Source organism: Embleya sp. NPDC001921, from assembly GCF_053594475.1.
Genome location: NZ_JBSFEO010000021.1, coordinates 1 through 57,049 on the forward strand (window position 1 = coordinate 1; position 57,049 = coordinate 57,049).

The following is a 57,049-nucleotide window of genomic DNA, read 5'->3' on the forward strand; positions in this document are numbered from 1 at the left end:
TCGCGCACATGTTCTCCACGCGGGTGACCGGCTTGCCCTGCAGTTGCAGCGGCTTGGCCAGGGTCAGTCCGGACATGCCCGACTGCGCGGTGCCCAGCCAGTACGCGTCGACTTGCTCCCGCGCCACGCCGGCGTTCGCGAACGCCTCGGTGGTCGCCTCGATCAGCAGGTCGTCGGTGCCCTTGTCCCAGTGTTCGACGAAGGGGGTGCAACCCATCCCGATGATGGCGACGCGGTCCTTGATGCCGTGCGATCCCATGCCTATGCCTCCTCGGCGGCTCGGGCGGTCCGCACGGGGCGGGCCTTCCAGAAGTAGTTGTGGATGCCGTCGGCGGTGCCCAGCCGGCGGAAGGTCGGCTCGACCCGGTCGCCGATGGCCACCTCGGTCGCGTCCATGTCGGTCAGCTCGATCGGCAACCGGCCTCCCACCCGTCGCCCGCCACCGCCCTCGACGGAAGCCGCTTCGCCCCCCGCGGGGTCGTCGAAGTCCACGACCGCGAACACCACCGGCGGGCTGGGCGAGTAGGCCATCCGGTCCACGGTGAACGTCTTGACCGTGCCGAGCACGTCGGCGGTGGGCACCGGCTCCATGTCGTCCACGTTGCCACCGGTCATCGAGACCCGCTGCGGCGGCAGGTGCACGGCGCCGCTCTCGCGATCGCGCGAGCCGACGAAGCCGTACTTCCACTCCACCGAGCGCACGGCGGCCGAGGACGAGGTGCGGGCGGGCTCGGGCCGGCGCGGCGGTTCCACCGGGAGCAGCCCGCGCCACGCGAGGTACTTGCCGTACGGCAGCGGCGCGCCGCCGGCGACCTGCTCGGCGACCGTGCGGGTGGGCCGGTAGGTCGCGAGCGCGTCGGTGGTGCGGAACAGGAACACGTCGGCGCCGTCGGAGAGCACGACCAGCGCGACGACCGCGCCCGGCTCGGCGCGCTCCAGCGTCGCGCTCAGCAGCAGTCCCGGGTGCGCCGCGCCGGTGTTGCCCACGGTGCTCGCGAGGTCGTCGCCCAGGACGCCCTCGCGGACCCCGAGCCTGCGGCCCAGCCCGGCGACCGCGCGGCCGTGCAGCCCGGCGATCACCGCGTGGTCGACGTGGTCGGCGGTCAGACCGGTCGCCTTGAGCGCGTCGGTCCAGGCCTGGCGACCTGCGGCGAGGTAGTTGTTCTCGCCGAACTTCTCCTCCCACAACTTCGAGCGCACATCGCCCGGAGTGCGCCAGCGGTCGACGAACTCGGCGGTGGCGGACGCGCCGCCGAGGTACTCGGCCAGCACCGGGCCGTCGGCGGGCGAGCCGACCAGCAGCGCGGCCGCGCCGTCGCCGCCGGCCGCCTCGTCGCCGCTGCCGGGCAGGCCGACCCGGATGTCGGCGCCGACCACGAGCGAGCTGCCGGCGCCGTCCAGCGCGAGCCGGAGCAGACCGGCCGCCGAGCGCACCGAGCCGGTGGCGTCCATCGCGGGCACCGAGCCGTCCAGGCGCAGCGCGGCGTGCATCACGGTCGCGTTGGTGCGGTCCGCGTACGCGGGTGCCACCGTGGCGAACAGCAGCGCGCGCGGGCGGATCCCGGGCGTCGCGCGCAGCGTGTTGCGGGCGGCCTCGACGCCCAGCGTGGTGGTGTCCTCGTCGAAGGAGGCGACCGTGCGGGTGCCCTTGCCGCCGCCGGTGCCGGCCACGGCGGCGATGCTCTTGCGGTCGAGGCGCCGGTAGGGGAGATACGCCCCGTACCCGAGGATGCCGCGTCCCGTCGAAACTGCGGTTCCGTCAGTCGTCATTTCTCCGCTTCCGCCTCGTTCCACTTGGGGTTCGTCGCGTTGTCGCGTGGCCGCCCGCCGCTGCGGGCCGCCGTGCGGGATGGGTTGGGGGAGTGCGTGCTCGGCTACGGGGTCTCCAAGCCGATCGCGCCGTCGGCCGCGAGGCGGTCTATCTCCGCGCGGGACAGGCCCAGTTCGGCCCCGAGCACCTCGGCGGTGTGCTCGCCGACCCAGGGCACCCGGGTCTCGGGGCCCTCGGCGACCCGGGAGAGCTTGACCGGGTTGCCCGGCGACAGCACCGGCGCCGGGTCGCCGTCGGTGCGCTCCATCTCGACGATCATGTTGCGATTGCGCACGTGCTCGTCCTCGATCACGTCGCCGGGGTTGTAGACCGGACCGGACGCGACGCCCACCCCGCTCAGCGCCGCACACGCCTGCAGGCGGGACTTGTCCGCCGCCCATTCCTCGATGCCCGGGCGCAGGATGTCCTCGATGTGGTCGAACCACTCCTGCGGGCCGCTCAGCCGCGGATCGCTCTTCCACTCCGGCCTGCCGACCAGGTCGGCGAGCGCCTCGAACATGTGCGGGCGCGCGCACTGGATCAGGAAGTAGCCGTCGAAGGCCCGGAACGAGTGGTTGATCAGCGGCGCGAGGCCGGGGTCCTTCAACCCCATCGACCAGTAACTGATCCCCGCGTCGTTGAGCGCGACCATCGCGTCGAACATGGAGATGTCCACATACTGACCGACGCCGGTGGCGTCCCGATGGCGCAGCGCGGCCAGCACGCCGATCACCGCGAACAGCGCCGAGCCCGAATCGCCGAGCGCGCCGAGCGGGGAGACCACCGGCGCGGTGTTCGGGTCGCGCTTGAAGTCGTACAGCCCCGCCATGCCCTCGGCGACCGGGGCGTACGCGGGCCAGGACGCGTACGGCGACGCGGTGGTGTTGCCGAAGCCGGACACGGAGAGGTAGATCGCGCGCGGGTTGACGGCGGCGATGTCCTCGAAGCCCAGGCCCAGTCGGCCGGCCGTACCGGGCTTGAAGTTCTCGCAGACGATGTCCGCCTTCTCGGCCAGGCGCAGCACTATCTCGCGCCCCTCGGGGTGCTTGAGGTCGACCGTGACGCTGCGCTTGCCGAGGTTGTTGCGCAGGAAGGTGACGCCGACGCGGCGGCCGAGCGGGTCGGTCATCATCGGCAGCGCGGCGCGCCCGGACTCGCCGATGCCCGGCGACTCGATCTTGATGACCTCCGCGCCCAGGCGGGCGAGCATCTGCGTGGCGTAGGGGAGCGCCTGCATCTGTTCGATGGCAAGGACCCGGATCCCGTCGAGCGGCTTCCCGAAGCGTTGCAGGTCCGCGCCTGCCACCTCTCCCACGCGCATGGTCACTCACTCCCTGTTGTGCGGTCGTACGTGTGCCGCGCGGTCGACCGGCCGGCCGAGCCTGCTGCAGCCGTGATGCCCGGGACCCGGCAGGACACCCGTCGGGTACCTCGCACGAGCGCCCAATAGTCGCGAGACAGGCACCTCGTCACCATAGCTGACGGACAGTCAGATGAGCATGGGTCGAGTTCCGTGCCGCTCGTCACGCGGGCCGAGGGGTGGGGGTGGGGTGGATCGGGAGGACTTTCGCGGGCGGGGTCGGGGGCGTTCGGAGGGGTGATGGGCCGGTGGGTCATCGGCTTGTCGATTTTCCGGTGCGCCGACATGTCCATTACGGTGCGTGCATGACCGATGACGCAATGATTCGTGACGCGGAGGTGGCCGCTCGCGCCCTCCTTGACCGGCGCATCGAACTGATCCGCGAACTGGCCACGTCGGCGGCCGAGTTGGAACCGCTGCTCAAGGCCGCCGCCGAGGGCGAGCAGCGCGCGCTCAAGGCCTGGGCGGACGCGTTGGCGGGTGGCTGGACGCCGGAGGAGCTGCGCAAGTTGGGCTACCGCGAGCCGGACAAGCGCCCGGGGGCCAAGAAGGCCGGGCCCAAGCGGGCCGGCGGGGCCACCCCGGTGGCGGGGCGGGCGGACGGCGGCACGGGTGCGGGCGGGGCGGGCGCAAGCGCCGGCCCGGGTCGGCCGGGTGTGGACGAGGCGGCCGTGGACGGGGCGGCCGTGGACGAGGCGGATGCGGCGGGTGTGAGTCGTGGTGCGGCCGAGGCCGCCGATGCGGTCGACGGTGGCAACGCGGTCGATGGCGCTGGCCTCGCGGAGGCGGCCGCGGAGGGCGCGCCCGAGGGGTCGGTCGGCGCGGACGGTGGGCCGACGCCGGGCGTGAGCTCGGGCTCGGGTGTGGACCCGGGGGCCGCTCCGGGCGGGGCGGGCGCGCTCGACCCCTGCGTCGCGGTACGCCCCGCCGCGCCGCCAGCGCCGCAGTCCGGGCCGCGCCCGGCGCCGAAGGCGGGCGCGACACCGGCGGGCGGTCCCGGCGCTCAGCCGTCCGCGCCGGCCGCCGAAAGCATCGAGCGGTCGGCCGACCGGTCCGACGCGGCCCCCGCCGAGGCGGCCGGCGCCCGGTAGCACGTCCGCCGGGTGGGCCCCGTCCGGTCACCGCCGTCCCGATTGGGCGGCCCGTCGGCCGCCCGGCTTCGGAGGCGACGGGGCCGCGGCCGTCGAGCGGGGATGGTCGGTCCGACGGGACGTGCTTGCGAGATTCCCCGGGACGCGGCCCCGCCCGCGGAATCGGCAGGGCCTCGGCCGAGGAGGCGCGAATCGGGCGCGTTGGTGGAGAGCGCTATTGTTGGTTGAGCCATGCAGTTAACGCGTGGCGAGCGACAAGGGGGGCGGTCATCGATACCGCGACGACACCGTGTGACGAGCCGACAGCCGGCCGCGCACCCGACGAACTGGGACGCGAACTCGCGCGTCTCATGCGGCTCTCGGCCGCCGCCAAGGCGCGCAACCGCGCCGAAGGCGGCCCCGTGCCCGACGGGGGAGACCGGCTGCTGCTGGCCTACCTCGCCCTGGAGGGCCCCCGCCGGGTGACCGACCTGGCCGCGATGACCTACCTGGACGTGTCCACGGTCAGCCGGCAGATCGCGTCCCTGGTCCAACGCGGGCTGGTCGAACGCCGCCCGGACCCCAGCGACGGTCGCGGCACCCTGCTCGCGGTGACCGACGCCGGCAACCAGGCGTTCGAGATCTACCGCAGCCGCCGGCAGGCCGAACTGGACCGGGTCACCCGCGACTGGTCCGCCGAGGAGCGCCGAACGCTCGTGCGCCTCCTCGGCCGCTTCAACGACGATCTCGAACGCGACCAGGCACCCACGCGCGAGGCCGCGCCCGGTGCACCGGAAGGCACTACCGCATGACCGAGCCGCAACCGCAGTCCGGCCCGCAACAGGCCGTGAGCGAAGGCGCCCTGAGCCACCGTCAGATCATGACGATCCTGTACGGCCTGATGGCCGGCATGTTCCTGGCCGCGCTGGACCAGACGATCGTCTCGACCGCGATCCGGACCATCTCCGACGACCTGCACGGCCTCAGCCAACAGGCGTGGGCGACCACCGCGTACCTCATCACGTCGACGATCGCCACGCCGCTGTACGGCAAGCTGTCCGACCTGTACGGCCGCCGCCCGTTCTACCTCGCCGCCATCACGATCTTCGTGGTCGGCTCCGCGGCCTGCACGTTCTCCACGTCGATGTACGAACTCGCCGGCTTCCGCGCGTTGCAGGGCCTGGGCGCGGGCGGCCTGATGTCGCTCGCCTTCGCGATCATCGGCGACGTCGTGCCACCGCGCGAACGCGCCCGCTACCAGGGCTACTTCCTCGCCGTCTTCGGCACCTCCAGCGTGCTGGGCCCACTGGTCGGCGGGTTCTTCGCCGGACAGGGCGAGATCCTCGGCATCGCGGGCTGGCGCTGGGTGTTCCTGGTCAACGTGCCGGTCGGCGTGCTCGCCCTGCTGGTCGTCGCCAAGGTGCTGCACATCCCGCACACCCGCCGTCCGCACCGGATCGACTGGTTCGGCGCGATCACGCTGACCCTCGGCGTCGTGCCGCTGCTGATCGTCGCCGAACAGGGCCGCGAATGGGGCTGGGGCTCGGGCACCTCGATCGCCTGCTACCTGATCGGCGGCATCGGCGTGGTCACCTGGATCCTGGTCGAGCGCCGGATGGGCGAGGACGCGCTGATCCCGATGCGCCTGTTCGCCGACCGGATCTTCAGCCTCGCGTCGCTGATCGGCGTGATCTTCGGGATGGCCATGTTCGGCGGGTTCATGCTGATCCCGCAGTACTTCCAGATCGTCAAGGGCGCCGGCCCCACCGAAGCCGGCCTGCTGATGATCCCGGTGATGGCCGGGATGATGGGCTCGTCCATCCTGTCCGGCCAGATCACCTCCAAGACCGGCCGGTACAAGATCTTCCCGATCCTGGGCACCGGCATCGCGGCGATCGCGATGGCGCTGTTCGCGCTGTACGTCGACACCGAGACGTCGCTGGTGACCACGAGCCTGTTCATGGTCCTGCTCGGCATCGGCCTCGGCCAGTGCATGCAGACGCTGATCCTGGTGGTGCAGAACGCGGTCCCGGCCCGGGACATGGGCGTGGCCACCTCGGCCGCGACCTTCTTCCGGCAGATGGGCGCCACCGCCGGTACCGCGGTGTTCCTGTCGGTGCTGTTCAGCAACGTCTCCGGCGAGATCGCCAAGGCGTTCACCAAAGACGCCCGTACGCCCGCGTTCCAGGCCGCGCTGGCCGATCCCTCGGTGCTCGCCGACCCGGCCAACGGGCCGGTGATCGAGATGGTCCGCAATCCGAACCCCGGCGGCGCGCAGGGTTCCGGCGTGCTCAGCGACTCGTCCTTCATCCAGCACCTGGACCCGCGCCTGGCCGCGCCGTTCAAGGAGGGCTTCTCCGAGGCGATGCAGTTGGTGTTCCTGATCGCCGCGTGCGTCATGGCGGTCGCGTTCGTCCTGGTCTTCTTCATCAAGGAGGTGCCGCTGCGCACGATGTCCGGCCTTCAGGCGAAGGCCGCGGCGGAGGCGGAGGAACTCGCCGACGCGCGGGCGTCGGCGGCGGCATCCGTCGGGCCCGACCGGGACGGCGAGTTCCTGCAGCGGGCCGGCGCCGGGTCGGGAGCGGGTGCGCGCGCGGGATCCGAGGTGGGTTCGAGTGTGGCCGCGGGAGCGGATCCGGGCTCGTCCGGCTCGGGAACCGGCACCGGCACCGGAGGCGGAGCCGGATCGGGTGCGCGGTCGAGCCGTTCGCCGGAGCAGGACGCACGGCGCGCGGCCGGCCGCCGTTGGCCCGAACGGGACTGACCTCGCGGAGCCGAACCACCCGCTCGAACCGACGCGAGGGGCTCCATCCGATGCGAGGGCCCCACCCGACGCGCGGTCTTCGGAGCGACCCGCGAAAGCGTGCGCCCGCGCCGGCCGAACGGGCCCGACCGCCCGGCCGGGGGCCCGACCGCCCGGCCGGCGCGGGCGCACCCGTGTGTGCGCGTGTCCGGGATCGGCCGGGCGGGCGCCCCGGCGCCGAGGACGCGTCACACCGCGCCGTCGGCCCGGCCGTCCGCCCGGCCTCCCACCGATCAGGCGACCCGCGCCGCCCGACTCCGCGCGACCACGCGCCACGCCCACACCGCCGCGCACAGGTTCACCGCGGCCAGCGCCACGAACGTCACCACCGCCGCGTGCGCCGAGGCATGGGCACCCACGCCCGTCGCGGACAGGAACGTGGTGCCGTACGTGGCCACCCCCAACACCGCGCCGACCTGCATGAGCGTGACCAGTACGCCGCTCGCGTCGCCCGCGTGTTCGGCCCGGACCCGGCCGAGCGCGCTCGCCATCAGTGGCCCGATCACCGCGCCCTGCCCCAGGCCCATCCCGGCCAGCCCGACCGCCAGCGCGAAGCCGCCCTCGCGGCCCCCGTGCACGGCGGCCGCCATGCCGACGTACGAGACCGACACCAGCGCGAAGCCCAGATAGCCGACATGCGCCCGAATCCGCTCGGGCAGCCGCCCCCACCACAAGCCCGAGACCGCGAACCCGATCGCGCACGGCACATAGGTCAAGCCCGCCCGCAGCGGACTGTCACCGAGACCGGATTGCAGGTGCAGCGCGAGCGTGAACAGGAACCCGTTATAGCTGCCGACCGCGATCAACAGCGCGATCCCGCCGGACAGCAGCCCGGGGGAGCGCAGCACCGCACCGGGCACCAACGGCGACCCGCCGCGCGCCGCCACCGCCCGTTCGACCAGCGCGAACAGGCCCAACCCGGCGACCCCGGCCGCGAGCAACACCCACCCCCACACCGGCCAACCCTGCTCGTGCCCCATCACCAGCGGCACCACCACCGCGAGCATCGCCGGCGCGAGCACCAGCACGCCCGGCACGTCCAACCGACTCCAGCCCGTCCGCTCGGCGGGATCGGGACGGTCCCCGCCCAGCGCCCGCCATCCGACCACCAGCAACAGCACGCCGATCGGCACGTTGACCAGGAACACCGGCCGCCAGCCGGTGCCCAGCAGATCCGCGCTGACCAGCACTCCGCCGAGGATCTGCCCGACGACCGCGCCGCCGGCGATCGCGGTCTGGTACAGCCCCATCGCCGCGGTCCGCCGCCGTCCCTCGAACCGCCGCTGGATCAGCGTCAACACCTGCGGCACCAGCAACGCGGCGCCCGCGCCCTGAAGACAGCGGAACGCCACCAACTCGCCCGTCGAAGTGGCCAGTCCACACGCCAACGACGCGAGCGTGAACAGCCCGAGCCCACCCAGGTAGGCCCGGCCGTACCCGAAGATCGCTCCCAGCCGCGATCCGGTGATCAGCAACATCGCGTACGCGATCGTGTAGCCGGCAATCATCCACTGCAATCCGGCCCCCGAGGCGTGCAGGTCCGAACGCGTCACCGGGGCCGCGACGTTGACGATCGACGCGTCCAGGACCGCCATGAACTGCCCGGCCACCAGCACCACCAGCAACACCGTGCTCGCGGCCCGGTGCCGGACCCCGCCTCCCTCTCCCTCCGCCTTCTCGCTCGTGCCCCCGAGAGCGGTGGTCGCCCGCTCCACGTCCCCCTCGTGTCGGGCGTCGCTGCCCGACCGCAGATTCGTATCGGTCATGGCGACGACTGTGGTCGGTCGCGAATACCCGCACCAGTAGCCTGGTTATCCAGGTATAACCAGGCACCTGGCAATCGACTCCGACCCGAGCGGAGGATGGGCGAATGACCGCCGGCCCACATCTCGACGCCTTCCCCGAACACCACCTCCGGGAACGGGACGACTCCGACCGGGACGCCTCGGCACAGAGCCGGGGCGCCCCGGAGGAGAGCCCGGGCGCTCCGGCAGCGAACCCGGACGCCCCGGTAGAGAGCCACAACGTCCCGCGAGGTCCCGCCACCGATCGGGTCTTTCCGCCCCGCCCGGCCGAGCCCGACCGGACCACACCGCAGTACGTCCGACCCGCCCGCGCCGCGTCGCGCGCCGAGCTCGGCGCGTTCCTGCGCAGCCGGCGGGAGCGGATCACCCCGGACCAGGTCGGCCTGCCCGTCGGCCGCCGGCGCCGCACACCCGGCCTGCGCCGCGAGGAGGTCGCGCAGCTCTCCGGCGTGGGCGTCACCTGGTACACCTGGCTCGAACAAGGCCGTCCGATCAACGTCAGCGCGCAGGTGATCTCCGGCATCGCCCGCACGCTGCGCCTGGACGGCGTCGAGGTGGAGCACGTCAAGCGGTTGGCCTGCGTACCGAGCACGGCGACGCTGCGCGCCGAGGACGAGGTGGACGCGGACACCCAGGCCCTGCTCGACGACTTCGCGACGCTGCCCGCGGTCGTGCTGAACGGACGCTACGACGTGCTCGCCTTCAACGAGCTGTTCGCGAAGGTCTTCCCGGCCCTGGTGGCTACTCCGCGAGTTCGGCGCAACATGATCTGGGAACTGTTCACCCGGCCCGAGTGCTGCAACCCGTTCCACGAGTGGAACCGGGAGTGCCAGGGCGTGGTCGGCGTCCTGCGCGGCACCTACGCCCGCAACGTCGGCGATCCGGTCTGGACCGCGTTCATCGACGAACTGATCGAGGCCAGCCCCGAGTTCGCCAAGGCCTGGGCCGCCCACCCGATCTCGCTTACCCGCACCCGGGTCAAGCTCTTCCGAAACCTGGACGTCGGTGTGCTGCATGTACGCGCGATCTCGTCGGAGCTGACCGCGTTCCCGGGGCAGCGGCTGAACGTCTACGTGCCGCAGGACGAGGAGTCGCGCGCCACGCTGGCCCGCCTCGCCGCGCCCGACTTCGTACCCAGCCCGCCGCATGCGCACCCGGAGTCGTGATCGCACACCAACGCCGAAGGGCCGGAAGATCGAGATCTTCCGGCCCTTCGATACTGCTGGTGCGCGATACTGGGATTGAACCAGTGACCTCTTCCGTGTCAGGGAAGCGCTCTCCCGCTGAGCTAATCGCGCGGGGGTACTGCGTACCGCGTACTGCGGGTGAACCGTCGTGCGTGGTACGTGTTCGGTTGTGCGGCGTGCGCGATACTGGGATTGAACCAGTGACCTCTTCCGTGTCAGGGAAGCGCTCTCCCGCTGAGCTAATCGCGCGGGAAGTTCACCCTCGGCACGAAGCCTCGGGGTCTCTTGGAGGTGGAGACGGGATTTGAACCCGTGTAGACGGCTTTGCAGGCCGTTGCCTCGCCTCTCGGCCACTCCACCAAGTGAAGGAACCATAGTGGTTGCCCACCACATTCCTCTACTTCTTCCGAGCGGACGACGAGATTCGAACTCGCGACCCTCACCTTGGCAAGGTGATGCTCTACCAACTGAGCCACGTCCGCCTGTCGGCCCGAGCCGCGTTTCCGCGTCCCGGCGACGTTGAGAACTTTAGCGGATCCGAGGGCCATCACAAAAACCGATTCCCCGCCGACCCCGCCGCGCGACCCGCGCAACCTGCGAAAACGACCGGGGCCGGCCCGAACCACCAGGGTTCGAACCGGCCTTCGGCGCGTGTTCGGGCAGGCCGTCGAGGGCTGCCGGGGTGCTCCCGGACATCTCCTCGACGGTCTCCCGATGTTCTTCCGATGATCTCCGACGGGTTCTTGACGGGCACTCGACGGGTTGTCGACCCTTCGCGACGGCTTCGCGACGGCTTCGCGACGGCTTCGCGACGGGCGGGCCCGCGACAGGTGTGCTCGGGTCAGCCGCGGCGCTCGCCGGAGGGGGCCGGTTCGGCTGCGGCGTCCACGGTCTCCCGGGAGTTCTCGGAGTTCACGGTGTTCTCGGTGTCGTCGGTCGGTGCCGCCGGGGGCACGTCCTGGGCGCGGTCGGCCTGGGCCGGTGTCCGGGCGGGCACCTGGGGGAGTTCGGCGGTCGGAGCGGCGGGCGGGACCCGGTCGGCTTCGACCCGGTCGTCGGCGGCGTCCGGTGTGGAGTCGGCGACGGACGGTGCGGCCGACGCGGCCTCGGCGACGGGTTCGGCTCGGGCTTCGCCCGGGGGTTCGTCGCCGTCGGCAGCGGCTGCGGCTTCCGCGGACGCGGCCGGCTCGGCCTCGGGCCGCGCCGGGGCTTGCGCTCCGGTCTCCGCCTCGCTCTCGGCCTCGTCCGCGGTGTTCTCGGTCCCACCCGCGGCCTCGGCCCCGGCTTCGCCCTCGCCCGCGGCAGCGGGGACGCCCGCACCCTCGGCGGCGGCTACGGAGACGGCCTCCTCGGCGGCCTCGGCCGACTTGGTCAGGGACACCGGTTCCTCCGGCGCGGCGACGGGCGGTGCCTCGACCGGCACCCCCATCCCAGCCGTCGGCGCCGCGGCGGGCCGGGGCGGCGGCATGCGCTTGACGGCCGCGGCCGGTGGTACGCCGTCGACCGGCAGGATCGTCGTCGCGTCGGCCGAAGCCGGAGCATCGGCCGAAACCGGGGCATCGGCCGAAACCGGAGCGTCGAACGAGACCGCAGCCTCGGGAGTGACCGGCACGACCGGAGCAACCAGGGTTTCCGAGGCGGCGGGTGCGGCGGCGCCCGGAGTAACCGGCACGACCGGAGCAACCAGGGTTTCCGAGGCGGCGGGTGCGGCGGCGCCCGGAGCGACCGGTACGACCGGAGCAACCAGGGTTTCCGAGGCGGCGGGTGCGGCGGCGCCCGGAGTCGTCGCCGGAGCCTCCGGACCCGGGGCCGGCACCTGCGGCGCCTGCGGTACGGGCGGAGCGCCCGTCATCCCGGGAGCCGGCGGCACCGGCGGCGCGAAGTACCGGCCGGCCGGCGCCTGCGCCGGATAGGCCGCCCACGGCGTGGGCGCACCGGTCGGGAACCCGGCCGTCATCCCGGGCATCCCCGGCATGCCGCTCGGAACGCCACCGGGGGTCAGACCCGACGCGAAGGCCAGCGCCTCACGCTCGTGCTGGAAGGTGGTGATCCTCCGAACCACGAAGATCGCCGCGACCGCGGCCAGGACCAGCAGGAGGTCCGCGACGCCGGACAGGATGTCGATGGTGCGCAGCCGGTCGGCGTCGGACAGCTCGATGTCCTCGTCGAGCGGGTACGACAGCCGGCTCGCGAAGAACAGCACACCGGACGACACCAACAACACCCACCACGCCCACAGCAGCGGCAGGCGGCCGGGGGTCCGGCCGCCGCGCTCGGCCGTCCGCGGGTCGCTCGCGCGCCACACGTCGTGCAGGATCAGCTTGGGAAACCACAGGCTGACCACCGGCACCAGCCAGCCGCCGATCGCCCAGCCGGTGGACAGGTGCTGCTTCGAGGGGCCGAACAGGTCCACGTTGGCGCGGGCCCGGTACATCCAGATGATGAAGAGCACCGCGGTCGCGATCATCGACAACACGAGGAACGTGGTCGCCGCGGCCACGAGCGAGTCCGAGTCCTCGGCCTTCGTCCGTAGCGCGTCCGTCATACCGAGCTCACCGGCGTCGGCGATCTGCCGCAGGACGTCCGCGCGATGAAGGAACGCCGCCGCGCACAGCCCGGCGAACACCGCCGACAGCGGCAGCAGGATGTACAACGTCAAGGCGAGGCCGCGCAACGCGCGAAACGGCTGCGGCAGCCAGCCGGAGTACGGCGAGACGGGATACGCCCCCGGCATGCCGTAGGGGGCCTGCGGCGCGAACTGTCCGGGCGCGTGCGGATAGACACCGGGGTACACGCCGGTCGGAGCGGGAGCGGGCGCGGCGTACGGATCCAGTGGGGTGGGCGCCGCGGGAGCCGCGGCGGGCCCGGTGCCCACGAGGGCCGGCCCGGCGCCGGGCTGTTGCGACGCGGCAGCGGCCGGGACGGCGCCGCAGTACGAACAGCGGTCGGCCCGCGTAGACCAGGTGTCGCAGGCGGAACAGTGCACGGATGAACGTCCTTCGATCGCGTGGTGCTGTGGAGACTTCGACGGGTCGGGGCGAACCGACCGGGGAGGTGCGGTCGCCGGACTCGGGGCTGCCGGGTTCCTACCCACCGTGCCGCATCATGCCGTGCCCGACCGGCACGCGGGAACGCGGAATCGTTTCGGGGCAGTTCCGGCCGCGTCCGGCGCGGGCGCGCGAACCCGCTCGGTCCGCCGCGCTCGGGCGGCTCGGGGCGTCGGGACGGCCCGCCGCGGGCGTCGGGAAGGCCTTCTACAATGGACGATCTGATCCGCGCGCCGATCCGCCACAGGTGCCGCGGTCGCGACCCCCGGAACGAACCAGTGAGTCAGCCACCCCCTCTCGCCCACCTCGGCGGGCGCTTGGCCACCGGCCTGCGTGATGTCACGCGGGACCCGGCCGCGCTGGATTCGCACGGGTTCTGGGCCGTCGTCGCCGACTTCGAGGGCGACCTGCTGTGCGCACGCTTCGACGACGTACGTACGGCCCCGCTGCCGCCCGCGCCGTGGATCGGCCCGCCCGCCCACGCGTGGACCGACTCGCTCGGCGCCGAGGCGTACCGCGCCGGGGTGCGCCGGATTCGCGAGTACATCGCCGCGGGCGACGTCTACCAGGTCAACCTGTGTCGCCTGCTCGGCGCGCCGCTGCCCGAGGGCGCCGACATCGTCGGCCTCGCCGGCCTGCTCGCGCGCGGCAACCCCGCCCCGTACGCGGGAGTGATCCGGCTGCCCGAGCACGACGTGCACGTCGCGTGCGCGTCTCCCGAGCTCTACCTGCACCGGGCCGGCGACCGGGTCTGGTCCGGCCCGATCAAGGGCACCGGCCGGACCGAGGCAGACCTGCTGCCCAAGGACTACGCCGAGAACGTGATGATCGTGGACCTGGTCCGCAACGACCTCGGTCGGGCGAGCGCGATCGGCTCGGTCACCGTGCCCGACCTGTGCGTGGTCGAGAAGCACCCGGGCCTGGTCCACCTCGTCTCCACCGTCGCGGGCACGTTGGCCCCGGGGGTGGGCTGGCCGGAGCTGTTCGCCGCGACCTTCCCGCCCGGTTCGGTCAGCGGCGCGCCCAAGAGCAGCGCGCTGCGGATCATCGAGGAACTCGAACCGGTTCCACGCGGCCCGTACTGCGGCGCGATCGGCTGGGTCGACGCGGATCGCCGCGAGGGCTCGCTCGCGGTGGGCATACGCAGCTTCTTCGTCCGGGACGGCCGACTGCACTTCGGCACGGGCGCGGGCATCACGTACGACTCGGACCCGCAGCGCGAGTGGGACGAGACCGAGCTCAAGGCCCGCAACCTGCTCGCGGTGGCGGCGCGGCATCACTCTCCCGGGGCGCGGGACCACGTTCCCGGGTGCGAGGACCCGCCGGGGCCGGAGTAGCACCCGTACGACCCGTACCCGTACGACATGAACGATGTGCACGATGTGCACGGCCCGCGCGACGCCTCGGAGGGCGCATGAGCAGGATTTGGCTGAACGATCGCCTCGTCGACGACGAGCACGCGGTGGTTCGGGTGGACGACCACGGCCTGACCGTGGGCGACGGCGTCTTCGAGACGATGAAGGCGAGCGGAGGGCAGGCCTTCGCGATCACCCGGCACCTGGACCGGCTGGCCCGCTCCGCGCGCGGCCTCGGGCTGCCCGCGCCGGACCCGGACCTGATCCGCCGTGCGTGTGCCGAGGTGCTGGCGGCCAACCCGCTGCCGGGGATCAGCCGACTGCGCATCACCTACACGGGCGGCCGGTCGCCGCTGGGCTCCGAGCGCGGCGACGCCGGGCCGACCCTGGTGGTGGCCCTGGCCGCGGCCAAGACCCGCGGCAAGACCACGGCCGTGGTCACCGTCCCGTGGACGCGCAACGAGCACGCGCCGACCACCGGGCTCAAGACCACGAGCTACGCCGACAACGTGGTGATGCTCGCGTACGCCGCCGAACGCGGCGCGAGCGAGGCGCTGTTCGCGAACACGGCGGGCAACCTGTGCGAGGGCACCGGTTCGAACGTGTTCGCCGTACTCGACGGCCGCGTGGTCACCCCGCCGCTGTCGGCCGGCTGCCTGGCCGGCGTGTCGCGCGCGTTGGTGCTGGAGTGGGTCGGGGCCGAGGAGATCGACGTACCGCTGGCCGTCCTCGCCGATGCCGAGGAGGTGTTCCTGACCTCGTCGCTGCGCGACATCCAGGCCGTGCACCGGATCGACGAGCACACCCCGGCCGCCCCCGGACCGCTCACCCGCAAGGCCATGGACATCTTCGCGGCCCGCGCCGCCGCCGACATCGACCCGTGATCACCCCGCGCGGCCCGGCCAGGTTGGCCGGGCCCGCGTGCGGGCAGCACTGCCGGTAACGGGGCGCTGCGCCCGGGAAGGCGGGGGCACCCGATGACGACCACTTTGCGACCGGCCGGACCCGGCCGTGACGGCGTGTACTCGATCTGTGCCAACGGCCGATCCGTCGGCGGCGTGCACCTGACCCCACTGGGCCCGTGGGGCGTCGGCACCGGATGGATCCTGCACATCCAGGTGCTGCCGTCCCGCCGTCGCCGCGGCCACGCGTGCGTCGCGATGCTCGCGGCCGAGGAGATCATGCGCGGCCGGCGGTGCACCCGGATGGCGGCGGCCGTCCCCGAGGGCAACCGGGCGGCGACCGGCCTCGTGCAGGCGTTGGGTTACGCCCCCGACAGCCGCCGACTCGCGGCCGGCGTACGCGCCACCGGCCTCCCAGCCGGTGTGCGGATGATGGACACCGACGAACGCGAGGCGTGGTGCGCCGCGGAACTGCACCGGTACGCGGCGAGCCTGCGCGCGGCGGGCTGGGCCGGCCCCGCCGCGCAGGCCCGGGCGCAGGCTCGGCTGGACCACCCCACCGCGCCCGCGCCGTACACACTGGGCGACGGCGCGGCCGTGTGGGTAGCGCACGGCGTCATCCTGGCGCTGACGGCGCCGAACCCGGAGGCCACCGCGACGCTGCTCCGCGCGGCCGGCCACGTGACGGCGAGCCAGGGCCTGCACGAGATGGCCATCGACCTCTCCGACGACACCCACACGAAGGCCTGCACGGCGGCGGGATTCGCACCGCGCACGCGTTATTGGGGGAAACCCATCCTGTGAGGGTGGGGTACATCCCTGATCCTGGGTCTACTCCACGGGGAGGAGATGGATCGGTTGGTGTCCTCCCCGAGTACTGAACCGACCGCCGATCGTGGCGTCCGGGGGCGGAGGCGGCGACGATGGTGGGAGGACCGATGCTTCGAGGCTTCGAACGCCCGGAAAGTCCACAGTCGTGAACGAAGCTGCGAACAAGCTGCGAACGAGGAGGCCGAGCGCATGTCCGGCGCAGATGTGGTGACCGGCGCCTTGTGCATGGCGCTGACGGGTCTCGGCCTGGTCATCGCGGTACAGAAGGCTCGTCAACGACGTTTCCTGACAGCGACGCGGTGGACCGCCGCGGCGCTGTTCCCGATCGGCCTGTACCTGACCGGCCTGGCCACGTTGAGCCGCCGGGTGGGCAGCGCGGCCGCCGACTGGGCGACCGACCTCGCCTTCGGGATCAAGGCGTGGGGCGGCGTCGCGATCCTCGCGTTCGCCGTGATGCTGCTGCTGATCGCCCGGATGATCGGTGGTCGAAAGAACCCGGATTCGACCGGTGCGGGCGCTTCTTCGGATCTGTCCGCGCTCACCGGTGGGACCGGCGCGGGCGGCGCCCTGCCCCGTAGCCAACAGCCCAAGCCCGCCGCCGCCCCACGCTCGCGGCGCGCGGCGCGTGGCGCGGTCGACGACGAGTTCGCGGAGATCGAGGAACTGTTGCGCAAGCGCGGGATCTGAAGTCGGGGAATCCCGATTTGCGGATTACCGCCGGTTGGCGCGGGTTACCGGAAGGGCCGGGAAACACGCGCTGTGCACAACAGGCCACGCCCTGGGGTGGTGAATGTGAACGCATTCCCGCGCGTTGTCGTCGACCGATGCCGATGCCGGAAAATGTGTTCGACTGCGCGCTTTCTTTGCGCCATGTGCGGATCGTGTACGTATTCGGACCGACCGATCGCTCGGTGTGTTCGATCCACTCGTCCGGCGGTCACGGCGACCGGGGGAGGGGTGGGCGGATGTCCCGTGGCAGGACGTGAAAACGCTCCGCCGCCCCCACCTTGTGGACGGTGGGTGCGGCGGAGCGGTGACGTACGTACCCGGCGCTGCGGACAGGGGCGTGCCCGCCGTTCCGGGGGTTCAGTTCTCGGCGAGGATCTGCGAAAGCTCCCGGTCGAGATCGAAGAAGCGATGCTCGTTGCCGGGGGTGACGGCAGCGTTCGTACGCTTCAGGAACGACTCCAGCGCCCGTGCGGGCGCTTCGAGCAGGGCCTCACCCTCCGGCGAACTGAGGGCGATGCAGACGATGCTCTGTCCGTGGCTCCGGGAGGGCCACACACGAACGTCGCCGGTGCCGGAGGGCTGACGCAGCCCGTCCGCGAGAAGGTCGCGGGCGAAGACCCAATCGACCGTCTCATCGGCACCCGTGTGGAAGGTCGCATGCACGGCGTACGGGTCCGACGAGTCGTAGCGCAGCCCCGCGGGGACTGGCAATGAAGACTCGCTCGAGACGACGAGGCGCAGGTGCAGCTCACAGCTGACCGTGGTGTTCATAAGCGCCATGGCCTTTCGCTCAGTGTGCGCTCGGGGATTCGCACGTCGGCGTTCGCAACATCCCACCTGCGGACCTCTTGTAAACGTCTCTGCCCGATATACGGGCGTCTGGGTACTCCTTAAGAGCGATGCGGAGGTGTAACGTTCGCCCGCATGATTTCCGGAAGGGAACAGGCGTTCAGTTCATGCCACGAGCGGACCCGCTCCGCACCGTCGGGCCTGCACCGAACCTCTGCCCCCTTGTAGCGTTGTCAAGCCAGGCCCGAGCCATGATTGACTCCGGCCGCAGGCCAGACGGAGGTGCCCGGTGAACGACGGCCGGTACGACGAGAGAGGAAGGCCAACGATGGACACGGGGGTCGCGGAGAACAGCGCGCACGCCACACGGGAACCCGCCGCCGACCAGGACGCCCCGAGCGACCCGGCCGGCAAGCAGGCGAAACCATTCGGCTCCCGCGCACCCGCATTCATCAAGCGCTCGAAGCCACTGCACATGACCTGGCAGATCGGCGTCGCCGTCATCGGCTTCGCGATCATCGTCGCCGGCATCATCATGCTCCCGCTCCCGGGGCCCGGCTGGGCGGTCATCTTCCTCGGCCTGGCCGTCCTGGGCACCGAGTTCGTCTGGGCCCAGCGCACCCTCCTGTGGACCAAGGACAAGGTCACCAAGGCCGCCAACCGAGCCCTGGACCCCAAGACCCGCCGCCGCAACATGATCATGCTCGCGATCGGCCTCATCCTGATCGCCGCAGCCGTGGGCCTGTACCTGTGGAAGTACGGAATGGCCCTCCCCTTCTGACCCCGCCCCGGCCGCCGGGCCACCACCACGAGGTGCCCGGCGCCCGGCCCACGCGACCGGTGGAGGGTGGGCGCAACCTCCCCCACCCATGCGGTAATGTTCTCCCTGCGCCCGGGCGATTAGCTCAGCGGGAGAGCGCTTCGTTCACACCGAAGAGGTCACTGGTTCGATCCCAGTATCGCCCACCCAGGTCAGAGCCCCGGATCACGAAAATGATCCGGGGCTTTGTCGTGCTGCCAGCAGCAAAGTACCGCAACGGGTGGCCCGGAAAGCCCTCGCTAAAGGTCAGTCGAGCCACTCGCCCAGGCTTCGCAGAGCCTCGCGCGTCTGCTTGTCCGGGGCCTGGGCGTAGATCTCCATCGTGACCGCGATCTTCGTGTGGCGAAGGATCCGCATCACCACGCGCGGGTGGACGTCGAGCGCCACCAGCAGGGTGCCGCACGTGTCCCGTGTGTTGTGCACCGTGATGCGTCGAACCTTCGCCTTCTCGCACCGTGCGTCGAAGCTCCGGTTGAAGTTCCTCGGTTCGTACGGCGTGCCGTGGCGTGTGGAGAAGACGAAGTTCCTGTCCTCCCACACCTCGCCCGCGGTGGCCTGGTCTTCGTCTTGCTGCTTGCGCCGCATGCGCAGAGCCGCCGTGCAGATGTCCGGGAGTGGGAGCGGCACCTCGGACGCCTCTGTTTTGGCCGTGTCGGTGTGGAGAAGTTGTCGCCCGACACGCTGAAGCTGACGTTGAACGTCCAGCTCTCGGGCGTCCAGGTCGACCACGTCCCACGTCAGGCCCAGCACCTCGCCCTTGCGCATGCCCAACACGAGGATGAGGACGTAGGCGGCGAACAGCGGGTCGTTGTCGTCACGGGCCGACACCAGAAACCGCTTCGCCTCTTCGGCCGTCCACGGCTTGGCCTTGCGCTTGCTCCGCTTGACGCTGCTCACCCGCGTAAACGCGGCCACGTTCTTGGACAAGACCTCCTCGCGTACCGCGTTGCCGAGCGCCGACCGCAGCACATCCCTGATGTCTCGGATCGAGCGAGGGGACAGGGTTTGTTCGCAGCAGTGGGCCTTGCCGAGCGCGCAGCACCTTTGCTTCTCCGGCGGGCGGGCGGCGTCCTTGCCCTGTTCGCAGCATTGGCACAGCTCCGCGAGACGATTCACCCAGGTCTGGACGTCTCGCACGGTGAGCTTGTGGCGGGCCTTGGCGCCCAGGTGAGGGGCGATGTGGTTGCGGACGTGGGATTCGTAGGTGGCCGCCGCCGTGGGCCGCAGGTGGGGCTCCACGACCTCCTTGAGCCAGTACGCGAGGTACTGGCCCACGGTGGGGGACGTCGTGGCGACGGGGCCGGCCTTGGCGGCGGCGTGCAGCGCGAGCCACTTCTCGTGCGTCGCCTCGCGCGTCTTGCCGTAGGCGTACTTGCGGTCGCGGGTGCCGTCGGGCTTGGTGACCCAGACGTAGGCCGCGTAGCCGTTCCGGTAGGGGTAAATGGAGCCTTCGCCGTTGTGTCGCTTCGCAGTCACCTGTCGGCACCTTCGACTTCCGCGATGCGGGACTCCACGTACTCGTCCACCCACCGCGCGATGATCTTCCGGTTGCGCCCGTCCTTCACGGACTTCAGGCGACCGGTGGCGATCAGGTTCTTGGTCTTGGACTTGCCGAAGCCGAGCATGAGGGCGACTTCGTCAACGCTGTACCACTTGGGTTCGATCACGGTTCGAACGGAAGACACGGTTCCTCCGAGACGAGAGAACGGGCGAGGGGTGGGGACGGAGACTGCGAGGTCTTCCGCCCCCACCCCTGGAAGTCCGCTACATCCGCTATATCCGCTACATCGCAGGTCAGAGCCCTGTTTTCTGTAGCGGATGCGCGGGATGTAGCGGACGGGTGCCGCTACGGGCGCCGGGTGGGGGCTGTGGCGTGTAGCGGATGGGTAGCGGCGATGTAGCGGCTGATTTCGGCGTTCCCGCTACGTCGTTTCCGCAGGTCAGATGGGGTATTGAAGATCATGTAGCGGATGTAGCGGACTTTTCGGGGGGTGGGGGGCAGTACCGGGTCCACGCGTCTTGGAGATCGGTGGCGTAGTAGCCCTTGACGACGGCTCCGGACGCGGTTCGGATGTTGCGCGCGACGATGGGCGTGTTGTCGGCGGTGACGTACTCGCGCAGCCATTTGGCGAGTGAACGGGAGTCGAGGGGGCGGCCGTTGACGTCGCCCCAGGGAGCGTCGTCCTTGGCGACGAGTTCGCCGATGATCGCTGCGGTGGGGATGCGGTCGGCGCCGTTGAACACGTGGTCGCGCAGGTCGGTCAACAACCGGATGCCCAGCGATCCCTTGTCGCCCGCGGTAGTGGCCTCCACCAACTCCACGCACGCCACGCGGGCACGCTCGGGCCAGTGGCCGCCCACCGCGTCCGCGATGGCGAGCAGAGGCTCCCACACGTCCGCCGGTCGGTCGGTCACCCCCTCGGGCAGTGCCGGCCAGGCGCCCGCGATGCGTTCGCGGGCGGTGTTCGCCCACTTGGCGAGGCGATCGCGTAGGGCGTTGCCCTCGGGGGTGTGCAGGCGCGCCCGGAAGGCTTCCACTCGTTCGTTCGGTGCGCGGCGGCGCATGCGGATGATGATCGAGCGGGTCAGGATCGTGTCCGGCAGGGAGCCGAGTCCGGCGACCGCGACGGCGCAGTACGAGGGGAACGCCACCACGGTCTGGTTCGATCCGTCCCCGACGCACCGGTAGGTGACACCGGAGCGCCGGTGTCCGGCGTTGATCCAGCCCCTGAGTTGCTCGTTGTCCCCGGCCTTGGGGCCGAAGATGGTGTCGATCTCGTCGAACAAGACCGTGGGCGGGCTCTCCCCGGCGGATACGGACCGAAAGAGCGCGGACGCGGACGCGTCCACTGCGACCATCGGATTGGGCACCAGGGTTTCCTGGATCTCCAGGGCTCGGCTCTTGCCGCTGCCGGGTTCGGGCGACAGGAACGCCATGCGCGGTGTGGAGTCGAAGCAGTCCAGCAGGTGCGCATGTGCGTCCCACAACGTCACGGCCACGTAGGCCGATTCGGAGGGGAACACGTTGAACCTGCGGTGAAACGCCTCGACTTCGTCCAATAGAAGCGCGCCGTCCTCGGGCGCGTCACCGGCCAATGGGTGGGTGTTGAAGGGGCTGGTCATGCGGCCTTCCCGCTGTTGTGGGCGATCGACCAGTTCAGTGCGCTGGTGATCGCGGGTCGGCTCTCGTTCTCGGTGAGCCCGGCACAGGACGCTGCGGCCGTGAGGTCGTTCTCCACGGTGCGGCGGTCGAGGTCTCCGGAGGCGACGAAGCGGCCCAGGGCACGCGCGGCGCGCACGAGTGCCGCGTTGCGCGTACCTTCTTGCGTGCCGGCCACCAGGGCCACCTCGTTGCGCAGGGCCGCACTCGCGTAGGCACTCGCGCCGACCGGTGTGTGGGGCATCACCGGAATCCGGCGCGCCGCGGGTTCGGGCCGGAGCATCTCGAGCAGCCAGGTGGGGAGTTCGGCGGGTTCGCGGTCGGTGAGGACGCGGTAGAGCCGGTCGTCCACGACGCTTCCGGGGGCGACGACGTAGCCGCCGTGGGCGCGGGTGTCGACCTTCCAGCCGAGCTTGCCCGCGGTGTTGCGCAGCCGGGCGCCGTCCGGCGCCCGGTGGTAGAGGTGCCGTCCGCCGGTGGGGGTGGCCACGGTGAACGTGTCGTCGGGGTAGGGCTGTCCGGCGTCGGCGGCCAGGAGCGCGAGCACGTCCGCGCCGTCGGTCACCCCTCGCTCGTTCCATGCCGGGGGCGGGTCGTCGTGGTCGTGCTTGGGCATGTCGAGGTCGATGACGACCAGTCCGGAGGGGCCGGTGGCCAGTCCGATGTTGTAGGGGGCGTGGTCCCAGCAGCGGGCGATGCGGTCGGCGTCGGTGGTGGCGCGCGTCTCCCAGTCCTTGACCGCCGGTCGCTTGATCCCGGGGACCAGCGGGAAGACGTGCCATCCGCGTTCGGCCGCCGCGAGCGCGGCGGTCTTGAGGGGGTTGGGTCGGGTCATCATGGTGTCCCTCCGGGTGGGCGAGGACGAGGGTTCGAAGATGTGTCGGGTGGTGGGGATGCCGGCCTGTTCGGCGGCGTTCGCGCAGTGGGTGGCGCCGGGTGAGGCGTCGCGGATGAACGCGAGACATCGATCGGCGCCCAGCGCGACCATCGCGAGATTGCGCATGATCCCGGCGCGGCGCCCGAGGGCGCGCCAATCGGCCGGGTGGGGCTCCTCGGTGACGCCCTGCTTGCGGTGGTCGCGGGCCCAGATCGCGGCGTGCGCGTCGACGCCGCGCGGGCACGCGCCGTGCACCACGACCAGCCCGGCGCGGGCCTGTTCGAGCAGCGCGCCGAGGGCGGTGCGCACGGGCTTTGGGTCCTCCCACGCACGCGATCCGGTGACCAGCATTCGCATCACGGTCGGGGCCGTCATGACGCAACCGCGAGATCGTCCGGGCATCCCCAGGGCGAGCAGCCGCCCCGGTGTTCGTTCTCGATCTGGTCGTCGGCGTACTGGGCGAGGACGTCGCCTTGCCGGTCCTTCCATTCGCGGGACGTGATCCGGTCGATCGGCGCCTGATCGAGTGGCAGGCACGAGCGGTGCAGGTACTCGCGGATGCCGTTTGAGCGTGGGGTGGTGCGGAGGGCGTGGTCGAAGGCGACGGCCTGGGCCCATTCGTCGGGGTGGTCGTCGCGTAGTTGTCGCCATTCGGGGTCGGTGTGCATGGGGCAGCCGATGCAGGCGCTGCGCGGGGTGGACGCCCAGCCGTGCGCGCGCAGGTAGCGCCGGCAGTCGGTGCGGGTCCAGCCGGTGTGTCCGTCGGCCGCCCCGGGCAGGTCGAGCAGCGGGAAGTTGTTGACCAGGTACCGCCGCCGCGAGTCCTTCGCGCGATGCAGTTCGTCGCGACTGATCCCTACGTCCTGGAGCGCGTACACGCCGTCCGGGACCTTGCGCGGGTGCGGATAGCCGAGGCGTTCGCGGACGAGGCGCTTGAGTTCGTCCAGCTTGTACTGCTTGGTGCATTGGCGTTGGCCGATGCCGCGGGTGCCGTCGGGGTGCACGATGTGCACCGGCATCGTGACGAACCCCCGGGCGAGCCCCTCCGCCCGGACGTCGCCCGCGGTGACGCGGACGACCTCGATCCCGGCGGGGCGCGCGATCTCGGTCTCGATCCGGTCCAGGTGGGTGTGGACGCGGGCGGGTTCCCACCCGGTATCCGCGAAGGCAGCCAGGTCGTAGGTGGGGATGCGGCCCTGGGCGGAGAGCAGGAGGAGAGCGGTGGACTGGACTCCGGCGCCGAGGGACAGCACGCGCAGGGCCGGTGCGGTCGTGGTCGTCATCGACCCACCCGCCCGTCGCGGCACTTCGAGCACCGGGCGGTGACGAACTCCCCGTCCCGGGCGGTGTACCACTCGTATCCACCGCCCTGGCAGCGTGGGCAGTCGGGATCGGCCGCGGGAGTCCCGTCGACCGTGGCACGGCCGGGATCCCCGCCGTGGGCGTGCGTGATGGCGGCGGTAGCGTGCGCGGCGGGCGGCAGGAGGGGCCGACGGACGTCGCGGTGCCCGACCTCGACCCGGGCACATCCGTCGCCGAGGATGTCGGCGATGTGGCGGGCGATGCCGACGCTGCGGTGCCTGCCGCCCACGCATCCGCACGCGATCGTGATCGGGCCGGGAACGGTGTGGAACAGTTCGTGCGCGGCGAGCGCGATCATCGCGGCCGGGTCGCGGACGCCGGGAGTGTCCAAGACGTGCGCGTACAGGTCGTTGTCCAGGCCGGTGCGCTGCTTCATCGCCGGGTCGTGGTGCGGGTTGCGGAAGCGGCGGCGCAGGTCGAGGGTGATCTCGGCTTCGGGGGCGGGGCCGTGTCCGTAGCCGAAGGACACGATGCGGATGGTCCGCTCGCGCTGGTTGTTTGTCATGCTGGTGGTCCCTTCCGGGTCCTTGAGGGATACGGGTCGGGCCCGGGGCGACCGCCGGTCTTGGCGGATGGACGGTCGCCCCGGGGCGGGTCAGAACGGCGGGTTGTCGTCGGTCGGGGGCTGCGGGCTAGTGGCGCCTGCGGCGTCGAAGTCGCCCCAGGTGTCGCCGTTTGTCGGGGCGGCGCGGCGGGTGGTGGTGCGGGTGACGGTGGCGTCGGTCCACAGGAGCGAGGGGCCGACGTCGTCGAGGTCGAGGACCATGCGTTCGCGGGCTTCCTTGGTGTCCTTGTCGGTCCAGCGCTGGGTGGTGACGGTGCCGGACGCGATGACGCGGTCGCCCTTGCGCAGGGATTCGGCGGCGTGCTCGGCCAGGGAGCGCCACGCGGTGCACGCCCAGAACGTGGTCTCGCCGTCGATCCACTTGTTGGTGGTCTTGTCGAACCTGCGCGGGGTGGCGGCGATGGACAGGCGGGCCACCGGCACGCCACCGGTGGTGAACCGGATTTCGGGGTCGCGGGTGATGTTCCCGACGACGGTGATGGGGGTCGCGTTGCTCACGGCGGGTCTCCCGAAATGGTGGGCTCGGATCGGCCGTTCGGCCGTCCTCCACGGTCCCGGACGCGTAGTCCGGGGCCATGGGGCACGGCCGGGGCTACCAGTCGCCGTAGGTGCAGACGACCGAACAGCCCGACTTGCGGCAGTTGTGGTTGCGGATCTCGTCGACGCGGCGGGCGTCGAGGGCGTCGCGCTCCCTGGCGGTCCCGTACCAGACCACCGGCGCCGCTCCGGCGATCAGTTCGTCGCAGCGCGGGCAGCCCTCGGTCTTGCGGCCGAACACGGGTCCGCGCCCGTTGTTGCAGGTGTGCTTGGTCGTCTTCTCGTGTGCCATCGAATTTCGTCCTTTCGAGCCTTCGAGGGGGTTCGGGCGGTCGGGTCCGGCCGTCCTCCACGACCCCGGGGGTGCGTGGTCCGGGGTCATGGGGAGCGGTCGGGGTCAGGCGAAGATGCCACTGACGGCCTGGACTCCGGCGGTGACGACCTGGTCTCCGGCCTGTGCGGCGGTGAGCGAGATGGAGGATCCGGCGAGCATCACCCCGGCGACGAACGCCACGAGGGCGATGCCGATGGTGCGGCGGTGGTGGGCCCAGGCGCCGACGATGAGCGCGAGGATGACGCCGCTGCCGATGCTGATGGCGGTGCCGCCCGCCCCGCTCTTCGCGGGGGATTCGGCCGTGGCCGCGAATGCGGCGGTGGGGGTGAGCGCGAGGACGGCGGCTGTGCCGATGACGGCGGCGATCCTGCGGATGGTGCGCGTGCGGGTGTGGGTCGTGGTGCGCATGTCGGTGCCTCCCGAGGGCGGTTCCTGGTGGGCGGGTCGTGCGCCCACGGCCCGGCCGCTCACCCCCTGTGGGCGAGCGGCCGGACCGTGCGGGCACGGCGGCGGACCGGGTCATCGGTCGTCCGGGCGCCGGGCGGTACCGAGGAGTCGGGCTCCCAGGCGTAGGCGCAGGCCCGTTCCCCGGCAGCGGCGGCAGCGCCGGGCGGCGCACGGCGGGGTGTTGGGCGGGTGGTGGTGGAGATCGGCGCCGGTGCCCGCACAGCGGCGGCAGTGCCCCCACGGTGCGACGCGGCACACCAGCGCGTAGCCGGCCGCGACGGCGAGCAGCAGGAGAACATCGGTGACGGTCACGGGACTTCCTCCTTCGGTGACGGGGCGCCGGTGATGGCGCCCCGGGCGGGTGGCGTGGTCGCGTGGCGACCGATCAGGGCCGAGTCTGTGGTGACGGAATGTGTCGAGGCGTGTGGGCCCACACGGGCCGCCGCTTGGGCGCCGAAAGGGGGCTCGGAGGTCCAATGCCCCTCTTAAGAGGCGCATGTGGGGTGGGTCTGTGTGGGCCCACACGGCCCACACACGCAGGTCACAGGCCCACACGGCTTGTGTGGGCCCACACGGCGCGTGTGGGCCCTGTGTGGGCCCCTGTGTGTGGGCCCACACAGGCCCGAATCGCTACGGGCGGTAGTTGCCGATGGCCTGGGCGAGGGTTTCGGCGAGGTAGCCGGAACGGGGCGGGCCGCCGTCGACGCGGACGGTTCCGGCGCCGGGCCGGGAGACGCCCACGGCCCGCATGAGTGTGTTGAGTTCGTTGCCCAGGCTCTGCGCGTCCGTGCCCAACGCGTCCGCGAGGTCGGCGGTGTACAACCGTCCGCCCGCCTCCTCCAATGCGCGGTGGGCGCGCGTGAGCAACTCCGGCACCGCCTTGCCCGCCGCGCCGGGCTCGCCCCACTGGGTGGGGCCGGTCTGCGCGAGCACGGCCGCGAACGCGTCGTCCTCGCCCGGGTGTTCCGTGGCGCGGTCGGGATCACGCAGCTTCCGCCGGGCTTGTTCGAGGAGTTCGTTCATCGCGGCGCCGTCGATCGGCCCGCCGGGTGCGGTGGCGGGGGTGGTGCTGGCCGGCCCCGCGGAGGGCTTGGTGGGGTTGGCGCCGGTCATCGGGATGCCGCGTTCGGAGATCGGCGGGCGCATGAGCGGCACGTCCGTCCACGGCCGGGTCGTCGCGGCCAACGCCTTGCCCTTGAACAGCACCGGGAGGGTGCGGCCCCAGCGCGAGGCGTAGTACCGACCCGAGGGCGTGTCCACGGTCAGCGCGTCCAGGGTGGGCCTGCGGTCGGCGAACTGGACCGACAACGACCCGATGCGCGAGGGCTTGAGCCGTTCGGCCTTGAACGGGCGGGCGGGCATCGTGATGCCGTCGGCGCCGGGGTAGGAGACGTGGCCGCTGCCCTGGTGGCGGGCGGCGCGCGGGTCCAGTCGGACGCCCTGTCCGTAGGGGAAGAGGTGGCCGAGTTCCTCGGGGTCGGAGACGCGCATGCCGATGCGGTTCTGGGACTGCTTCTTCATCGCCGGGGTGCTCACGTCGGCGGTCGCCCGCAGCCCGATGCTCATCTCCCGGAACCGTGTCGCCCTGCCGACGTTGATGACGGCGTTCAGCTTCTCCAGGATCGACTGGGGGAGTTGGGCGATCTCGTCGGCGACGATCAGGATCTCGGGGACATCCGGGGAGACGGGGATCTTGTCGTCGTCCACCGACAGCATCAGGTCCTGGTAGCCCGTCTTGCGCGCCGCCATGCCCTCGATCGCGACGTCGAGCATGATGTGCGCCTCCTCCTCCGTGGGCGCCACCCAGTCCAGGACTGGGCGCTTGGCGGTGCCGTCGAGGGCCCAGGCGCGCAGCCACGGCAGGGACAGGCCCGCGCCGGTGGTGTCGATGTGCCACACCAACACGTCGTTGGCCTGCAAGACCTTGCCGTTGACGACGTTCGCGGCGTTGGTCTTGCCGCTGTCGGTCTGGCCGATCATCACCGTGCAGGTGTCGACCATCGGCAGCAGCACCGGCGTGCCGTCGGGGTGACGGCCGATCTCGATCGGGTTGTTGATCGTCGTCACCGGCAACTCCCCGTCGGGGAAGGCGATCGTGGTGGCGAGGACGTCCACGAGGGTGACCCGGATCATCACCGTGCCGTGCTCCTCGCCGTCGAGGATCTCCACCCCACCGCCACGCGGAAGCCGCAACGCGCCCGCGATCACCCGCGCCGCGTTCCCCGGCAACGACTCCACACCCGGCGGCAGTTCGACCCGCACCGTGTACCCGACGTCCTCGGGCCACGGCTTCACGCCGCTCACGCTGTGCCCCTCCAGCCGGAACAGCGCCGTCAACCGCTGGTGCCACTCGGCGGCCTGCCCGTCCGCCCAGCGCTGGAGGAGCGCGGCGGCGCGCCCGGCGCGGGCGGTCTGCTCGCCCCGGGCGAGCCCGGTGGCGAGGACGAGTCCGGCGGTGGCGCCCGCCGCCCACACGCCGAACGGCGTCCAGGCGAACGGGGTGCCGTGCGCGATTGTGGTGGCCGTCCAGCCACCCGCCGCCAACCACGCCGCAGCGCGGGTGAGGATGTGACCGGCGGGGCGGTCCCGTCGCAGGTCCACCGTCGCCTGGGCGACGGCGCCCGCCGCGGCGACGGCTCCGGCGTGGACCGGGGGAAGGCCGGTGGCCGCGCCCATGGCGGCGACGCTGTAGGCGCCGCCGGCCACCAGTGCGGCGCCCATTGCGGGGGTGGTCTTCCACGACCAGTCCCACATGTTGGTGATGTTGGTGCTCGCGTTCCCGCTCATCGCGGACAGTCCTCTCGGATCGTGTGGTGCGAGTGGGGTTCGACAACGGCCCGCCACCGCGAGCGCGGTGACGGGCCGTGGGCTGTTCGAGCGGCGGGCGGGGTCAGACGTCCCACATGTCCTCGCCGGGGCGCGGCGCCTCGTGGTGCGAGATGTCCACCGCGTGCAGGCGCCGGGCGATCGGCACGATCTCCTGCGCGGCGCTGATCGCCCGCTTGAGGAAGCTCCCGATGCCCGCGACCGCTTCGGTCACGTCCTGGTGGACCGGGTACGCCTCACCGGACTGCGTGGCCAGGTGACCGATCGCGTGCGCCAGGCTCTCCAGGCCCTCGGGCAGGCCCTCGTACTCGGCGAGCACCTGCATCATGTTCTCGGGCGCCCACCGCGCGTACACCGTGCGGATGTCCTCGCACGACGCGGCGAAGTGCGACTGCCGGAACGCGAGCGCACCGTCCGCGCGGTGCTCGCCGATGTTCCACATCCGCTCGCCGTTGCGCGGCGTCTCGTGCCGCGCCAAGTCCTCCCGGTGCAGGTCGCGGAAAGCGATGTCCACCTCCTCGGCCGCCTCCGCCGCGAGCATCGTGTGCAGGTAGGTCTCGGCAACCGCCGCACCGACCTGCGCATGAGCCGGGAACCGCTCCGCCGTGGCACACGCCAGATCGCCCAGCGCCACCGCCGCCGACCGCAACCCGTCCGGGAGACCCCGGTATTCGGCGGCCACGCTCAACATCGTCGGCGGCGAGTACCGCGAGTAGGTGTCGCGCACCTGCTCCGCCCGCGCCGCGAACACGCTCTTCGTCACAGCCTCACCCCGAGAGGATCCCTGGGCGCCGGTCAACACCGGCGCCTCGCTGGTGGAACCGACGTCGGTCGGCTCCGTGAAATCCGTGCTCACGCCCTCACCGCGGGCACTGTCGCGCAGGCGTCGGGCGCGCTTGATCAGCCGCCGCCACACCCACGCCCCCGCACGCGGACCCCACATCAAGCCCGCCAACCCCAACCGGGCACCCGGGCCGACCCGGAACACACGGCCCAGACCGCCCAACAGGGCGCCACCGGCGGCGACGGCCAGGCCCGGGACCGCCGCGAGCGCACCCGCGCCCACCGCCGCCATCCCAGCGCCCACCGTGCGCGCCCAGTGCGGCGCGGCACGCTTCGCGGACACCTTCACCCGACCCGCGCGAGCACGCGCCGCCTGCGCCGCCCGGGAGGACATCACCCGACCCGCCGCCCCACGGGCCTGCGACAACGCACGCCGCCCGACCGCGCCACCACGCGTCGCGGCACGGCCCGCAGCCGCGCGCCCGGCCGCCAAACGACCCGCGCCGCGCGCACCCGCACCCGCACCGGCACCGCCCGAGGCGCCGCGACCCGCGAACAGGCCAGAACCGCCATGGCCCTTCGACCGGTCACCGCCCACGTTCGTCTTCCCGCGACCGCCGGGCCGGCCGGAACCGCCCAGGCGGTGCGCGGCGTTCGCCGCACCCAGCCCCGCACGGAACCCCGTCCCACTCGGCCCGCCCCCGCCCCGCCCGGCACTCTTGGCAGCTCGGCCACCGGCAAACGCGCCGCCGCCGCGCCCGGCTCGGGACTGCCCGCGTCCACCACCGGACGCACCCGCGCCCGCGCGTCGACCGCCGCCAGCGGACGGGGCACCGCCGGGGCGTCCGCCGGTCGCGGAGCGGGGCGAGCGTCCCGGCGCGGCACCGGGCATCCCCATCCGCGAGGCGACCCGTCCCGCACGCGGCACCCGCCCGGCCCGGGGCCCGCGAGCGGTGCGCGCAGCCCGAGTGGCGCGGGTGGCTCCGACGGCCAGGCCGGCCGCCGCCACCACACCGGCGGCGGCCACCACACCGACCACACCGGTCGCCGCGTACATGCCCGCGCCGCCGGTCGTGGTCGCCTCGGCCGCCAACGTCGCCACCGGCAACACCCGCCGCCGACCCGACCCCTGAGCGACCGGTGCGCCACTGTCACTCTCTTGCGTGACGGTCACCTCGATCGGCACCACCGGCGCGGCGGCGGTGGGCTGGTGGGTGGGGAAGGCTTCCGGCTCGTTGTCCGGCGAACTCTCGCGCGGGCCCGGGGGCTTCTTCGTCTTCGGCTTCGTCGTCGTGTCCGTCATGCTGGTTCGTGCTCCTCTCGGAGTGCGGGGGCCGGACGGGCCGTAGGAAGCGGGCCGGCCCCCGGCCTGTTCAGAACAGGGACTCGCTCTCGTACCGCTCCGCACGAGCGGCGCGGGCGGCCTTCGCGGCGGCGGACCGCGCCGGGCCGTGGCAGCGCGCACACCAGGTCGTCAGGTCTGCCGGGTCCAGGCCGACGGCGACCGCGAGCGGCGTCCCGAGATCGCGGGGCGCCACGATCAGGGCGTCGTGCCGGTCGCACCGGCCGCCGCTTTCCTTGTGGTGCTTGCCGCACTCGCCGGCGCACCCGCAGGTGTCGTTCTCCCGCCCGAGGACCGCGCCCCACAGGTGGGCGCCGACGATCGGCGGCCTCACGACGCGCCGCCCGACGTCCACTCCGGCTCACCGGCCGGAGGCACCAGACTCAGCCGTGCGGCGTCCACCGGGCCCGAGGAACGCGTTCCCCGCAGCGCTCGCGCCGTGTCCAGCGTGAGCTTGGCCTTCGGATAGCCGACGCCGATCTCGCTCATCACCCGCCGGTAGGAGACACGCTCGCCGTGAGCGCCCAGCAACGCGAGCACAGCGTGCATGTCAGCCTGCGACACCGTTTCCGGAAGCGCGTCCGGATCGACGGACACGGGTCGCGCATCCGGCGTCCACGCGGGAATCTCGGCAACGGGCACCGCGTCGGTGGGGAACACCTCGGAAACGGCCGTTCCCGCCGTGTCCCACGCGGGTTCGGAGCGCTCCCGCCGCAGGTCGGCGGCCTCCTCCTCCAACTTCCCGATCAGGTCGGCGATCCGGCGGCGGTACACCGTCACCGCCTCCGCCAACAGGATCAGCAACACCGGAGGAACGGAGTGCAGAACGATCCCAGCCGCGTCCGGATCCCGAGGAACACCGAACGACCCGTCCGGCCAGACCGACCCCCACACGTTCATCGCCCACGTCGCCAACCCCGCGAACAGACGCAGCGCGGTGGCACTCCCGCCCGGCCGATCCCCGAGGAACCCGTCCGCCAGGAGCACCGCTCCCAACGAGAGGGACACCATCGGGTCCAGCAACCACGCGATGTACCACGCGGTCCCGTGCTCGATCGCGAACAGCGTCACGTTCACACACGTGAACACCAACGCCAACCCGCCCACGATCAACAGCGCCACCGTCAACCCGCGATCGGCCCGGCGCAGAGTCACGATGCGCGGATCGGTCATCGCGCACCGCCGTCCCCGACGGGTGCGACGTGGCGCCACAGCACGACCCGGACACCACGCCACCGGAACGTCACGCTCAACCGGTGCGCGATCGGCACGCCGGACAACGGCGACTCGACCAGCGCGCCACCGGTGCGGCGGGCGAGATCCGCGAACACCGACCGCCATTCGTCGTCGGTCGTATTCAGGCCGGACGCCTGCCCGACGACCTCCCCGCCGTCCAGCGCGACAACCGACGCGCTCTGCGGAAGGGTCCACACGTAGACACCCGGCAACGCGGGACCGTCCGTCATCAGGGCCCGCAACGCCTCCGCCGCCCGCGCCATCGACTCCCGCTCACGACCGGGCATCGCCCCCCGGCCCGCTTCCGCCTCGGGGTGCAGGACGCTCATGCCGCCCACGCCCCCTCCCGCACCTCGACGGCCCCCACCGGAGCCGGAGCGGTGCCCATCGCCAGCATCTCGGCGCACACCGCCGTCCCCGGATCCACCGCCCACAACCCGGACAGCAACCGCTCCACGTGCCGGGCCAGTTCGCGATCCGTCGCCCACAGGTCCGAGAGGATGTCCCGCGCCGCGTCCAGCCGCGCCGCCTCCTCCTCCGCCGACTCACCCTCGACCCCGTCGAACAGGGCCCAGTCGACGCCGAGCGCGAGTTCCGCGAACTCGGCCCTCGTGGCCGCGTGGCGACCAGCAACAATGCTTCTCACGGTCGTACTCCCTCACTGGAGAAACGACCCACGGGGCGTCCGACGACTTGCCGGAAGCGGGCGCCCCGGCACACATCGGTGTGCCTCGTCCCGCAAGACGAGTGGCCATGACCCCCGACGCGCCGACGTGCCGCGCGCCGAGGACCAAGAGCACTCGTGCTGTGTCCCCTTCCAGGAACGATCGCGCTCCTGTTGGTAGGCAGGGACATGGCCTTTCGGCCTCATGCCATCCGGTTGCAAAGGGTTGCCGGTACCCAAGGCCCCACAAGGCCACTTGACCCGCCGAAGCGGGCCCGTAGACGTGCAAACGTGCAGGTCAAGCAGGCGAGAGCGACGTTCGTTCGCTTTGCTCGAAGCTCTCTGCCTCAGAGTGCACTCTGAGGCAGAGTTCGTCAAGAGCCTGCCTGTCGAGTGCTGCGCTGAGTTGGTCAAATGTGGTGCACTGTGTGGGCAGAGTGCTCAGAGAGGAGCCCTACCTACATGGCCGAGTGGTCCGGCACGCCCGCCTATGAACAGGTGGCGGATGAGCTTCGCCAGCGCATCGCCGGGATGAAGCCCGGGGACAAACTGCCTTCGCTCCCCAAACTCCAAGAGGAGTTTGGCGTTTCGGTGACGGTGATCAGAATGGCCCTTGCCGAGCTTCGTCACGAAGGTCGTGTGGTGACGCACCAGGGCAAGGGGGCTTTTGTTGCTGATTCCGCACTCGCCAGTCAGACCGGTAAGCGCGGGACCACAGACCTCGAAGCAGATTTGCGGGAGATGAAGAAGCTTCTCAAGGACCTGCAACAACGTGTCAGCGTCTTGGAAACCAAGTCGCAGGAATCCTCGAATAGTTGAGGCTTCGGGTCGCTTCTTCATGCTCACTATTGAAGCGGCCCGCAGGCGCTGGCAACATGCACTACATATGCACCCACGATGCACTCGCAGTGCACTTACGTGCACAACAAGCAGACACGTGAGCCCGGGGGAAGGCGCAGCCCTATGCAGGCAGTGGACACATGGACGGGTGCCAGGGCTGACTCGCTACGTGAGGCCCTGCGCTTAACCAACGAAGGGTTCGCGGCACACCTCGGCATCGCCATCCGTACGGTGGCGAAGTGGAGGGCTCAGCCGGACGTCGTTCCCAAAGCGTGGGTTCAACAACTCCTGGACACCGCCCTACAGCAAGCCAGTAATGCCGATCAGGAACGATTCACGGTCCTTGTTTCGCCTGCGCCTCCAGCCCGGATGAAACCGGTAATCGAGAACTTGACTGCCCCTCCCGAAGAGGTCTTCATGACGGCCGCAATGGAGGTCACCAACGGCATGGCAATGTGTTCAACGAAGCTCGGTAGCGACGCAATAGAACTGCTCCACAGTCAAATGACTCTCGTCGCGCGCCAATACTCGGATCGTCCGCCGATGTCGGTGTTTGCGCAGGCGCGCCGATTGCGCCAAACGGCAGAACAAATGGCAGAGCGTACTCGGCGGCCAGGAGAGCTTGCCGACGTCTACCTGGTAGTCAGCGGCTCGACTGCCCTCATGGCCTCAATCGCGTTCGATCTTGGGCACTGGCCCGCATCAGCCCACATGGCCAAGGCCGCGACGTCCTACGCCGAGCTTGCCGACCACAGGGCGCTGATGGCGTGGACTCTTGGCCTTCAGGGCACCCTCGCCTTCTGGCGTGACGACCTGGTCGAGTCGGAGTTCTTGCTTCAGCGCGGGCTCGACTGCGCACCGCCAGGTCGTCACCGGTTCCGCCTGCGGTACATCGCGTCCCGCACGTACGCGCTCCGGGACGACGCTGCCTCGACGGCGCGTGTCCTGGCGGAGGCTGAAGACGATCGTCAGGGTCCGACCCACGTGCCGGATCCGCTGATGGACAACATCCAGGGCGAATTTGCCTTTGACGACGCACGCGCCGCCGCGTGCGCGGGTGCGGCCTGGCTGCAACTCGGCAACGGTGAACAAGCCGAGCGCTACACGAACACGGCCCTTGATCTCTACTTGGCCGAGCCCGAGCAACAGCGGCCGTTCTCGCCGCTGAACGGAGCGCGCATCGACACCGCGGCGGCGCGCCTCCTGCAAGGCGAGCTTGACGGCGCGCAGGAGGTGCTGAGCCCCGTCTTCATGCTGAGTCCGTCGCACCGCAACACGGCGTTGACCGGTCGCCTGGACAAGGTGCGGGGGATGCTCAACGAGAGGCGATGGGAGCCCTACCCGGAGGCGCGTCGGCTCTCCGGAGCAGTCACCGAATGGCTTGCTGAGAACGCCACCGCGCCCCTACCGCATGCCGATTAGACCCGGAGTCCGGATGCCGCGAGCAGGGATCGTTCCCGGACTTCACTCAGTCCGATTTCGGCGGACCGCTCGTTGACGAGTGGGGCCCCGGACGCCTTGAGCCACTCCCACGTGTCGGCAACGGTCGCCGCGAGGGGGCGGCAGGCAAATCCTGCTGCGGCTGCCCGCGAACCGTCTACGCGCCAGACGCCGTCCATCGTTCGCCACAGCGGGAGTTCGGACCACTGACGCACCCCTGCGCGCAGGAGTAGATCGTCATCCACCCATCGCAACGTCGCGTTGCTCGCGGTGGCATGAGCGCAGGCTGCCAGCAGGTCGCCGAACGTGTCCCGATCCATTGGCGCCGTCAGGTTGAAGGCGCCGGTCAGACTGCGGTCCAGACAACGCACCACGAAGTCTCCGACGTCCCTGACGTCGACAGGCTGAATTCCCCGGTCCGGCTTGCCGGGCGCCACGACGACACCGCCAGCAGCAACCCGTCGCAGCCACCACGGCAGCCGCCCTACGGTTTCGCGCGGTCCCAGAACGACGCCGGGCCGGAGTACAACGGTGTGTGCGGCGCCGAACGTCTGCTGTGCGGCTGCCTCGCATCCCGCCTTCTGGTATCCGTATTTCGTTGGCCCGTCCTCGACATCCACGCCGTAATCGGGGCCCGCGTCCGGGGGACAGGGGAGCAGGGGTGACGCCTCGCTCAGCGCGGTTGCTGGCCACTCCTCGTACACGCTCACCGTGGACATGAAGACGTAACGACCTGCCGCGGGGTGCAGGCATAGGGCAGTGTCGAGAACGTTCCGTGGGATGTAGCCGGATGTATCGATGACCGCGTCCCAAGGGCCGTGCGTGACCAGTCGCTCCAAGTCCGATGCCTTGTACCGGTCGCCCCGCACGACATGAACACCAGGTACGTCATCATCCGTCACGCCGCGGTTGAAGGTCGTCACCGTCCAGCCTCGTTCAAGGGCCGCGACGACTACGGCACGGCCGACGAAAGCTGTCCCACCGAGAACAAGAACGCGCATGGCTCAATCATCTCCAGCCGCGCCCCATCAGTGGTAGTTACGAGGCGTAGCCCGCCGGTGGTCCAAGCCCGGGGCCGGTGTCCCGAGGCGGCACAGAGCCGTGAGAACTGTCGGACTCGTCGTGTGAAATAGCCAAGGGACGTTTCGTTTGGCAGCTTCGAAGGAGACAACATGGTCGTGTTCGACGACTTAGGTCGTCCACTCGGTGCCAGCTTCATCGTCGAACCTACGCCGGGACACACGGAGCCTGGAGCTTTGCCTGGTACTGCCACCACGACTCCCGTGCCCTCCAGGTAGGCCAAGTTCGCGACACATCGAACCGCGCCTGTACCTCGGACTCGGACAGACGCACGCGCGCAGCGGCCGGGGCGTCGAGTTCGTGCCGCAACACATCGGCAATGGTGAGATACGTACCGCGTGGAGTGGCGCCGCTCACCCACTCCTCCATCGTTCGGTTCGAAACGCGATCGTGGCCCTAATATTACCGTCCGACAACAACTCGAAGAATCGCACACAAACCACCGCCGATCCTTCTAATCAGGGTTGGCCGACGGCGCGCACCACGTCGCGAAACTGCTTGACAATTTCAGGATGTTTGCGTAGCCGCTGTTCGATTTCAAGCCTTCCCCACCAGCCCGTAAAGTAATCACCTCGGGATCTCATCTCATCCAAAAGGTCGATCGCCGAGGCCGCCAGCTGCGTTGAGACTGCCATGAAATACCCATCTGCCTTATACATATAGAGTGTATCCAGAACCCCCTGGCCCAGATCACCCCTCCCTACGCTCTTCTGTCTTACCTTGCACTGAACAATAATCTTCCTTTCTCGTCTCGGAACTCGATCTTCCGTACCGACTTCACCCGAAGGTACCGGCGTTGCCCATCGTGCGATCAGGTCACGCCCGCCATCGCGTTCTCTAGTCGCGCCAACGGTCCGGACTTCGGCAACCCCAGGTTCCAGGCAAATCAATTCGTAGATCAACTGCTCGAAGCGCGCTCCGTCGATTTTGGCTTCCCATTCGAATCCACTGGGAGGAAAAAGTCGAGCCTGCTCGCGTTTGTTCCTCTCCAGTAGCACCGCGCGCTCGCTCTTGAACTCGTCGATCCCATATCTACCAACGAGGGCCACAACACCATTTCCGCGCGTGAATACCGAAATATTCTCCATTGGAATGCCTGCCATCGAACCGTTGGCGTGAGGCTCGTCCGACTCCCTGTACCCCATACCGTCCAGGATGCTGTGAGCAAGCAGAACATCCTCGCGGGGAATAAAATTGCTGATCTCTTGATCCGTATAGAGAAGACCGTTTACGGCCAAAAATGAATCTTCACCGTCAGGCAAGAACCCTCTGATGGCTTCTGCAAGGCCACTCGATTCGACGACCGAAATTTGCTCATCAGCTGTTCTGTAGTAGTACCAGTTCGTGCTCAACCTGCGACCGTACACATCTTCGTCAGACGCAAATTCGGGACCGATGGCATTGGCCACACGATCTGCCCATCCGCGTACGTCTGCATTGTCGAAGAGCAAGTCACGAGAAGGCGTCTCAGGGTGCCAGAACGTATATTTTTCATAAGCATTCTGCTCAAACATTGCACAGTACATCAATGTATGCCAAACTGACTCCTTCCCTTCCTTGTTGTTTCGCAGAAAATATCCGGATGATTGGCCAAGCATCAGATATCGTCCGTACAGTTCGCCGGGCACTTCGGCGGCAGGGTGTTCGATCGGAATGAACTGGCATGATGCAGCTTTGATTCGGCGCATGAATGCGCCGATCAGCCAGGAGAATACGTCATTCAGATCAGTGCGATCCTGATTCCAAAAACGCGGGGCTTGACACCCCAGGCACATGAACGTTCGTCCATCCGCTGCTTCTTCAAATAGAATAGAAATCGGCGAACAGATACGACCAACTCTGATCAGCCCACGACGTTCGTGGACTGGATAGCCGAACGCCTCAGCGGCTTCGGTGATTACATCCCGCACTCTGAATTCCTTGGTTCGATGACATAGGACTAGTTCAACTATTTATGCAGAATCATTTCAGATCTGATGCTTCTTGGTCAGGTCGCGTTTCGGCCAAATGGTCCGCGTGGCGTCGTCGCGCAATGTGGAGCAGTTTCGCTGCGAGCTTGTGTCGATTGACGCCTCGGGTTTTCAGGGCGTGGCAGTTGGGGCAGAGCGCGATCATGACTTCGGGGATGTCCCGGCCGCCGCGGGCGAGGTCGTGGACGTGGTCGACCTCCAGGATGGGTTGGCCTGCCGTGGTGAGTTCGGTGGAGTGGCCGAGGCAGTGGGGGTTTTCGCAGGCTCCGGCGCTGCGTTCGATCACGGCCTGGCGGGCGAAGCCGTTGCGGGCCCGCCTGACGACCGCCCGCACGACGGTGCTTCCGATCCGGTCGTCTGCTCCCTCGGTGGCTCTTTGGTTGAGCAGTGAGTAGGCGTTCGTGGTGCTGCTTTCGGAAGTGCGAAGCCGTTCGTTGACGGCGTCTTCGAGGGACGACGTGGCAAGGAGCTGGTGGATCTCAGGCGGCCATGATTCGGGGTCGTCGGAGGGGACCGGTCGCAGCAGCCAGGAATCGCCGCTTTGGCGGGCGCCCGATGTGCCCGTGGACGGTTGCGCGCAACGCCCGACGACGACTGCCCGGGTCGCGAAGTCCCATCCTCCCGCCCCGTCAGGGTGGCTCACGCGGATGGGGCGGGTTGTGGCACGGGCGCGTTCGAGTGCCAGGTCCGTTGCGGCGTCGGGGGCGGTGTATCCGACGAGGTCGGTTTCGGGGATCGGTCCGTCATCGTTGGGGCCGCCGGGTTCGTAACGCAGGTCTAGGCCCTCGTCTTCGGTGCCTTCTGTGACGCCCGGCCCGAGTGGGGCGGGGGCCGTGTCGGGGAGTGCCCGATCGGAGCGGGCCCACTCCAGGAGTCCGGGCGGTACGGGATCGGGGAACTTCGCCAGTACGAGCGCGATTGCGGCGGCGAGGACGCGGGGGTCCTTCGTGAGCAACGTGTGGTCCTCTGTGGGGAAGCCCATCATCGGGTCGGACCGGTTCAGCTCTCCCAGCGTCGGACGCTGTGACGCCGTCAGGTGCTCGGTGCCGTCCACCTCCCACAGGCCGTCGTTGCGCAGGGCCCAGACCGGATACAGCGCCTGGGCGTTCGCATCGCGAGCGTTGCCGAACTTCTTGCCGACGACGGTGAGAGCCCCGCGCACGACGGTCCACGGCTGTCGGGGGTCTGGGTTCAGGCGGACCTGTTTCAGTGCCCACAGCAGCATCAAGGGGCGGTGCAGCGCGGTTCGGTCCGCGAACCTCTGCGGAGAAACCGCCTTCACGCGCGCCAGGAACTCCGCCCCGGCTGCGGAGTGTTCGGTATGCCGATCGATCACCACGAACCCCAGACGCTCCATGACGGCGTTTGCTGCCGCGTGCCCCCCGCTGAACCGGTCGTTAGTCAAGGGCCCCCGCTCCGGGAACTGATATCCGTACGCGGCTCCGACCAGCGCCTTGACGTCGTAGAGAGATCCTTCGTGGTCGACGAAGTAGCGGGTCGACCGACCGTACCTGTACCGCGCCAAGAACGCGTCTCGCCCGATCTCGTCGAACTCGTCGATGGCACGTAGCACCGCGCCCGGTTCCGTCAGATCCCTGAGCACCACAGTCCCTCCCGGCTCCGAGGCAGATACAACTCGACGCTCGCCAGGCTAAGGCCGAGTACCGACATGGCGCGGCCCGTCCCACGATGGGGTGTTCATGAACCGCCGAGACACCCGCGGCGCGCCTCGAATCGTTCGTCCGCCCGCTGTGGTTACGGGTCGATAACTTTCAGTACCGGCTTGCCGGGATCCCGTGTTTTGTTGCGGGGGTGCTGAGAGGCGTTAGCCCAGGTCAAAGCCTCGGAATTCTTGTTCCAAGGTGCTGGGGTGGCCCAGCTGGCGCAAGCGTCCTGTGCCGGGCCACGCTTCCTCACATGCCAAGGAAGAAGCCCCCGCTGCGGTATGCCACACCACAAGTGCCCCTCAACGAAAAGCAGTTGCAGTACATCGCCAGCGAACTGTGTGGCACAGCCCTCGTAGAGGCGTCCGAGGTGACCCCGGACCTCGCTGAAGAGGCGCACACCGACTACTGGGTGCTCACCGGGAAGTGCGGCCTGGTGCCTACACCGGAAGGGTGGGGGCTGCTCCACTGCACCGTGTTGGACAAGGCGCGCGGACGGCGTCGCCGGATTACCCTCGCGACCGAGGATCTGACCTACCATCGCTCGTTCTTCGCGGCCTGCCGGGCGAAGAACCGGACCACCTCGACCGACCTCGCAATGGTCCGCTACCCGTACTGGCGTTGGGGCTGGCCTGGACCGCCCGGCCAGAGCGGCAGTTGGCCGGACGGTAACTCGATTGTGTGGCGGCCTACCCATCGCGACGCCGCTTTCCAGCCCGGCGATCCGGATGATCGCCACCTGCACGGCGTGCTGTGCGCCAGCGGCAGCGAACCCCGCCACGTGTACTTGGACTTCAGGGCCGGTGCCAGCCAAAAGTATGGGAAGTGGCTGATTCTTACAGACGGTCCATCTCCCGGTTTCTCGGTGGTGATCGTTCCCGACGCGAACATTCAACTGCTCGTCCCGCCTGAGGCCGCGGTCATGCCGGGCTGGCCCGTGCCGCCGCCTGAGGGCCCGTGCTCACGCTGCGACTAACCGAAGGATCGTACGTGTACGAACTCGGCTACCCCCAAGCCGCTATGGCCGTACTGACCGTGCCAGCCCTGATCTGGTACGGGCGTCAGGTGCGGCGCGTCACAGTCGCCGCCCGTGCGCGGCTGCACCGGATCCGTGCCGGAGTGCGCAACCGCATTCACCGACAGGTGCTGTCTCTGCTACGCGACGCCCAGCCCCAAGCGAACGGCGATGCTCTGGAAGTCCCTCTCCGGCCTCCGGTTGACCCCGGCTGAACAAAGGTCGAATTCCGAGGCGGAGCCATGGGTGCCGCTTGCGATACCGCAGCAAAGTACAGCAGCTGCAGCGACTCTACGCCCCCGCCAGAGACCCGACATGGCGTCTGACCTGCGTTGCAGCCTTCAGCGACCTCAATGCGGGTAGTTCACACCGAAGAGGTCACTGGTTCGATCCCAGTATCGCCCACACAGGTCAGAGCCCCGGATCACGAAAATGATCCGGGGCTTTGTCGCGTTCAGAGCAGCTTCGTGAACCTCGTGACGGCCTGCGGATCACTCGGCGGTGCCGCCGAGGCCGGCCAGGGCATAGCGGTGCCGGGGGTTCAGGAGTTTGAGGTGGGGTGTGGGTTGTCGGGGTGGCGTGTTCAGGGGTTGAAGTATTGACAGGGGTGCTTGGGGAGGACAGGCTCCTGTGCACGTCGTGAGAGCGCTCTCACAGTTCAGGTTTCGGCGCTCCGATACCGCGTGACTTGTGCTGCCCGTGATTCGTTCCGCCGCACCGCCGCACCGCCGCACCGCCGCACCGCCGCACCGCCGCACCGCCGCACCGCCGCACCGCCGCACCGCCGCACCGCCGCACCGCCGCACCGCGCTCCAGGGGGTTGGTGCTTCTTGCCGTGGCGTGGTGGTGGGGGCGGGATCTTGCTTTCGGATGCACGATTTCAGGAGGTCATTCATGCGTACGCGCTTTGTTCGTGGTCGGGTCAGGGCGGTCGCGGCGGTGTGTGCCGTGCTGTTGGTCGGGGGTGGGCTCGCCGGGTGTGGGGACGGCGGGGGGTCCGGCTCGGGGGACGGCAAAGTCACCCTGAATGTCGGGCTGTTCGGCACGTTCGGCTTCGAGGAGGCCGGCCTGTACGCCGAGTACCAGCAGACGCACCCGGGCATCAAGATCGTTCAGCACGACACCGAGAAGGAGGAGGACTACTGGCGTACCGTGCAGACCCGGCTCGCCGGTGGGGGTGGGATCGACGACATTCAAGGCATCGAGGTCGGGCGGATCGCCGACGTCGTGAAGAACCAGGCCGACAAGTGGGTGGATCTGAACTCGCTGGGCCTGTCCGCCGGCAACGCCCAGTACCTGCCGTGGAAGAGCAAGGCGGCGACCACCGCCGACGGGAAGGTGTTGGGGGCCGGGACCGATACCGGGCCGATGGCGATCTGCTATCGCAGCGACCTGTTCAAGGCGGCCGGACTGCCCACCGATCGGGACGAGTTGGCACGACGCTGGTCGACGTGGGAGGGATACGTCGAACTGGGACGGCAGTTCCAGGCGAACGCCCCGAAGAAGACGCATTACCTCGACAGTGTGACCGGGTTGTACAACGCGATCATCGGACAGCAGCAGGAGTCCTACTACGATCAGGCCGGCAAGCCGATCTACGACACCAACCCGACCGTGAAGCACGCGTGGGACCTGGCCACCCAGGCTGCCGACGGCAAACTGTCCGCAACGTTGCAGCAGTTCCAGAGCGACTGGAACCAGGCGTTCGCGGCCGACGGCTTCGCATCGCTCTCGTGCCCGGCGTGGATGATCGGGTACATCAAGACGCAGGCCGGTGACGCGGGCAAGGGCAAGTGGGATGTCGCTCCCGGCCCCGGTGGTACCGGCAACTGGGGTGGCTCGTACCTCGCCATACCCAAGGGCGGCAAGCACCACAAGGAAGCCGCGGAACTGGTCGCCTGGCTCACCGCGCCCGAGCAGCAGACCAAGATGTTCCAGAAGCAGGGGAACTTCCCATCCAAGACCGGCGCGATCGAAAGCGTCAAGGCGACCACGGATCCCTACTTCAACAATGCGCCGATCGGCGCGATCTTCAGCACGGCCGCGGAGCGGATGCCCGTGCAGGTCACCGGAGTTCGGCACAACGACATCAAGGAGAACATCACCACCGCGCTGACTTCCGTGGAGGCACAGGGAGTCAAGCCGGACGATGCGTGGAAGCAGGCGCGCGACGCGGTCAAGAACGCCCTCGCGAGCTGACGGCGACCACCCGCACCCGCATCCGCACCGGCGCCCGACAGCCGGCTACGGACTACGGAGCCGTGCCGGGCACGCCGTTCGGCGCCGCGCCGGCCACGGCCCGCCGGCGCCCGCGCGGGGTACCGAATCCCGCATCAGGCCCCGGCCCGCAGCAGGGCCCGCGCACCAAGGTCCGCGCCGGCAGCAGGGTGCCCGGTCACCGTGACGCCGTATGGGACCCATCCTCCGGGTCCGCCCCCTTCGGTGGCCCGACCGTCCCTCCTCGGTCGGGTCACCCCCGCGCCCGTTCCCCACGCCCGCCCACCTCACCCGGCCCGGAGTGATCCCGATGGCGGCACCACCCCCCGCTCGTGAAGCCCGATCCCGACTTCGACCCGGACCCCGATCCCGACCCGAGCCCCCATCCGGGCTCCGGCCCGATTCCCGCTCCCAGCCGCCCACTTCCGTCCTGACGGTCCGTCAAATGTGGCGACGGCGCGCCAACACCGCGTCGCCCTACGCCTTCGTCGCGCCCTTCTTCGTCCTCTTCATCGCCTTCGGGCTGTTCCCGCTCCTCTACACGGGCTACATCTCGCTGCACCGCGTTCGCCTGCAGAACCCGGACGAGATGACCTGGCTCGGTCTGGGGAACTACACCAACCTCTGGCACGACCGGTTCTTCTGGAAGGCGCTGCGCAACACCTTCACCATCGGCGTGATCTCGACCGTGCCGCAACTGTGCATGGCGCTCGGCCTGGCGCATCTGCTCAACCGGCGGCTGCGCGGGCGGACCTTCTTCCGGGTTGCGATCCTGATGCCCTACGCGACGTCCGTCGCCGCCGCGACGCTGGTGTTCGGTGGCCTGTTCGGGCGCGACTACGGCATGGTCAACTGGTTCCTCGGCCTGTTCGGCGTCGACAACGTCGACTGGTACAACGGCACTTGGACGTCGCAGATCGCCATCTCGACCATCGTCACCTGGCGTTGGGTCGGCTACAACACGCTGATCTATCTCGCCGCGATGCAGGCCATTCCGCACGATCGCTACGAGGCCGCCGCGCTGGACGGGGCGAGGTCCTGGCACCAGTTCCGACACGTGACCCTGCCCGGACTGCGGCCGACGATCGTGTTCACCGTCGTGGTCTCGACGATCGGCGCGATGCAGATCTTCGCCGAGCCCTTGCTGCTTCAGGGCGGACCGATCGGTGTACGCGGTGGGGCCTCCCACCAGTACCAGACCATCGGGCTCTACATGTACGAGACCGGGTGGAGCAACTACGCGCTCGGCAAGGCATCCGCGATCGCGTGGACCACGTTCCTGATCATTCTTCTCGTCATCGGGGTCAACGCGCTTGTCGCCAGGAGCGGTTCGCGCCGGGAAACCCGGGAGGGCCGCTGAGATGGCAGGCACAACAGGTGTACCCGTAGCCCCGCCGCACCCCACCGACCGGCAGTCCGACGGTCCATCGATGCCGGCACCGCGGACGGGGCGAGGCCGTACTCGCCGATCCAAGCACTCCCGTCAACTCCACGGCGGGCCCCTCGTATACGTGATCCTGGTCTTCGCGACCCTGCTTTCGGTGTTCCCCTTCTACTGGTCGATCGTCGCCGCCACGCGCAGCAACGCCGACATCAACCACGTGCCGCCGCCGCTCACGCCGGGTGGCAACCTGTTCTCCAACTTCGACAAGGCGCTCGACGAGGCCGACATCGTCCAGGCGTTGATCAACTCGACGATCGTGTCGGCCACCGTCGCCGCGGGCACCGTGCTGTGCTCGACGCTGGCCGGATTCGCCTTCGCCAAGCTGCGGTTTCGCGGGCGCGGCATCCTGCTCGGGATCACGGTCGCGACGATGATGATCCCGCCGCAACTCGGGCTGATTCCGCTGTTCATGATCATGGCGAAGTTGCAATGGGTGAACCAGTTGCAAGCCGTCATTCTGCCCACGCTGGTCACCGCGTTCGGCGTGTTCTTCATGCGGCAGTACCTGCTGGAGGCGCTGCCCGACGAACTGATCGAGGCCGGCCGGGTGGACGGCGCGTCCTACGCGCGGATCTTCTGGTCGATCGTCGTGCCGATCGCCCGCCCGGCGATGGCGGTGCTCGGCCTGCTCACCTTCATGACCACGTGGAACGACTTCTTCTGGCCGATCATCGCGTTGTCGTCGAGCAATCCGACCGTGCAGGTCGCGATCAACTCGCTCGGCGGGGGTTACGTGCACGACCAGTCGATCATCCTCGCCGGAACGTTGCTGGGAACGCTGCCCGTCCTGGTGGTCTTCGGCCTGCTCGGCCGGCAGATCGTCGGCGGCATCATGCAGGGCGCGGTCAAGGGCTGACCACAGCCGACGCCATCGAGGCCATCGAGCCGACGAAGCCATCGAGGAAAGGAATTCCCATCATGACCGACCACGCCCTGACCGCCCGACCGGCACTGTCGACCCGCCATGACGGCGGCTTTCCACCCGGATTCGTCTGGGGCGCCGCCACCGCCGCCTATCAGATCGAGGGGGCCGCGGCCGAGGACGGTCGAGCGCCGTCCATCTGGGACACCTTCAGCCGGGTCCCCGGCCGGGTACACGCCGGCGACACCGGCGATGTGGCCACCGACCACTATCACCGCTATCGCGAGGACGTCGCCCTGATGGCCGAACTCGGCCTGGGCGCCTATCGGTTCTCCATCGCCTGGGCTCGGGTCCTGCCCACCGGGAGTGGCCCGGCCAACGCGGCCGGGCTGGACTTCTACGACCGGCTCGTGGACGAACTCCTCGCGCACGGGGTGGATCCGTACGCGACGCTCTATCACTGGGACCTGCCCCAGGCGCTCCAGGACGCGGGCGGGTGGGGTGCGCGGGACACCTCGGCCCGATTCGCCGAGTACGCGCGGCTGGTGGCGGCGCGGCTCGGTGACCGAGTGCGCGACTGGACCACGCTCAACGAGCCCTGGTGCTCCGCGTTCCTGGGATACGGATCGGGCGTACACGCACCGGGGTTGACCGACCAGGAGTTGTCCCTGCGCGCGAACCATCACCTGCTGCTCGCGCACGGGCTCGGCGTCGGAGCGTTGCGGGCCGAACTCCCGACCGGGCATCGGATCGGGATCACCCTCAACCCGGCGGCGGTACGGCCCCTTTCGGACCGGCCGGTGGACCTGGACGCCGCGCGTCGGGTGGACGGCTTGGCCAACCGGATCCAGGTCGGCCCGCTGCTGCGCGGCGAGTATCCGGCGGACGTGCTCCGCGACACCGCCTCGGTGACCGACTGGGCGTTCGTCCGGGACGGCGATCTCGACGAGATCGCCCGGCCGATCGACATGCTCGGGGTGAACTACTACACGCCGCTGCTGGTGGGCGGAGCCGAGGACGGTCTCGCCGACGCCGGCCGAGCCGGCGCGCCTCGGGACGACGGACACGGAGCGAGTGCGTATTCGCCGTGGCCCGCGTGCGCGGACGTGCGGTTCGCTCAGGTGCCGGGGGAGCGTACGGCGATGGGCTGGGGGATCGACCCCGGTGGGCTGTACGAGGTGCTGACCCGGTTGCGGGCCGAGGCGCCGGGGCTGCCGCTGATGGTGACCGAGAACGGCGCGGCGTACGAGGACCGGATGGACGCGACGGGCGCGATCGAGGACGTCGAACGCACGGCTTACATCGCGGCGCACGTCGCGGCGGTGGGCCGGGCGATCGACGACGGGGTGGATGTTCGGGGCTACTTCGTGTGGTCCCTGTTGGACAATTTCGAGTGGGCGTACGGATACGCGAAGCGCTTCGGCATCGTGCACGTGGACTTCGCGACCGGTCGGCGTACACCCAAGCGCAGCGCACGCTGGTACGCGGCGGTGATCGCCGACAATCGGGTGCTCGGGGCGGATCCGGCCTCGGACGGAATGGGGAGCATTGACCAGGACTGACGGTCGGAGCAAGGCCGCCTCGGCGGCCGAGCCGCCGACCCTGGAGACGGTGGCGGCGGTGGCCGGGGTGTCCCGCGCCACTGTCTCCAGGGTGATCAACAGCTCGCCCAAGGTCAGCCCGCGGGTGCGTGAGGTGGTCGAGGCGGCGATCGCGCGGACCGGGTACGTGCCCAACCGCGCGGCTCGCACGCTGGTCACTCGGCGCACCGACTCGGTGGCGCTGGTCGTCCAGGAGCCGGAGACGCGGTTGTTCGGCGATCCGTACCTGTCGGCGATCGTGCGTTCGGTGGGTACGGAACTGGCGGATACGGACCATCAGTTGGTGCTCATGATGGTGCGCACCATCGAGCAGCAGGATCGGTTGGAGCGGTACCTGCGCGGCGGGCACGTGGATGGGGCGCTGCTGGTGTCGCTGCACGGCGACGACTCGCTGGCGGGTCGGTTGCACGGTGCCGGGATGCCGGTGGTGGTGGGCGGGCGGCCGTTGGGGCCGGACGCCGACTTCGTCTATGTCGACGCGGACAATGTGGGCGGTGCGCGTGCCGCGATCGAGCATTTGAGCGTGCGGGGGCGGCGGCGGATCGCGACCATTGCCGGACCGCAGGACATGTGTGCGGGGGTGGACCGGCTGCGCGGCTACCTGGACGCGGTACCGGGGCGCCCGCTCGTGGCGCATGGCGACTTCAGTCGGGCGGGCGGGGCGGCGGCGATGCGCACGCTGTTGGCGGAGGATCCGGACCTGGACGCGGTGTTCGCGGCGTCGGACCTGATGGCGGTCGGGGCGATGGCGGTGTTGGCCGAGGCGGGTCGGCGAATCCCGGAGGACGTGGCGGTCGTCGGGTTCGATGACGCGGACGTCGCGGGGTGGGCGGAACCTGCGCTGACCACGGTTCGGCAACACGTCGCGAAGCAAGGGCGGTTGATGACGCGGCTGTTGCTGGATCGGATCGGGGGCGGTGTGGGCGCGGCATCCGTGGTGTTGCCGACGACGTTGGTTGAGCGGTGCTCCTCGTGAAGCGTCGCGGGTGGGTTGGCCTCATGTGCCGGCCGGGCTGGTTTGGCCTCAAGCGCCGGCCGGGCTGGGTGGTTTCTTGGCTGGGCTTGGGTGTTGGTGGGCTTGGGTTGGCCTCAAGCGCCGGCCGGGCTGGTTTGGCCTCAAGCGCCGGCCGGGCTGGGTGGTTTCTTGGCTGGGCTTGGGTGTTGGTGGGCTTGGGGTGGCCTCAAACGCCGGCCGGGCTGGTTTGGTCTCGAGCGCCGGCCGGGCTGGTTTGGTCTCGAGCGCCGGCCGGGGTGATTTGGGCTTGAGTGCCGGCCGGGGTGTGGGCCGAATGTGTGGTGTCGATGTCGGGAAGTCGACACGGTGATGGGTGGGATTTTCGGTCGGATGGGCTCTGAGATGGGTGTTTTTCGGGCCGTATCACTTCACGTGAGCGGTGGTGACCAGGACCCGATGTTCCGCCGGATGGGGGATCGCGCGATGATCTCCCGGTGACCGATACCTGTCTACCGATCCGCTGCGCGTGCACGGGGGTACACCAGTGACCGGCGCCGGGACCGGACTGCTGTTCTCTCCCTGGCTTTGGCTGGCGATGCCGCTGATCGTTTCGATCGACGCCGTGCTTCCGATCGTGCCCGGCGACGAACTCGTGATGGCCGCCGCGGCGGTCGCGGACGGTGACCTCCGGTACATCGTCCTGGTACTGCTGACCGCCGGGGTCGGCGCGTTCATCGGGGATCAGTGCGCCTACGCGGTGGGCCGCGCACGGCTGCGTCGCGGGGGCGACGCCGTGCTGGGGCCGCGCCGGCAGAAGGCGATGGATCTGGCCCGCAACGCGCTGGCCAAGGGCGGGATGTCCGCACTGATCGCGGCCCGCTTCCTGCCCGGCGGGCGGACCGCGGTGAACATGCTCGCCGGCCGACTGGGCTACCCGCGACCGCAGTTCCGCGCGGCGACCCTGGTCGGGGCGACCATCTCGGTGTCGTACGCGATGACGGTCGGCACGCTGGCCGGGCGCATCGTGCAGGACAGCCCGTTGTTCGTGGCCCTCGGCGGGATGGCCCTGGGCGCCTCCGTACCGCTGATCGTGGGCGTGCCGGCACGTGTCGTGCGCGAGGTCCGCCGTCGGCGCCACGCCGGCGAGCCGACCGCCGCCACCGTCGAGGTCTGACAGCACGGCGCAACGAGCGACAGTGGGGCGCGGGATCACCATCGATCCCGCGCCCCACTCGTCTCGGGGCCGGTTCGCCCGCCCCGAGCGATCCGCCTCGACTACCCGGCCCCGCGCTCCGTCAGCATCGAGCGCATCAGGTCGATCTCCGAGCTCTGGCCCACCACCATCGTGTTCGCCAGATCCCGGACCTGCTGCACCTGCGCGCGGGTCTGACCCTCGCGGGCCATCGCCACACCCGCCTCGTGGTGCGCGATCATCAACTGGAGGAACATCACCTCGGCGTCCTTGCCGTGCAACGTCGCCAGCCGGTCCAACTGCGCCTGCGTGGCCATACCCGGCATCAACTGGGTGTCCGCCCCGGCCGCCGGCGTACCGTGCCCCGAGTGGTTCGGCATCGAGCCCGGCGTCATCCACTGCATGACCGGCCGGGTCGAACCGAGCGTCAGGCCCCACATCTGGAGCCAGGACGCCATCCGGCCGATCTGCTCCTGCTGGGTCAGCGCGATGTCGTACGCCAGTTTGCGCGTCGCGTCGTCCTGCGTCAGGTCGCGGATCATCATCGCCATCTGCACGGCCTGCGCGTGGTGCGTACGCATGTCACGCGCGAACCCGGCGTCGACGGAGTCGTCGGCGGGCGGGTTCGGCACGGCGGCCGGCGCCGGACCGAGCGACCGGGTGGGCGCGGTCGCCGCGGCCGGCTTGTTCGAGTCGTCCGACGAACACGCGGCCAGCGCCGGCACCGCGAGCAGACCGGTCGCGACGATCATCGCGACCCGTGCTCGGGGCCTCACGAGGTCGGCTTCCCGACCCCACCCGTGCACGGCGAGCCGGGCTCCGGGGTCTGCTTGCCTTCCTTGTACTGCTTGATGAACTGGTCCAGGCGCGGGTCGCTCGCGTTGTCCAGCTTGAGCTGCAGACCCCACGCCGAGGCGACGACCGGCTTGTCCAGGCCCTCGAACGGGCTCAGCATCATGTACGTCTTGCCCTTGACCTTGGACTTCAGGATCTCGAGCTGGTCCGCGGGCAGGTTGGACTGGTAGGTGAGCCACACGGTGCCGTGCTCGAGCGAGTGCACACCGTTGCGGTTCGGTATCGGCGAGTCGTAGATCCCGCAGTTCTGCCAGACCGGGTCGTGCTCGCCGCCGACCGGCGGGCTCTGCTTGTAGGTGATGTCCTTGGGCTTGGCGATGTGCCCCTGCGACGCCGTGTACGCGCTAACCCCGACGATGTCGCTCTTGGTGTTCGGGTCCGGCTTGACGTCGGCGATGACGTTCGAGGCGCTCGACTTGTCGTCGCCGTCGTCGTTGGAGGACATGACCACGGCGGTCAGTCCCGCCACCAGGGCGATGACCGCGATGCCCGAGGCGGTGAAGATGATCGCCGAGCGGCGCTTGGCGGCCTTGCGCTCCTGCTCGCGCTGAGCGGCCACCCGCTCACGGGTCGCCGCCATCCGGGCGGACCGCTGCGCCTTGCTCTGCTTCTTCGAGGTGTTGGGGGACTGTTGCCCCATGGCTCCGCCTTATTCCGATTCCGGATTCGTTTGTGGACCGTGCGAGGGTGTGCCGCGCGGATCACGTACGACTGACGCAGAGCACCGTCAGATCGGGGGCGTCCTTGGCGGGCGTCGGCGCGAGCGCGATACCGAGGGCGTCCGGTTCGGCCAACCACGGCGGGAGCATCGAACTGGGCGCGGGCGCGACCACCGGCGGCAGCGGCGGAACGGTGGCCGGCACGCACGCGTGCGTGCGGTCGCCGCACCGCCCCGAGCCGTCGCCCTGGTCGTCCGGACCGCCGTTGTCCCGGTCCTGGTGCGCGGTGTGGTGGAACGGGCACACCGTCGGGATCGTGGCGGTCGAGGGCACCGACTCGGCGTGGATCGGGAACGCGCTGCCGAGCAGCGCGGCGCACGCCAGAGCAGCCCCGGCCAACAGCCGGATCACCGGCCGCAGCGGGACTGCCAGCGAGGCCATCCGTTGCGTCACGGGCCCTATTGTCACCTGAACGAGTGACCCTGTGGGAAGTCGGGGCACGATCTTTCGTCGTCGTGACTGGGCCGTGACTGTGCAGGTGTCTCCACCGGCGGCCACGCCGACGCGCGTCGGGTCCGGGGCGCGGCCCGCCCGGGGTCGGGAAACCGAGGCAAGGTTCCCGCTCCCGGCTCGATAGCATCGGTGTGCGAGCGATACCGGCTCGCCTTGCAGCACACGCCAACCACACGTCAGGAGACGAACGGTGTCCGAAGCCCGAGTGACCATCAGCCGCGACCCGGACCGGGACGAGCGGGTGGTGACCACGGGCACTACGGCTGCCGACCTCTTCGAAGGCGACCGCTCGGTGGTCGCCGCGCGCGTGGCCGGCCGGCTCGTGGACCTGGCGTACGTCGTGGTCGACGGCGACGAGATCGAACCGGTCGAGATCGGCTCCGAGGACGGCCTGAACATCCTGCGCCATTCGGCCGCGCACGTGATGGCCCAGGCGGTCCAGGAACTGTTCCCCGAGGCCAAGCTCGGCATCGGTCCGCCGATCAAGGACGGCTTCTACTACGACTTCGACGTCGAGACGCCGTTCCACCCGGACGATCTCAAGCGCATCGAGAAGAAGATGCAGGAGATCATCAAGCAGGGGCAGCGCTTCGCCCGCCGGGTCACCACCGACGAGGACGCGCGCGCCGAGCTGGCCGACGAGCCGTACAAGCTGGAGCTGATCGGGCTCAAGGGCTCCGCCGCCGAGGCCGCCGAGGGCGCCTCCGCCGAGGTCGGCGCCGGCGAGCTGACCATCTACGACAACCTGAACGCGAAGACCGGCGAACTGTGCTGGAAGGACCTCTGCCGAGGCCCGCACCTGCCCACCACCCGCAACATCCCCGCGTTCAAGCTGATGCGCTCCGCCGCCGCCTACTGGCGCGGCAGCGAGAAGAACAAGCAGCTCCAGCGCATCTACGGCACCGCGTGGCCGAGCAAGGACGAGCTCAAGGCCTACACGACCTTCCTCGAGGAGGCCGAGAAGCGCGACCACCGCAAGCTCGGCGCCGAGCTGGACCTGTTCTCCATCCCCGAGGAGATCGGCTCGGGCCTGGCCGTCTTCCACCCCAAGGGCGGCATCATCCGCCGCACGATGGAGGACTACTCGCGGCGCCGGCACGAGGAGGCGGGCTACGAGTTCGTCTACACGCCGCACGCGACCAAGGGCAAGCTCTTCGAGCTGTCCGGCCACCTGGACTGGTACGCCGACGGCATGTACCCGCCGATGGAGCTGGACGAGGGCCAGAGCTACTACCTCAAGCCGATGAACTGCCCGATGCACAACCTGATCTACCGGGCCCGGGGACGCTCGTACCGCGAGTTCCCGCTGCGGCTGTTCGAGTTCGGCACGGTCTACCGCTACGAGAAGTCGGGCGTCGTACACGGGCTGACCCGCGCGCGCGGCTTCACCCAGGACGACGCGCACATCTACTGCACGCGCGAGCAGATGGCGGACGAGCTGGACTCGCTGCTGACCTTCGTGCTGAACCTGCTGCGCGACTACGGGCTCGACGACTTCTACCTGGAGCTGTCCACCAGGAACCCGGAGAAGTCGATCGGCACCGAGGAGAACTGGACCGAGGCCACCGAGACGCTGCGCCAGGCCGCGCAGAAGCAGGGCCTCGAACTCGTCGACGACCCGGGCGGCGCCGCGTTCTACGGCCCGAAGATCTCGGTCCAGACCAAGGACGCGATCGGGCGGACCTGGCAGATGTCGACCATCCAGGTCGACTTCAACCTGCCGGAGCGCTTCGACCTGGAATACACCGCCTCCGACGGCACCCGGCAGCAGCCGGTGATGATCCACCGCGCGCTGTTCGGCTCGATCGAGCGCTTCTTCGCGGTCCTGCTGGAGCACTACGCCGGCAAGATGCCGCCGTGGCTCGCGCCGGTGCAGGTGGTCGGCATCCCGATCACCGAGGAGCACGTGCCCTACCTCGAAGAGGTCGCGGCCAAGCTCAAGGCGCACGGCATCCGGGTCGAGATCGACGACTCGGCGGACCGCATGCAGAAGAAGATCAGGAACGCGAACAAATTCAAGATCCCGTACATGCTCCTGGCGGGCGACGAGGACGTGCAGGCCGGCGCGGTGAGCTTCCGCTACCGCAGCGGCGAGCAGAACAACGGCGTCCCGGTCGACGACGCGGTGGCCGAGATCGTCAAGGCCGTCCAGGACCGCATCCAGATCTGACCTGGTGTCACCGACCGCGACCCGGGACCGTGCGACAGCGCGCGGTCACCGGGTCGCGGCCCATCCCGACCCACGGCATATGCTTCCTGGCATGACGAGCGAGCCCGAGATCCAGGATGGGGTTGGGGGGCCGGATGCCTTTGCCCGGCTGTGGACTCCCCATCGGATGGCGTACATCAAGGGTGAGAACAAGCCGTCGGGGCCGACCCCCGACGACGGGTGCCCGTTCTGCCGGATTCCGGCGCTGAGCGATGTCGACGGGCTCGTCGTCGCGCGGGGTGAGCAGGTCTACGCGGTGCTGAACCTGTACCCGTACAACGGTGGTCACCTGATGGTGGTGCCCTATCGGCACGTCGCCGACTACACCGACCTGGACGACGCGGAGACCATCGAACTCGCCCGGTTCACCAAGCTCGCGATGGCCACGCTGCGCAAGGTGTCCGGCGCGCAGGGGTTCAACATCGGGATGAATCAGGGCCACGTCGCCGGGGCCGGGATCGCCGCGCACCTGCACCAGCACCTGGTGCCGCGCTGGGGCGGGGACACCAACTTCATGCCCGTGGTCGGGCACACCAAGGTGCTGCCGCAACTGCTCGCGGACACCCGCGAGATGTTGGCCGCCGCCTGGCCGGTCGACTGACCGGGTCGGTCGGCGTTCCGGGGGCGTGGACCCGCCGCGGGCGCGGTGGGCGTGCCCGACCCCGGTGGGCGGGGTCGGTCCGGTGGCAGGATCCAAGCGGCTGTTGTCAAGGAGAAGAGCTTTGAGCGCACGACCGGTTCTCGTGTACGACGGCGACTGCGGTTTTTGTACCCGGTCGGTGGAGTTCGCGCAGAAACACATCCCGTTCGACGCCGACGTGGTGGCCTGGCAGTTCGCCGAGTTGGAGGAGCTCGGGGTCGAGCAGCACCGTGCCGAGCACGAGGTGTTGTGGGTGACTCCCATCGGCACCGTCTACGGCGGACACCACGCGGTCGCCAAGCTGTTCATGAACGCCGGCGGCCCGTGGGCCCTCGCCGGTGCCGCGCTGCGCGTGCAGCCGGTGAGCATCGCCGCGCACGGCGTGTACCGCCTGGTCGCGGACAACCGGGACCGCATGCCCGGCGGCACTCCCGCGTGTGCGATGCCGGCCCACCTGCGGCCGGACACCGTCAACGCCGCGGAGTGACCCGCCGGGCGGCTCTCGCGGTGGCCGCGTGCTCGCTGACCGCGTACCTCCTCCTGGGCACCTTCGGGTCCGCCGACATGTGGTGGCTGGGCGATCTGAAGGTCTATCGCCAGGGCGGGGTGGACGTGTTCGCCGGCCACGGTGAGCTGTACACGGTCCGGCCCGGGCGGCTGCCGTTCACCTACACGCCGTGGGCCGGGCTGACCTTCACCCCGCTGGCATGGCTGCCCTGGGGCGCGGTCGAGGTGCTCGGGGTGGTGGGCAACCTGGCGTTGCTCGGTACCGCGACCTGGCTCGCGTGGGGGATCCTCGGGCTGCGCGGCGACGACCGGGTACGGGCGAGCGCGCTGAGCGCCGCCGCCCTGTTGTGGACCGAGCCGGTCCAGGAGAACCTGCGCTTCGGGCAGATCAACCTGCTGCTGCTGGTCCTGGTGCTGGCCGACTTCGCGCGCCCGCGCGGCGCGCGCTTCACCGGGGTCGGCGTCGGTCTCGCGGCCGGGCTCAAGCTCACCCCGGCGATCTTCATCCCCTACCTCCTGCTGACCGGGCGCGTGCGCGAGGGGTTGACCGCGCTGGGGGTGTTCGTCGCCACCTTCGCGGCGGCGTTCGCGGTGTTGCCGCGTGAATGCGCGGACTACTGGGGCGGGTTGTTCCTGGACGACACCCGGATCGGGCTGGCCCAGTTCCCCGGCAACCAGTCCGTGCACGGCGCGGTGACCCGCCAGTTCGGCGCGCAGTCGCCGCCGGGATGGTTGTGGCCGCTGCTGGCGGTCCTGGTCGCGGCGGTGGGCATGACGCTCGCGGTCGCGGCGGCGCGACGCCGGGCGGCCCTGGCCGGGATGGGGTTCTGCGCGCTGACCGCGCTGCTGGTGTCGCCGATCTCCTGGACGCACCACTGGGTGTGGGCGCTGCCGCTGGTGATCGTGCTCGCCGACCGGGTCCGGCGTACCCGCTCGCGGCCGGCCTGGGGCGCACTCGCGGCGGTGTTCGCGGTCGCCGCGGCCTATCCGATGGAGCGTGCCCGGGTGTCCGGGGTGCTGCCGAGCGGGATCGTGTGGACGGTGCCGTTCGGCGACGGCGCCGAGTTGGACCTGCACGGTTGGCAATTGATCGTGGGCAACGCGTACGTGCTGGTCGCCGCGGCCGGGTTGATCGCGGCCGCTTGGGCGCTGGTCGCCGATCGACGGCGTTTCACCTGTTCGACCGGTTTGACCCCGGCCGCCGAGCCCGACCCGGATCCGTCTTCGTAGACTCGTCGTACTTTCAGGTGATCCGTTCCACCCGCCGCGGCGGGTGATCGCGGGTCGTACGGCGAGGCGGGCGCGATGCGGGCGAAGGCGCTGCGGATGGTCGATCCGATCATTGCCGCGCCCGGTTCGCGCACCGGTGCCCGGGTCGTGGGGGAGTGGCCGGGCGGAGGGCTCGACGCGGGTCGCACGACGGTTCGAGTGATGATCCGATCATGCCTAGACTGAGCCGAACGGGGAGCGGCCCGGTCGCCGGCGAGGCGGCGAGGGGTTCGGGGGCGGAGACGGCACGCATGGGCACCAAGGCTCGGTCCGCCAACGGCGATCCCTCCCCCGACCAGGCCCGCGGCCGCGGCAGGTTTCGTTCCCTGGGCAGGGCCCGCTCGATCGGTGTCGCCGTGGTCGGCCTGCTGGTCGCGATCGGCATCGTCGTCACCGTCGGCGGCGCGGCACCCCCGCCGCCCACGACCCGCCCGCTGCTCCTCGGCGGCGTCATACCCGGCCCCGAGGGGCCGATCGCGCTGCCCACCGACGCGCCGCCGGCACCGCCCACCGACGCCGAGCGGGCCTGGCTCGCGCAGGGCACCGTCCCGGGCGACACCCCGCGCTTCCGGGCGATGGCCGAGCGCGCGCTGCTGGACATGCGGGTGCTGACCCAGTCCGACGGTTCGGTCGCCGCGGCGTGGTTCGGGATCTGGAAGTACGTCTGGCCGCGCGACGCCGCGTGGGTCGCGGCGGCCTTCACCGTCACCGGGCACGACCGGGAGGCGCTCGCGGTGCTGCGCCGACTGGCCGCGCTGCAACGGGCCGACGGCACCTGGGAGGCGCGCTACCGCCTGGACGGGGGACCGGTGGGCGACAAGCGGGCGGCGCAGTTGGACGGCAACGGATGGGTGCCGTGGGCGGTCTGGTTCTGGTACGTCCACCAGGACCCCCGGGCCCCGGGGACGGCGGCCGCGCTCGCCGAGTTGTGGCCGACGGTGCGCAGGGCCGGTGACGCGGTGGCCGGTCGGTTGCGCGCGGACGGGCTGCCGCCGCGTGGTTCGGACTACTGGGAGACCCGTACCGACCAGGTCACCCTGGGCACCGCCGCGCCGCTGTCGGCGGGGCTGCGGGCGGCGGCCGACCTGGCCCGGCGGACCGGGAGCGGGGCCGAGGAGCAGCGCTGGACGGGTGCCTGGACGCGACTCGATCGGGCGGTCCGCGCGGAATTCGGGCCGCACGGCTACCCGCGCACGGCGTCGGCCAAGGGCGGCGCGGACACCGCGGTGACGTGGCTGGGCCCGCCGTTCGCGCGCGCGGACGCCGGCGTCACGAGCGCCGTCCGCCGATCCGCCGAACTGTTGACGCTGCCCAACGGCGGCATCCTGCCGGGCGAGCGCTGGGGCGGCGATCCCACCGCGGCCTGGACCCCGGAGACCGCGTCCTTCGCGCTGTTCAGCGCGGCGAGCGGGGATCGGGCCGGCGCGCGGGCCCGGCTCGACTGGCTCGCCGACCATCGCACGGCGGCCGGATCCT

Annotated in this window: 52 protein-coding genes, 5 tRNA genes and 1 pseudogene (1 of these 58 cut by a window edge); 26 read left to right on the forward strand and 32 right to left on the reverse strand. The window is 70.3% G+C overall.

From position 1 onward, the window contains the following. The 3 genes and pseudogenes from ACWCPW_RS24035 to ACWCPW_RS24045 form a co-directional block, all read right to left on the reverse strand. Positions 1–259 (reverse strand): annotated as a pseudogene (locus ACWCPW_RS24035) (acetyl-CoA acetyltransferase); the annotation flags it as partial. Between the two features lie 2 nt (positions 260–261). Next, a complete protein-coding gene (locus tag ACWCPW_RS24040; RefSeq protein WP_449763666.1) occupies positions 262–1,770 on the reverse strand; it encodes a hydroxymethylglutaryl-CoA synthase in 1,509 nt (502 codons plus the stop codon). 104 nt (positions 1,771–1,874) lie between these two features. Continuing rightward, positions 1,875–3,131: a CaiB/BaiF CoA transferase family protein gene (locus tag ACWCPW_RS24045; protein WP_449763667.1), complete on the reverse strand. Its 1,257-nt coding sequence runs from the start codon at positions 3,129–3,131 to the stop codon at positions 1,875–1,877. 344 nt (positions 3,132–3,475) lie between these two features. Between ACWCPW_RS24045 and ACWCPW_RS24050 the strand changes: the two genes are divergently transcribed. From ACWCPW_RS24050 to ACWCPW_RS24060, 3 genes are all read left to right on the forward strand, one after another. Then, positions 3,476–4,261, forward strand: coding sequence for a hypothetical protein (locus ACWCPW_RS24050; RefSeq protein WP_449763668.1), 786 nt, complete (start codon positions 3,476–3,478; stop codon positions 4,259–4,261). Between the two features lie 401 nt (positions 4,262–4,662). Next, a complete protein-coding gene (locus ACWCPW_RS24055) occupies positions 4,663–5,052 on the forward strand; it encodes a MarR family winged helix-turn-helix transcriptional regulator (protein ID WP_449763669.1) in 390 nt (129 codons plus the stop codon). Further along, a complete protein-coding gene (locus tag ACWCPW_RS24060; protein WP_449763670.1) occupies positions 5,049–7,004 on the forward strand; it encodes an MDR family MFS transporter in 1,956 nt (651 codons plus the stop codon). The genes ACWCPW_RS24055 and ACWCPW_RS24060 overlap by 4 nt, the downstream gene beginning before the upstream one ends. 272 nt (positions 7,005–7,276) lie before the next feature. On the opposite strand, the gene ACWCPW_RS24065 is transcribed toward ACWCPW_RS24060, so the two are convergent. Next, positions 7,277–8,809 carry an MFS transporter gene (locus ACWCPW_RS24065; RefSeq protein WP_449763671.1) on the reverse strand — a complete coding sequence of 511 codons (1,533 nt, stop codon included), beginning with the start codon at positions 8,807–8,809 and terminating at the stop codon, positions 7,277–7,279. Between the two features lie 104 nt (positions 8,810–8,913). Between ACWCPW_RS24065 and ACWCPW_RS24070 the strand changes: the two genes are divergently transcribed. Next, positions 8,914–10,014, forward strand: coding sequence for a helix-turn-helix transcriptional regulator (locus ACWCPW_RS24070; RefSeq protein WP_449763672.1), 1,101 nt, complete (start codon positions 8,914–8,916; stop codon positions 10,012–10,014). A gap of 57 nt (positions 10,015–10,071) precedes the next feature. On the opposite strand, the gene ACWCPW_RS24075 is transcribed toward ACWCPW_RS24070, so the two are convergent. From ACWCPW_RS24075 to ACWCPW_RS24095, 5 genes are all read right to left on the reverse strand, one after another. Further along, positions 10,072–10,146: transfer RNA gene (locus tag ACWCPW_RS24075), tRNA-Val, on the reverse strand. A gap of 66 nt (positions 10,147–10,212) precedes the next feature. Further along, positions 10,213–10,284 (reverse strand) — tRNA-Val (locus ACWCPW_RS24080). Between the two features lie 37 nt (positions 10,285–10,321). Beyond that, a tRNA-Cys gene (locus ACWCPW_RS24085) sits at positions 10,322–10,395 on the reverse strand. A 49-nt stretch (positions 10,396–10,444) separates the two neighbouring features. Beyond that, positions 10,445–10,517: transfer RNA gene (locus ACWCPW_RS24090), tRNA-Gly, on the reverse strand. Positions 10,518–10,876: 359 nt separating this feature from the next. Beyond that, positions 10,877–13,021, reverse strand: coding sequence for a DUF4328 domain-containing protein (locus ACWCPW_RS24095; RefSeq protein ID WP_449763673.1), 2,145 nt, complete (start codon positions 13,019–13,021; stop codon positions 10,877–10,879). 339 nt (positions 13,022–13,360) lie between these two features. Here ACWCPW_RS24095 and ACWCPW_RS24100 point away from each other — a divergent pair, with 339 nt between their 5' ends. The 4 genes from ACWCPW_RS24100 (at position 13,361) to ACWCPW_RS24115 (ending at position 16,857) form a co-directional block, all read left to right on the forward strand. Further along, positions 13,361–14,419: a chorismate-binding protein gene (locus tag ACWCPW_RS24100; protein ID WP_449763674.1), complete on the forward strand. Its 1,059-nt coding sequence runs from the start codon at positions 13,361–13,363 to the stop codon at positions 14,417–14,419. A gap of 77 nt (positions 14,420–14,496) precedes the next feature. Then, entirely contained in the window at positions 14,497–15,321 is an 825-nt protein-coding gene (locus tag ACWCPW_RS24105; RefSeq protein ID WP_449763675.1) for an aminotransferase class IV, read from the forward strand. A gap of 93 nt (positions 15,322–15,414) precedes the next feature. Then, on the forward strand, positions 15,415–16,143 hold the full coding sequence (locus ACWCPW_RS24110; RefSeq protein ID WP_449763676.1) for a GNAT family N-acetyltransferase: 729 nt from the start codon (positions 15,415–15,417) through the stop codon (positions 16,141–16,143). 216 nt (positions 16,144–16,359) lie between these two features. Next, the gene (locus ACWCPW_RS24115; RefSeq protein ID WP_449763677.1) at positions 16,360–16,857 is read left to right on the forward strand and encodes a hypothetical protein; all 498 of its coding nucleotides are present in this window, start codon (positions 16,360–16,362) and stop codon (positions 16,855–16,857) included. 399 nt (positions 16,858–17,256) lie between these two features. Here ACWCPW_RS24115 and ACWCPW_RS24120 read toward each other — a convergent pair whose 3' ends face one another. Beyond that, positions 17,257–17,670, reverse strand: coding sequence for an SsgA family sporulation/cell division regulator (locus tag ACWCPW_RS24120; RefSeq protein WP_161356292.1), 414 nt, complete (start codon positions 17,668–17,670; stop codon positions 17,257–17,259). A gap of 346 nt (positions 17,671–18,016) precedes the next feature. Here ACWCPW_RS24120 and ACWCPW_RS24125 point away from each other — a divergent pair, with 346 nt between their 5' ends. Next, positions 18,017–18,469 (forward strand): TIGR02611 family protein, encoded by a 453-nt coding sequence (locus tag ACWCPW_RS24125; RefSeq protein ID WP_449763678.1) that lies wholly within the window; start codon positions 18,017–18,019, stop codon positions 18,467–18,469. Positions 18,470–18,582: 113 nt separating this feature from the next. After that, positions 18,583–18,654: transfer RNA gene (locus tag ACWCPW_RS24130), tRNA-Val, on the forward strand. Between the two features lie 100 nt (positions 18,655–18,754). Here the strand turns inward: ACWCPW_RS24130 and ACWCPW_RS24135 are convergent. From ACWCPW_RS24135 to ACWCPW_RS24190, 12 genes are all read right to left on the reverse strand, one after another. Continuing rightward, positions 18,755–19,984 carry a site-specific integrase gene (locus tag ACWCPW_RS24135; protein ID WP_449763679.1) on the reverse strand — a complete coding sequence of 410 codons (1,230 nt, stop codon included), beginning with the start codon at positions 19,982–19,984 and terminating at the stop codon, positions 18,755–18,757. Further along, positions 19,981–20,175: a helix-turn-helix domain-containing protein gene (locus ACWCPW_RS24140; RefSeq protein WP_391587618.1), complete on the reverse strand. Its 195-nt coding sequence runs from the start codon at positions 20,173–20,175 to the stop codon at positions 19,981–19,983. The genes ACWCPW_RS24135 and ACWCPW_RS24140 overlap by 4 nt, the downstream gene beginning before the upstream one ends. A 292-nt stretch (positions 20,176–20,467) precedes the next feature. Further along, on the reverse strand, positions 20,468–21,631 hold the full coding sequence (locus ACWCPW_RS24145) for a DUF3631 domain-containing protein (protein ID WP_449763680.1): 1,164 nt from the start codon (positions 21,629–21,631) through the stop codon (positions 20,468–20,470). Further along, the gene (locus ACWCPW_RS24150) at positions 21,628–23,034 is read right to left on the reverse strand and encodes a bifunctional DNA primase/polymerase (RefSeq protein WP_449763681.1); all 1,407 of its coding nucleotides are present in this window, start codon (positions 23,032–23,034) and stop codon (positions 21,628–21,630) included. Before ACWCPW_RS24150 ends, ACWCPW_RS24145 begins: the two co-directional genes overlap by 4 nt. Continuing rightward, positions 22,917–23,828, reverse strand: a complete 912-nt coding sequence (locus ACWCPW_RS24155) for a hypothetical protein (protein WP_449763682.1) — start codon at positions 23,826–23,828, stop codon at positions 22,917–22,919. Before ACWCPW_RS24155 ends, ACWCPW_RS24150 begins: the two co-directional genes overlap by 118 nt. Continuing rightward, entirely contained in the window at positions 23,825–24,412 is a 588-nt protein-coding gene (locus ACWCPW_RS24160) for a RapZ C-terminal domain-containing protein (RefSeq protein ID WP_449763683.1), read from the reverse strand. Before ACWCPW_RS24160 ends, ACWCPW_RS24155 begins: the two co-directional genes overlap by 4 nt. Positions 24,413–24,502: 90 nt before the next feature. Further along, positions 24,503–24,970 carry a single-stranded DNA-binding protein gene (gene ssb, locus ACWCPW_RS24165; RefSeq protein WP_449763684.1) on the reverse strand — a complete coding sequence of 156 codons (468 nt, stop codon included), beginning with the start codon at positions 24,968–24,970 and terminating at the stop codon, positions 24,503–24,505. A 94-nt stretch (positions 24,971–25,064) separates the two neighbouring features. Then, positions 25,065–25,301 (reverse strand): hypothetical protein, encoded by a 237-nt coding sequence (locus ACWCPW_RS24170; RefSeq protein WP_449763685.1) that lies wholly within the window; start codon positions 25,299–25,301, stop codon positions 25,065–25,067. Between the two features lie 105 nt (positions 25,302–25,406). Beyond that, positions 25,407–25,751 carry a hypothetical protein gene (locus ACWCPW_RS24175; protein WP_449763686.1) on the reverse strand — a complete coding sequence of 115 codons (345 nt, stop codon included), beginning with the start codon at positions 25,749–25,751 and terminating at the stop codon, positions 25,407–25,409. A 111-nt stretch (positions 25,752–25,862) separates the two neighbouring features. After that, positions 25,863–26,102, reverse strand: a complete 240-nt coding sequence (locus tag ACWCPW_RS24180; protein ID WP_449763687.1) for a hypothetical protein — start codon at positions 26,100–26,102, stop codon at positions 25,863–25,865. A 318-nt stretch (positions 26,103–26,420) separates the two neighbouring features. After that, positions 26,421–28,577 carry a hypothetical protein gene (locus tag ACWCPW_RS24185; protein WP_449763688.1) on the reverse strand — a complete coding sequence of 719 codons (2,157 nt, stop codon included), beginning with the start codon at positions 28,575–28,577 and terminating at the stop codon, positions 26,421–26,423. A 103-nt stretch (positions 28,578–28,680) separates the two neighbouring features. Then, a complete protein-coding gene (locus ACWCPW_RS24190; protein WP_449763689.1) occupies positions 28,681–29,742 on the reverse strand; it encodes a hypothetical protein in 1,062 nt (353 codons plus the stop codon). A gap of 634 nt (positions 29,743–30,376) precedes the next feature. Here ACWCPW_RS24190 and ACWCPW_RS24195 point away from each other — a divergent pair. Next, on the forward strand, positions 30,377–30,532 hold the full coding sequence (locus ACWCPW_RS24195) for a hypothetical protein (protein ID WP_449763690.1): 156 nt from the start codon (positions 30,377–30,379) through the stop codon (positions 30,530–30,532). A 30-nt stretch (positions 30,533–30,562) separates the two neighbouring features. Next, on the forward strand, positions 30,563–30,748 hold the full coding sequence (locus ACWCPW_RS24200) for a hypothetical protein (RefSeq protein WP_449763691.1): 186 nt from the start codon (positions 30,563–30,565) through the stop codon (positions 30,746–30,748). A gap of 24 nt (positions 30,749–30,772) precedes the next feature. On the opposite strand, the gene ACWCPW_RS24205 is transcribed toward ACWCPW_RS24200, so the two are convergent. From ACWCPW_RS24205 to ACWCPW_RS24220, 4 genes are read right to left on the reverse strand one after another with little or no spacing between them, the layout of a single operon-like run. Further along, positions 30,773–31,075, reverse strand: a complete 303-nt coding sequence (locus ACWCPW_RS24205; RefSeq protein ID WP_449763692.1) for a hypothetical protein — start codon at positions 31,073–31,075, stop codon at positions 30,773–30,775. After that, complete coding sequence (locus tag ACWCPW_RS24210) at positions 31,072–31,914, reverse strand: hypothetical protein (RefSeq protein ID WP_449763693.1); 843 nt, start codon at positions 31,912–31,914, stop codon at positions 31,072–31,074. The genes ACWCPW_RS24205 and ACWCPW_RS24210 overlap by 4 nt, the downstream gene beginning before the upstream one ends. Further along, the gene (locus ACWCPW_RS24215; protein WP_449763694.1) at positions 31,911–32,306 is read right to left on the reverse strand and encodes a hypothetical protein; all 396 of its coding nucleotides are present in this window, start codon (positions 32,304–32,306) and stop codon (positions 31,911–31,913) included. The genes ACWCPW_RS24210 and ACWCPW_RS24215 overlap by 4 nt, the downstream gene beginning before the upstream one ends. After that, positions 32,303–32,623, reverse strand: coding sequence for a hypothetical protein (locus ACWCPW_RS24220; RefSeq protein ID WP_449763695.1), 321 nt, complete (start codon positions 32,621–32,623; stop codon positions 32,303–32,305). Before ACWCPW_RS24220 ends, ACWCPW_RS24215 begins: the two co-directional genes overlap by 4 nt. 480 nt (positions 32,624–33,103) lie before the next feature. Between ACWCPW_RS24220 and ACWCPW_RS24225 the strand changes: the two genes are divergently transcribed. Continuing rightward, positions 33,104–33,460, forward strand: a complete 357-nt coding sequence (locus ACWCPW_RS24225) for a GntR family transcriptional regulator (protein WP_449763696.1) — start codon at positions 33,104–33,106, stop codon at positions 33,458–33,460. A gap of 144 nt (positions 33,461–33,604) precedes the next feature. Next, positions 33,605–34,903, forward strand: coding sequence for a hypothetical protein (locus tag ACWCPW_RS24230; RefSeq protein ID WP_449763697.1), 1,299 nt, complete (start codon positions 33,605–33,607; stop codon positions 34,901–34,903). Here ACWCPW_RS24230 and ACWCPW_RS24235 read toward each other — a convergent pair. The 3 genes from ACWCPW_RS24235 to ACWCPW_RS24245 all read right to left on the reverse strand — a co-directional run bounded on the left by ACWCPW_RS24235 (position 34,900) and on the right by ACWCPW_RS24245 (position 39,577). Further along, positions 34,900–35,922, reverse strand: a complete 1,023-nt coding sequence (locus ACWCPW_RS24235; protein ID WP_449763698.1) for an NAD-dependent epimerase/dehydratase family protein — start codon at positions 35,920–35,922, stop codon at positions 34,900–34,902. The two genes, ACWCPW_RS24230 and ACWCPW_RS24235, sit on opposite strands and share 4 nt — an antisense overlap. Before the next feature lie 537 nt (positions 35,923–36,459). Further along, a complete protein-coding gene (locus ACWCPW_RS24240) occupies positions 36,460–37,911 on the reverse strand; it encodes a restriction endonuclease (protein WP_449763699.1) in 1,452 nt (483 codons plus the stop codon). Positions 37,912–37,963: 52 nt separating this feature from the next. Further along, positions 37,964–39,577, reverse strand: a complete 1,614-nt coding sequence (locus tag ACWCPW_RS24245) for an HNH endonuclease (protein ID WP_449763700.1) — start codon at positions 39,575–39,577, stop codon at positions 37,964–37,966. A 311-nt stretch (positions 39,578–39,888) separates the two neighbouring features. On the opposite strand from ACWCPW_RS24245, the gene ACWCPW_RS24250 reads away from it, so the two are divergent. From ACWCPW_RS24250 to ACWCPW_RS24280, 7 genes are all read left to right on the forward strand, one after another. Then, positions 39,889–40,611, forward strand: a complete 723-nt coding sequence (locus tag ACWCPW_RS24250; RefSeq protein ID WP_449763701.1) for a hypothetical protein — start codon at positions 39,889–39,891, stop codon at positions 40,609–40,611. A gap of 933 nt (positions 40,612–41,544) precedes the next feature. Beyond that, on the forward strand, positions 41,545–42,849 hold the full coding sequence (locus ACWCPW_RS24255) for an ABC transporter substrate-binding protein (protein ID WP_449763702.1): 1,305 nt from the start codon (positions 41,545–41,547) through the stop codon (positions 42,847–42,849). Positions 42,850–43,177: 328 nt separating this feature from the next. Continuing rightward, positions 43,178–44,227, forward strand: coding sequence for a carbohydrate ABC transporter permease (locus tag ACWCPW_RS24260; RefSeq protein ID WP_449763703.1), 1,050 nt, complete (start codon positions 43,178–43,180; stop codon positions 44,225–44,227). Between the two features lie 70 nt (positions 44,228–44,297). Beyond that, positions 44,298–45,167, forward strand: a complete 870-nt coding sequence (locus ACWCPW_RS24265) for a carbohydrate ABC transporter permease (RefSeq protein ID WP_449763704.1) — start codon at positions 44,298–44,300, stop codon at positions 45,165–45,167. A 62-nt stretch (positions 45,168–45,229) separates the two neighbouring features. Further along, positions 45,230–46,735, forward strand: coding sequence for a glycoside hydrolase family 1 protein (locus ACWCPW_RS24270; RefSeq protein ID WP_449763705.1), 1,506 nt, complete (start codon positions 45,230–45,232; stop codon positions 46,733–46,735). Continuing rightward, positions 46,722–47,750 carry a LacI family DNA-binding transcriptional regulator gene (locus ACWCPW_RS24275; protein ID WP_449763706.1) on the forward strand — a complete coding sequence of 343 codons (1,029 nt, stop codon included), beginning with the start codon at positions 46,722–46,724 and terminating at the stop codon, positions 47,748–47,750. Before ACWCPW_RS24270 ends, ACWCPW_RS24275 begins: the two co-directional genes overlap by 14 nt. A 523-nt stretch (positions 47,751–48,273) precedes the next feature. Then, a complete protein-coding gene (locus ACWCPW_RS24280; protein WP_449763707.1) occupies positions 48,274–48,903 on the forward strand; it encodes a DedA family protein in 630 nt (209 codons plus the stop codon). A gap of 101 nt (positions 48,904–49,004) precedes the next feature. Here the strand turns inward: ACWCPW_RS24280 and ACWCPW_RS24285 are convergent, their stop codons facing one another. The 3 genes from ACWCPW_RS24285 to ACWCPW_RS24295 all read right to left on the reverse strand — a co-directional run bounded on the left by ACWCPW_RS24285 (position 49,005) and on the right by ACWCPW_RS24295 (position 50,888). Beyond that, the gene (locus ACWCPW_RS24285) at positions 49,005–49,697 is read right to left on the reverse strand and encodes a DUF305 domain-containing protein (RefSeq protein WP_449763708.1); all 693 of its coding nucleotides are present in this window, start codon (positions 49,695–49,697) and stop codon (positions 49,005–49,007) included. After that, positions 49,694–50,416 (reverse strand): DUF3105 domain-containing protein, encoded by a 723-nt coding sequence (locus tag ACWCPW_RS24290; RefSeq protein ID WP_449763709.1) that lies wholly within the window; start codon positions 50,414–50,416, stop codon positions 49,694–49,696. The genes ACWCPW_RS24285 and ACWCPW_RS24290 overlap by 4 nt, the downstream gene beginning before the upstream one ends. A gap of 61 nt (positions 50,417–50,477) precedes the next feature. Next, complete coding sequence (locus ACWCPW_RS24295) at positions 50,478–50,888, reverse strand: hypothetical protein (RefSeq protein ID WP_449763710.1); 411 nt, start codon at positions 50,886–50,888, stop codon at positions 50,478–50,480. A 250-nt stretch (positions 50,889–51,138) separates the two neighbouring features. On the opposite strand from ACWCPW_RS24295, the gene thrS reads away from it, so the two are divergent. The 5 genes from thrS to ACWCPW_RS24320 form a co-directional block, all read left to right on the forward strand. Continuing rightward, the gene (thrS, locus tag ACWCPW_RS24300; protein ID WP_449763711.1) at positions 51,139–53,118 is read left to right on the forward strand and encodes a threonine--tRNA ligase; all 1,980 of its coding nucleotides are present in this window, start codon (positions 51,139–51,141) and stop codon (positions 53,116–53,118) included. 79 nt (positions 53,119–53,197) lie between these two features. Beyond that, the gene (locus ACWCPW_RS24305; protein ID WP_395872018.1) at positions 53,198–53,758 is read left to right on the forward strand and encodes an HIT family protein; all 561 of its coding nucleotides are present in this window, start codon (positions 53,198–53,200) and stop codon (positions 53,756–53,758) included. A 178-nt stretch (positions 53,759–53,936) separates the two neighbouring features. Then, a complete protein-coding gene (locus tag ACWCPW_RS24310) occupies positions 53,937–54,284 on the forward strand; it encodes a thiol-disulfide oxidoreductase DCC family protein (protein WP_449763712.1) in 348 nt (115 codons plus the stop codon). Further along, positions 54,281–55,534, forward strand: coding sequence for a glycosyltransferase 87 family protein (locus tag ACWCPW_RS24315; RefSeq protein WP_449763713.1), 1,254 nt, complete (start codon positions 54,281–54,283; stop codon positions 55,532–55,534). The genes ACWCPW_RS24310 and ACWCPW_RS24315 overlap by 4 nt, the downstream gene beginning before the upstream one ends. A 290-nt stretch (positions 55,535–55,824) precedes the next feature. Beyond that, positions 55,825–57,049, forward strand: partial view of a hypothetical protein gene (locus ACWCPW_RS24320; RefSeq protein WP_449763714.1) — the 5' portion only. It continues 116 nt past the right edge of the window; only the first 1,225 of its 1,341 coding nucleotides appear in the window; its start codon is at positions 55,825–55,827; its stop codon lies off the right edge, out of view.

Coding starts and splice junctions, on each gene's coding strand:
- ACWCPW_RS24040 (WP_449763666.1), bottom strand. CDS start 1,770: ATGACGACTGACGGAACCGCAGTTTCGACGGGACGCGGCATCCTCGGG.
- ACWCPW_RS24045 (WP_449763667.1), bottom strand. CDS start 3,131: ATGCGCGTGGGAGAGGTGGCAGGCGCGGACCTGCAACGCTTCGGGAAG.
- ACWCPW_RS24050 (WP_449763668.1), top strand. CDS start 3,476: ATGACCGATGACGCAATGATTCGTGACGCGGAGGTGGCCGCTCGCGCC.
- ACWCPW_RS24060 (WP_449763670.1), top strand. CDS start 5,049: ATGACCGAGCCGCAACCGCAGTCCGGCCCGCAACAGGCCGTGAGCGAA.
- ACWCPW_RS24065 (WP_449763671.1), bottom strand. CDS start 8,809: ATGACCGATACGAATCTGCGGTCGGGCAGCGACGCCCGACACGAGGGG.
- ACWCPW_RS24070 (WP_449763672.1), top strand. CDS start 8,914: ATGACCGCCGGCCCACATCTCGACGCCTTCCCCGAACACCACCTCCGG.
- ACWCPW_RS24105 (WP_449763675.1), top strand. CDS start 14,497: ATGAGCAGGATTTGGCTGAACGATCGCCTCGTCGACGACGAGCACGCG.
- ACWCPW_RS24110 (WP_449763676.1), top strand. CDS start 15,415: ATGACGACCACTTTGCGACCGGCCGGACCCGGCCGTGACGGCGTGTAC.
- ACWCPW_RS24115 (WP_449763677.1), top strand. CDS start 16,360: ATGTCCGGCGCAGATGTGGTGACCGGCGCCTTGTGCATGGCGCTGACG.
- ACWCPW_RS24120 (WP_161356292.1), bottom strand. CDS start 17,670: ATGAACACCACGGTCAGCTGTGAGCTGCACCTGCGCCTCGTCGTCTCG.
- ACWCPW_RS24125 (WP_449763678.1), top strand. CDS start 18,017: ATGGACACGGGGGTCGCGGAGAACAGCGCGCACGCCACACGGGAACCC.
- ACWCPW_RS24145 (WP_449763680.1), bottom strand. CDS start 21,631: ATGACCAGCCCCTTCAACACCCACCCATTGGCCGGTGACGCGCCCGAG.
- ACWCPW_RS24150 (WP_449763681.1), bottom strand. CDS start 23,034: ATGGAAGGACCGGCAAGGCGACGTCCTCGCCCAGTACGCCGACGACCA.
- ACWCPW_RS24155 (WP_449763682.1), bottom strand. CDS start 23,828: ATGACGACCACGACCGCACCGGCCCTGCGCGTGCTGTCCCTCGGCGCC.
- ACWCPW_RS24160 (WP_449763683.1), bottom strand. CDS start 24,412: ATGACAAACAACCAGCGCGAGCGGACCATCCGCATCGTGTCCTTCGGC.
- ACWCPW_RS24170 (WP_449763685.1), bottom strand. CDS start 25,301: ATGGCACACGAGAAGACGACCAAGCACACCTGCAACAACGGGCGCGGA.
- ACWCPW_RS24175 (WP_449763686.1), bottom strand. CDS start 25,751: ATGCGCACCACGACCCACACCCGCACGCGCACCATCCGCAGGATCGCC.
- ACWCPW_RS24185 (WP_449763688.1), bottom strand. CDS start 28,577: ATGAGCGGGAACGCGAGCACCAACATCACCAACATGTGGGACTGGTCG.
- ACWCPW_RS24210 (WP_449763693.1), bottom strand. CDS start 31,914: ATGACCGATCCGCGCATCGTGACTCTGCGCCGGGCCGATCGCGGGTTG.
- ACWCPW_RS24215 (WP_449763694.1), bottom strand. CDS start 32,306: ATGAGCGTCCTGCACCCCGAGGCGGAAGCGGGCCGGGGGGCGATGCCC.
- ACWCPW_RS24225 (WP_449763696.1), top strand. CDS start 33,104: ATGGCCGAGTGGTCCGGCACGCCCGCCTATGAACAGGTGGCGGATGAG.
- ACWCPW_RS24230 (WP_449763697.1), top strand. CDS start 33,605: ATGCAGGCAGTGGACACATGGACGGGTGCCAGGGCTGACTCGCTACGT.
- ACWCPW_RS24235 (WP_449763698.1), bottom strand. CDS start 35,922: ATGCGCGTTCTTGTTCTCGGTGGGACAGCTTTCGTCGGCCGTGCCGTA.
- ACWCPW_RS24250 (WP_449763701.1), top strand. CDS start 39,889: ATGCCAAGGAAGAAGCCCCCGCTGCGGTATGCCACACCACAAGTGCCC.
- ACWCPW_RS24255 (WP_449763702.1), top strand. CDS start 41,545: ATGCGTACGCGCTTTGTTCGTGGTCGGGTCAGGGCGGTCGCGGCGGTG.
- ACWCPW_RS24260 (WP_449763703.1), top strand. CDS start 43,178: ATGGCGGCACCACCCCCCGCTCGTGAAGCCCGATCCCGACTTCGACCC.
- ACWCPW_RS24265 (WP_449763704.1), top strand. CDS start 44,298: ATGCCGGCACCGCGGACGGGGCGAGGCCGTACTCGCCGATCCAAGCAC.
- ACWCPW_RS24270 (WP_449763705.1), top strand. CDS start 45,230: ATGACCGACCACGCCCTGACCGCCCGACCGGCACTGTCGACCCGCCAT.
- ACWCPW_RS24290 (WP_449763709.1), bottom strand. CDS start 50,416: ATGGGGCAACAGTCCCCCAACACCTCGAAGAAGCAGAGCAAGGCGCAG.
- ACWCPW_RS24305 (WP_395872018.1), top strand. CDS start 53,198: ATGCTTCCTGGCATGACGAGCGAGCCCGAGATCCAGGATGGGGTTGGG.